This is a genomic window from Allobosea sp. P5_A5, assembly GCF_056400625.1.
In genome coordinates this window covers 221,663-276,368 of record NZ_JBFUKY010000002.1, presented here as the reverse complement: position 1 = coordinate 276,368, position 54,706 = coordinate 221,663, and the positions used below count along the sequence as shown (strand labels likewise).

The following is a 54,706-nucleotide window of genomic DNA, read 5'->3' as shown; positions in this document are numbered from 1 at the left end:
AAGAACGGCATCCTGCCGATCAAGGTCACGCCGGAGCAGCTCGACGCCCTGTTCGACGACGCGGAGCGCGGCTCCAACGCGACGCTGACGATCGATCTCGAAAACCAGACGATCAAAGGCCCCGATGGCGGCGAGATCACCTTCGAGCTCGACCCCTTCCGCAAGCACTGCCTGCTGAACGGCCTCGACGATATCGGCCTGACGATGAAGAAGGAAACGAAGATCGAGGCCTTCGAAGAGAAGCTCAAGCAGCGCGAATGGGCTTGATCTTAATGTGCGACTAAACCCTCTCCCCTACGCGGGAAAGGGTCGGGTTGACGGTCGCGCCATGTTTGCCGTCATTGCGAGCGCAGCGAAGCAATCCAGGGGCCGTAGAGCTCGACGTGCCCTGGATTGCTTCGCTGCGCTCGCAATGACGATATGAATAGCTAAACTACGAGCCCCTGCATCGGCTTGAGATCGACCGTGCCGGGGAACACCTTTTCGGCCAGCACCGGCCCCGACAGCCCGAACAGATCCGCGACCACGCCTTTGGCGACCGCGCGGATATCGGTCGTCGGCTTGAGGTCGCGGTTCTGATAGAGCTGTTCGGGCTTCAACCCCGGCCAGTCGGCGATCATACGCCCGCCCTTGACCGCCCCGCCGACCAGGAAGGCGACCGTTCCGGTGCCGTGGTCGGTGCCGGTCGTGCCATTGACGGCCGCCGTGCGTCCGAACTCCGTCACCACCATCACGACCGTATCCTTCCAGACCGGCGAAAGACCCTGCTCGAAGGTCGCAAAGGCGCCGTCGAGCCCGCCGAGCAGGGTGGCCAGTCGGCCCTTGGCACCGCCCTCGTTCGCGTGGGTGTCCCAACCCTCGAAGGCGAGCGCGGCAATGCGCGGCCCGTCATCGGCACCGACGAGTCCGGCCGCCCCTTCGGCGATGCGGCGCATCCCGTCGGCGCTGTCGGGGCCTCCGCCGCCGCCGGGCTTGCCGTCCATGCCGCGGCGCTGCGCCAGCCCTTCCGTTTCGATCGCCTGCTGCAGAGCCGCCGCGAGACCCGGGTCACGCTGGCCGTAGAGATCGGCGAGCCGCATGGTGAGGTCGGCCCCGGCCCGCGCCATGCGCGGCGGCGCCCAGCCCAGCACGGGCGCATCGCCCCGCACCACCAGCGGCGGCACGACGCCGACACCGAGCACGCCCTTGCGCGTGATGCCTTCGCCGGCCGGCAGGCTGCCGAGCAGGCGGTTGAGCCAGCCCGTCGCCGTATGTCCCGGGCCCGGCTGGCCGCTTTCCAGCACGTCCTGCCCGTCGAAATGCGAGCGGTCGCGATAGCCGGTGGAGGCGGCATGGACGATTGCCGCCTGTCCCGATTTGTAGAGACGCGCCAGGTTCGGCATCGCCGGATGAAGGTAGAAGAAGCCATCGAGCGGCAGCGCCGCCTCAGGCCCGTCCTTCGCCAGCGCAATACCCTCCCGCAGGCCGGCATAGCCGGGATCGCCGATCGGCGGCACGGCGGAAAGCCCGTCGAGCGCGCCGCGAAGCACGACCACCACAAACCGGGGATCGCGCGCGCCCGCTGCCGCATAGGCGAATTTCGGCACGAAGGACCAGGCGAAGAGCGCGCCGGCGGCACCGAGCACGGCACGCCGCGAGGGCGTCATCCGTTCGCAGTCGTCATCGTCGTCATGAAGGTCCATCGGCATCACCTCCTCTGGAATTCGGGCGACATCAGCAAAAGCGCGATCGCCTGCGGCTTGCTTTCCGCGCGTGCAACCGCCTGTCGGGTCTCCGGCGACAGGATCGGCCCAAGCGTGTCTTCGGCGAGCCGCCGAGGATCGGCAACCGCATTGGCAGCTTGCCGCCCCCATCCGGCAGCGACGTCGATCCGCGTCTTCAGACCTTCGGCGGAGGCCCAGGCGGCATTGCTGTCGGCATAGCCGTTCGGCCCGCCCGGCTGCCAGAAAGGCTGTGCCATCGCACTGAGGGGGCCGTTGACCTGTCCGAAATCTGGCTGGCGGCCGAGCCCGCGATAGGAGGCGAGCAGGAATTCCTGCGGCGAGCGCACTTTGGTCGCCGGGGCTTTCCAGGCTTCGTCGGACCCGAGCAGAGCGCGATAGATCGCCGGCAGATCGCCGCCGCTGCTTCGGAAGGTGGTTTCCAGCAGGCCGACCAGCCTCTGTGGCGGATCATCGGAGACGAAATGGCGCACGAGCTTCGTCGCGATGAAATGCGCCGTCGCGGGATGACGGGCGAGATCGGCCAACGCCGCGACGCCCTGCGCCCGGCCCGGTTGATCGTAGGAGCGGCCGAGAAGCGGCGTCGTGCCGGGCTCATGCAGCCCGGCATTGAAGGCGAACGAACCGGGAAAGCCGAGCACGCCCTCGCGCCCGACCACGGTCCACCCGGTGATGATGCGGGCGAGATTGGTGCATCCGCCTGAGAATACCCGCCGGAGACGCCGAGCGTGTGCAATTCCATGATCTCGCGGGCAAGGTTCTCGTTCAGGCCTTTTCGCTGACGTCGCCCGACCGCCGAATTCGGCCCGATCGACTGGCGGTTGTCGAGAAAATCGAGCATTGCCGGATGGCTCTCGGCCGCGATCAGCAGGTCCTCGAAGCGCCCGAACACATGCGGACGGATCGCCTCGCGCTCATAGGCGCCGGCCATGATCCGGCCGATATTGCTTTTGGTCGCGCCGATACAGAAATGGTTCGACCAGAACATCACGAGCCGTTCGCCAAACCCGGTCTCGGCTGCGAGCGCCAGATCGACCCGTGCCTTCACCTCGTCGCGATAGGTCCGATAGCGCAAAGGCGGCTCTGCAGGGGCCGGCTTTGCAAGGGGAGGCTTGTCGGTCGGCCCCGCTCCATTCGAGGCCCCCATGGTGGGCGCGGCAGCCTGGGCGGCGGGTGATGGGACGGGCCCGGGTGCCACTCCAACCTGTGCCGGACTGGCGGAGGCGACCGCCGTCGCCCCGCGTTTCGCCTCGCGCTCGACCTTTTCCTGATCTTCGAAGGCGTACAGCGCCTTGCCGATTTCGGCGGCGCCGGAATAAGGCACACCCTGCGGCTGCGCGGCCGGCCCGGCTCCGATTTCCGCAAGCAACCGATCGCGCAGGCCGCGGAAGGCGGCTTCCCCCTGCCCGGCACGCGGCCCAAGGCCGAAGCGCTGGAGGGCAATGCCATTCGCCGTCAGGTCACCGGGTTCAGCCATCGGCAAGGTCTCCGCTGCGAGCGCCAGACAAATTCCACGCGAACTATGGCGAAATCCCGAAGCCTTTCATGACAATTACGTAAGGTCGCGCAAAGGCCTAAGCGCTAGACCACCACCGTAATCGTCTCGGCCGCCCGCGTCAGCCCCGTATAGAGCCAGCGCGCCCGGTGCTCGCGGAAGGCAAAGCTCTCGTCGAAGAGCACGATGTCGTTCCACTGCGAGCCCTGCGCCTTATGCACTGTCAGCGCGTAGCCGAACGTGAATTCGTCAGTGTGCTTGCGCAGCTCCCACGGGATCTCTTCCTCGGTGCCGTCGAAGAAGTTCGGCATCACCGAAACCTTCACGACCTTGCCGCCGCTCTCCTCTTCCGGCTTCACGCGCATGGTCACCAGCCCCTTCTTCGAGGTCTTGATTTCCTGGACGATCCAGGAGCCGCCATTGAGCAGGCCCTTGCTCTTGTCGTTTCGCAGGCAGACCAGCTTCTCCCCGGCGACCGGGTTGGTCTCGGTGCGGCCCATCAGCTGGCGGATGCGGGCATTGTAGTTGCGCCGCGTCTTGTTCATGCCGACGAGCACCTGATCGGCCGTCATGACGATCTCGGGATTGATGTCGCCGCGTCGTATCACCCGGCTCGGGCCGTATTCGCCGAGGTCGAGCCGCCCGCCCTCACGCACGACCATCGACATCCGCACGATCGGGTTGTCCGCCGCCTGGCGATGCACCTCGGTCAGCATCACATCGGGCTCTTGCTCGGTAAAGAAGCCGCCGCCCTTGACCGGCGGCAGCTGCGCCGGGTCGCCCAGCACCAGCACCGGCGTGCCGAAGGACAGCAGGTCGCGCCCAAGCTCCTCATCCACCATCGAGCACTCGTCGATGACGATCAGCTTGGCCTTCGCGGCGTTGCTCTCGCGGTTGAGGACGAAGGTCGGGCTCTCTTCGTCGACCCCGCGCGAGCGATAGATCAGCGAATGGATGGTCTGCGCCTCGCCCGCGCCCTTGTTGCGCAGGACGAGCGCGGCCTTGCCGGTATAGGCCGCAAAGACGACATCGCCGTCGACCGCCTCGGCAATATGGCGCGCCAGCGTCGTCTTGCCGGTGCCGGCATAGCCGAACAGGCGGAAGACCTGGGGTTCGCCAGCCTGAAGCCAGCGCGCGACCGCCGACAAGGCGGCATCCTGCTGGAGCGACCAGCTCATCGGGACAATCTGAGAAAGGACATCGCGCAGATGGGGCAGAGTCGCTCGACGATGGCAAGTCCCGCGCCGGGCAGGCCAGTCAGGCCGCGCGCAACCTCGCAACGAAAGCGCCTGCTTCCATCTGCAGCGCTGCGATACGTTGGACCAGCTCGCGCGCGCTGAGCGCGCCCATATCGGCCTGCCCGACCGATTGCAGATTGGCTTCGGCGATCTCGGCCATCGCGAGCGCAGCCGTTCCCGTCACCTCGGAAATGCGCGAGACGGTATCACTGAGCGAGCCGAGCAGCGTCGCATTGGAGCCGACCATCACCGTGATCTCGGTCGCGGCCTGTTCGACATCGCCAATGCTGGCGCCGATCGTGGCGATGGCGGTTGTCGCGTTGGACAAGGCGTCGTCGACCTGCGCGATGCGACGCACGATCACCGAGGCGGCCTCGCTCGTCTGGCCGGCGAGCGCCTTGACCTCGGCGGCGACGACCGCGAAGCCACGGCCATGCGCGCCGGCGCGCGCGGCCTCGATCGCAGCGTTCAGCGCGAGAAGATTGGTCTGGCGTGCCACCTCCTCGATGATCCCGATCACATCGCGGATCTGCGTGGCCTTTTCAGTGAGCCGCGTGACGAGCTGGTGGGTTCCGCTGGCCTGCTGCGTCGCCGCGCTGGCCATTGCCGAGACCCGGCCGACCTCGGTTCCGATCTGGCCGACGATCAGCTCCATCTGCAATGCCGCCTCGGTGGTCCGATTGGCGTCGTCGCCGGCCCCCGTGACGGAGGCCGCCGCGATATCCGAGCTTTTCGAAACCTGGGTGACCCGCACCGCCGAATCCTGCAGCGCGGCCCGCAGCACTTCGCTGGCCTGGCCGATCTCGGCGAGCAGCAGGCCGAGCCTCGACTCGAATTCATCCGCGATCCGCGCGAGTTCGCGGCTGCGGGCCTGCTGATGGTCGCGCGCCAGCCCCACCTCGGTCTCGTGCGTCATCAGCGTGGCACGAACCTCGCTGAGCTGCCTGACGATCCGGGCCAATTGACCGATTTCATCGGAACGGCCGCAATGCGGCACCGCAATTACCTCCTGCGACGAGGTCGCTTCGCGGATCGCGCTCATCAGATCGCGCAGGGGCCGGGTCAGATGCCGCCGCAGCACGAACAGCGCCACCAGCCCCCCGGCCAGCGGCAGAAGCAGCGCGATCGTAATCGTGCGATGTCTGACATCCTCGGCACGGATGCTCGCGAGCGCGGTCGCCCCGGCCGCGCTCTGCGCAAGGGTATCGCGGATGGCGGAAGTCGCGGCGATGATCTGCGTGGCGTTCTGTCGGGCCTCTTCGGCGCTGGCTTCGAGGAGTGCCGCCTTTGCGGAAACCCGTCGGCCGATCCCGACGATATCCTGCTGGAACGAAATGAAGGTGCGGAGCCGGGCATCCAGCGTCGGGTTGGCCTGGCGAAGGTCGGCCGGCAAGGCGTTGATGAAATGCGCCCGCGCGGAATCGACCAGCTCGGCCGCCGCATCGAGCTTTTCCAGCGTCGCCTCGATCTCAACGACAGGCGCATCGGCATCGAGGCGCCCGAGCAGCGAGGCATTGGCGACGCGGCTGGCCAGCAGCGACGCGGAGCTTGCGAGCGCGATGCTGGAAAACGCCTGACGATCGATGCTGCGCACGTCGTCAAGGCCGCGCAGCACGCTCAGAAGCCCGGCCGCGGCAGCCAGACTCAATAAGGCGAAGAGCATCATGATCTTCGCCGTCAGTCCAAGTCGCCGCATCGTCCGCCACCGTCACTCTGCGGCAGCCTCTTGGCACATCCGGAACGAACGCCAGGTTAATGACCCGATGATAACTGCAACAAAATCAGATCATTAGCCGGTTCAGCGAGGCGCGGCGGGCAGGTCTTTCAAGCTTTGGCCCTGCCATAGCCGCCCGCTGTCGGCGTAATGACGGTCACCGCCTCGCCGGCTTGCAGCAAGGTCTGGTCGGATGGCTGCAACTCCTCGACTGCGCCCGACAACCGCCGCACCAGCGTCCGGCCAAGTTCGCCGGGCTCCCCGCCCTTCGCCCCGAACGGTCGCACCTTCCGATGCGAGGCGAGGATCGCGCAATCCATGGTCTTTCGGAAGCGGATGGTGCGCGAGGTGCCGTCGCCGCCCTGCCACTCGCCCTTGCCGCCCGAGCCGGCGCGGATGTGAAAATCCTCCAGCACCACCGGAAAGCGCGTCTCGAGGATCTCGGGGTCGGTCAGCCGCGAATTGGTCATGTGGACATGCACGCCCGCCGTGCCGTCGAAGCCCGGTCCCGCTGGCGAGCCGGAGCAGATCGTCTCGTAATACTGATATTGATCGTTGCCGAAGGTGAGATTGTTCATCGTGCCCTGCGAGGCCGACATCGCGCCCAGCGCGCCGAAGAGGGCGTTGGTGACGGCCTGCGACACCTCGACATTCCCCGCCACCACGGCTGCTGGATAGCGCGGCGACAGCATCGATCCCTCGGGCACGACAATCCTGATCGGCCTGAGGCACCCGGCATTCATCGGAATGGCGTCGTCGACCATGACGCGGAAAACATAAAGGACAGCCGCGCGAGTGACCGGAGCCGGCGCGTTGAAATTGTCCCCGCGCTGCTCGGATGTCCCGGTGAAATCCACCGTCGCCTCGCGCTTCTCGCGATCGATGGTGATCCTCACCTTGATGGCGCAGCCCTGGTCCATCGGATAGGTGAACTCGCAGTCGTGCAGTTTGGCGAGCAACCTGGCGACACTCTCGGCCGCATTGTCCTGCACATGGCCCATATAGGCCTGCACGACGCCGAGGCCGAAGGAGCCGATGATCTTGCGCAGCTCCGCGACACCCTTTTCGTTGGCCGCGATCTGCGCCTTCAGATCGTTGACGTTCTGCACGACATTGCGGACCGGATAGCGCGCGCCGGTCAACAACTCGACCAGCGCCTCCTCGCGGAAGCGGCCCCGATCGACGATCTTGAAATTGTCGATATAGACGCCTTCCTCCTCGATCGTGGTCGCGAGCGGCGACATCGAGCCTGGCGCGGTGCCGCCGATATCGGCGTGGTGGCCCCGGCTCGCCACCCAGAACAGGATCTCCTTGTCCTTGGAGTCGAAGACCGGTGTGCAGACCGTGATGTCCGGCAGATGCGTGCCGCCATTATAGGGCGCGTTGAGGCAATAGACGTCGCCAGGCTGGATCACTGGGTTATTGGCGATGACGGTTTCCACGGAGCGATCCATCGAGCCGAGATGCACCGGCATGTGCGGCGCATTGGCGACAAGCGCGCCGGTCTGGTCGAAGACGGCGCAGGAGAAGTCGAGCCGCTCCTTGATGTTCACCGAATAGGCCGTGTTCTGCAGCGTCACGCCCATCTGCTCGGCGATCGACATGAACAGGTTGTTGAAGATCTCGAGCATCACCGGATCGGCCTTGGTGCCGATCGCGGCTTGCTGCACCAGGGCCTCGGTCCGGATCAGGACGAGATGGTCCTTGGCCGTGAGCTTGGCGCTCCAGCCCTGCTCGACGACGACCGTCTGGTTCGGCTCGATCACGATCGCTGGCCCGGCGATGGTCTGGCCACGCTTCAGCGCCGCCCGCCTGACCACTGCCGCGTCGCGCCAGGCGCCGTTCGAGAAAAACCGGGCCCTCTCCGCCACGGCGGGTTCGCCCGCCTGCTCGGCCGCCTCCGGCTCCTCGAATTTGGCGCCGCCGCCGACCGCCTCGACCTCGACGGCCTCGACCACGAGCGCCTTGGTTTCGTCCATGAAGCCGAAGCGCGCCTTATGGGCGGCCTGGAAGGTGTTTGTCATCGCCTCCGCTTCGCCGGCCGGGACGGCGATCGCCGTGTCGGTTCCCGCATAGCGAATATGGGCGCGGACATGGACGGCGATGTCACCCTCGGCGACGCCCTGCCCCGCGACCTCCGCCCGCGTCTCGGCGGAAAGCCCGCCGGAGACAGCCTCGATCGCGCTTGGCGCTGCGCCATCCACGGCGACGTCGAGCGCCGTCGTCCGCGTCGCACGAATTTCCGCCAGCCCCATGCCATAAGCCGAGAGCAGCCCCGAAAAAGGGTGCAGCAGCACGGTCTTGATGCCGAGTGCATCGGCGACCAGGCAGGCATGCTGCCCGCCGGCCCCACCGAACGAATTCAGCGCGTAGCGGGTGATGTCGTAGCCCCGCTGCACGGAGATTTTCTTGATCGCCTCGGCCATGTTGGCGACAGCGATCTGGATGAAGCCGTCGGCGACCTCTTCCGGCTGGCGTCCGTCGCCGACCACCGCCGCGAGGACAGTGAACTTGTTGCGGACGATCGCGACGTCCAGCGCCTCGTCCTGCCCCGGCCCGAAGATCGCCGGAAAGTAGGAGGGGATCAGCTTGCCGACCATCACATTGGCATCGGTGACAGCCAGCGGCCCGCCACGCCGATAGGCCGCCGGCCCCGGATTGGCACCAGCCGAATCCGGGCCGACGCGGAACCGCGCACCGTCGAAATGCAGGATCGAGCCGCCGCCCGCCGCAACCGTGTGGATCAGCATCATCGGCGCGCGCATGCGCACGCCCGCGACTTCCGTCTCGAAGGCGCGCTCATATTCGCCGTCGAAATGGGCGACATCCGTGGACGTGCCGCCCATGTCGAAGCCGATGACCTTGTCGAAGCCGGCAGACCGGCCGGTCTCCGCGAGGCCGACGACGCCGCCAGCCGGGCCCGACAGGATCGCGTCCTTGCCCTGGAACAGCTCTGCCGCCGTGAGGCCTCCCGACGACATCATGAACATCAGTCGCGCGCCGGTCCGCGCGATATCCAGCTCGTCCGAGACCTGGCTGACATAGCGGGCCAGGATCGGCGAAAGATAGGCGTCGACCACCGCCGTATCGCCGCGTCCAACCAGCTTGATCAGCGGCGACACCTCGTGGCTGACCGACACCTGAGGGAAGCCGATTTCGCGGGCGATACGCGCCGCCGCCTGCTCATGTGCGGCAAAGCGATAGCCATGCATGAAAACGATGGCGACCGCGCGGACGCCGGCGCCGTACTGCGCCCGAAGGGCGTCGCGCACCGCGCTTTCGTCGAGAGAGCGCTCGACCGTGCCGTCCGCGAGCACCCGCTCCTCCACCTCCAGCACATCCTCGTAAAGCTGCTCAGGCTTGACGATCTGCTTGGCGAAGATGTCGGGACGCGCCTGGTAGCCGATGCGTAGCGCGTCGCGGAAACCCTTTGTCGTGACCAGAAGCGTGCGGTCGCCCTTGCGCTCCAGCAGCGCATTGGTCGCGACGGTGGTGCCCATGCGCACCTCGCCGATCGCGCCGGCCGGGATCGGCTCGCCAGCCTTCAAGCCGAGATGGTCGCGAATGCCCTGCACCGCGGCGTCGCGATAGGCCCCAGGATTCTCCGACAGCAGCTTTCTGGCATGAAGCCCCCCGGCAGGATCGCGCCCGATCACATCGGTGAAGGTGCCGCCACGGTCGATCCAGAAATCCCAGCGTGACGTCGACATGCCCAGTTCCTCCGCGTCGCCAGCCTCCAGACCGGATGCTGACATTTCATCGATAAATCGTCGCCGTTCTGTTGACAAGCGAGTGCGGGATTCTATCTTCGAGACCTTTGGATCAACCTGTCGAAGCCGAGGACCGAAGCGATGAGCACATGCGGGGCTACTCGGCGATGATCCGCGAGAATCAGCCCGGCGAGCCGGGCGTCCAGATCGGTCCGATCGTGTCGTCCGGCCATCTGGCCGCCGGTGCGATGCCGGCTCTGTCGGAATTCGAGTTCGCGCTGAGCATGACCGTGCACGCCTTCCAGCGCTGGATCGTTCGCGGCATGGCGGCAGCAGGCCTGCCCGATCTTTCGCCGCTCGACGTGATCGTGCTGCACAACGTCAATCATCGCGGCAAACCGAAGCGGCTTGCCGACATCTGCCTCGTTCTCAACATCGAGGACACGCATCTGGTGAACTACGCGCTGAAGAAGCTGGAGAAGCTCAAGCTGGTGAAATCCGCCCGAAAGGGCAAGGAAAAGACCGTCGCGATCACGCCTGCCGGCGAAGAGGCCTGTGTCCGTTACGCACAGATCAGGGAGCAGTTGCTGGTCGGTTCGGTCCTGGGCTCCGGCGCGGACGCATCCCGCCTGTCGCAGATCGCCGCAACGATGCGTTCGCTGTCCGGGCAGTACGACCAGGCCGCCCGCGCGGCAGCGAGCCTCTAGACCGGCTGTCGCGGTCTGCGCGTCGGGACGCGGCGTCTATGCGGCCGCGATACCCTGCATCAGCGCATTCCCTCATGTGAGAGCCGCGCTTGTCACGGCAGCGACATTCGCCCACAGAGAGCCCCCTTCCGGCCGGATTCCATGCTGCATTCCCGCAATAGCTCGCTAGCCGGCATCGCCATGATGCTGCTCGGCATCCTGCTGTTCTCCGTCAATGACGTGATGGGGAAATGGTTGGTCGCGACCTATTCCATCGGTCAGGTGCTGCTGATTCGCAGTGTCGCCGGGCTGCTCGTGCTGGCGCCTTTCGTCGTGGCGCAAGGGTGGCGGCGTACCTGGCGGCCCGAGCGCCCTAAGTTACAGGCGCTGCGCGTGCTGTTCGGCTGCGGCGATGTCGCGCTGTTCTACGCCGCGGTCAGTCATCTGCCGCTCGCAGACACCATGACGATCTGGCTTGCCGCACCGGTCTTCGTCGTCGTGCTGGCGGCGATCATCCTGCGCGAGCGTGTCGACGCAGCGCGTTGGGGCGCAGTCGTCGTCGGCTTCGCCGGCGTCGCGGTAGCTTTGGGCCCGACCGGCGCGAGCCTTTCGGCGCCTGCCGGCATGGCCGTGCTCGGCAGCTTCTTCTTTTCGGCGATGATGATCGCAGGGCGCCAGTTGCGCGGCACACCCGACGTCACGCTGGTCGCATGGCAGACGGTCGGCGCCGCACTCGTCGGCCTTGCGCTCGTTCCCTTCGGCTGGGTGACGCCGAGCCTGCGCGACATCGCCTTGCTGGCGCTACTCGGTATCATGGCGATGGCGGCGCATCTTTGCGTGACCCGGTCGCTGAAGTTGGCCGAGGCGTCGGTGGTGGTGCCCTATCAATACACCCTGATCATCTGGGCGCTGATCTTCGGCTGGCTCGTCTTCGGCGATTGGCCGACGCCGGCGATGTTGACAGGCGCGGGGCTGATCATCGCCGCCGGCATGGCGCTCCTGATCCTCGAACGGCGTGCCGCCGCCAGACCGTAAGCCTCGGATTCGGCGATCGTGAGCGCCGCAGTCGCGACCGATCGCTTGATTCTTCGCGCTCGCACGGCCATCGTGAACGCCAAACCTTTTTTGCCTTGATGAGGCCGATTCTCATGTCCCGTGCCTGGCTCTCCGCCGCTCTCATGTCCCTCGCCTGCCTGACAGGCTTTGCCGCCGATGCGGCGAGCCGACGCTACGTCGCGCCGCCCGACCGCGCGGAGGAACGCATCATCGCGATGTATGGCAACCTACCCGGTTGTGCCGATCCGGCTGTCCTCGGCGACGTGTCGAGCTCGTTCGGCTCGCGGGAGGCCAAATTCTGGGGTCCGCTCGAGACGATTGCTTATGATCGGATCGGCGAACTCGGTTTCCGGCCCTGGGGCGACGACACCATTCCGCGACGCTTCTGCACGGCGCGCGTCCTGCTGAATAACGGCGTCTTCCATCGCGTCGATTATTCGGTGCGCGAGAATCTCGGGCTCTTCGCCCGCGGCTGGAACGTCAACTGGTGCGTCGCAGGCCTCGATCGCGAGCGCAGCTACGCACCGAACTGCAAGATGGCCCGCCCCTGAGCCACCCGCGCATGGCCCGGCTCCTTCGGCGGCTCTCGCTCACAGCGCTCGCTTGCCTCTCCCTTGCGAGCGCGGCTCAGTCGCAAGGATTCGGGCAGCGCGGCAGCGCCACCGGCGATTTCGACTTCTATGTGCTCGCGCTGTCCTGGTCGCCGGGCTTCTGCCAGCTCGATGGCGGGAACGGCCGCAACAGGGAGCAATGCGGCGACGGCGCCAATCTCGGCTTCGTCGTCCACGGGCTCTGGCCGCAATACGAGCGCGGTTATCCCAGCGATTGCGGTCCAGCCGGCCGCTCTCCCTCGCGAATCGCGCTGGAAGAAGCAAAGGGCGTCTACCCGACCGAGGGGCTGGCCCGCTACGAGTGGCGCAAGCACGGCACCTGCTCGGGCTCCAGCCCGTCCGACTATTTCCGTGACGCCAGGCGCGCCAGCGACAAGGTCGCGGTTCCCCCCGCGCTCGCCAAACCTCAGCGCGAACAAAGTTGGACGGCGATCGATCTCGAGCGCGCCTTCGCCGCCGCCAATCCGGGGCTGCGTACCGACATGATGTCGGTGAGCTGCAAGCGCGGCGTTCTGCAGGAAATCCGTATCTGCCTCAGCAAGGATCTGCGCGACTTCCGCTCCTGCCCCGAGGTTGATCGTTCCGGCTGTCGCGCTCGCGAATTCAGCGTGCCCGCGCCGCAATAGTCCGAGCGGCGGCTGTTGCCTCCGGCGTCGCGGCGGCGGATAAGCGCGACATGAATTATCGTCACAGCTTCCATGCCGGCAATTTTGCCGATGTGCTCAAGCACGCCGTCCTGGCGCGCATCCTGATGCATCTCGGCGCCAAGGCGACGCCTTATCGCGCGATCGACACCCATGCCGGCAGCGGGCGTTACGATCTCGCCGACGACGATGCCTCCCGCACCCATGAGTGGAAGGACGGAATCGCCCGGCTGGACCGATCGCCTTTGAGCGCCGGCGCGGAGCAATTGCTGGTGCCCTATCGCGAGGCGCTGGCAGCGATCCGCGCGGAGCATGGCGCCGACGCCTATCCCGGCTCGCCCTGGCTATGCCGTCACGCAATGCGGCCGTTCGACCGCCTGATCGCGGCGGAACTTCACCCGCAAACCTACCAGAAGCTCGCGGAAACGCTCACGCGCGACAAGCGCTGCAAGGCGCTCGCCATCGATGGATGGACCGCGCTTCGGGCCAATGTGCCACCCATCGAACGGCGCGGCGTCGTCCTGATCGACCCGCCTTTCGAAGTCGCGGATGAATTCCAGATGCTGACCCAGCAATTCGTGGCGGCGCATCGCAAATGGCCGACCGGCACCTACATGCTTTGGTACCCGCTGAAGGACCGGGATGCGGTCGCTGCGATGATCGACGATATCGCCGAAGCGGGCGTCGGTAAGTTGCTGCGGCTGGAGATCGACGTCGACCGGCCGGATGCCGCCGGCGGTCTGAGTGCAACGGGCTTGCTGATTGCGAACCCGCCATGGCGGCTCGCGGAAGAATGCGAGACCCTGCTGCCGGCTTTGACCGAGCGGCTCGCGCAAGGCCAGCGCCCGCGCTATCTATGCGAGGCGATACGGCCGGATGGCTGATCGCGCCCGCCTTCCTCGTTTCCACGGATGCTGACGATGCTCGTATTGCGCTCCTCCCCGGCCTCTCCCTTCGGCCGAAAGGTCAAGATGGCGGCGATCGAACTCGGGCTGATGGACAGGATCGAGATTGTCGTCGCCGATACGAACGACCCGAACGAGGCACTGCGGGAGCAAAACCCGCTCGGCAAGATCCCGACGCTGGTGCTCGATGACGGGACGACCCTGTTCGATTCGCGCGTCATCGTCGATTATCTCGACCATCTCTCCGGTGGCGGAAAACTGGTCCCCAACGGCGAAGCCCGTTTCGCGCAGCTCCGGCTTCAGGCCCTGGCGGACGGCATCGCCGATGCCGCGCTGCTGAAGGTCTATGAAGGGCGCTTCCGTCCCGAGGCCGAACACAACGCCAGCTGGGTCGCTCACCAGGATGGCAAGGTCGCGCGCGGCCTGGCGTCGCTAGAAACGAAGCCGCCGCATTTCGAAGACCGGCCGAGAATCGGCGAAATCGCGCTAGCTTGCGCGCTTGGCTATCTCGATCTGCGCTTCGCCGGGAGCTGGCGGGCCGCCTATCCCGCGCTCGTCGCTTGGCTCGACGATTTTGCAGCCCGCGTGCCGGCTTTCGAAACCACCCGGTTCAAGGGCTGAGGCGCAAGCCTGCCCCGATCGAGGGCAGCCCACCCGAATCTCACCGGACCAACAAATCTCATCGCTAAAAGGGGGGCGGCGCCATCAGGCGAGCGCCCCCCTTTTTCTGTTGCTGCGGACGACGCGCAATAAAAAACCCGGTGGCCAAAGGCCACCGGGTTGTTCTGACTTCCCGAAGGAAGCTGGATCAGAACTTGTAGCTCAGACGGGCGCGGACAACCGAGAAGTCGGTGCCGACCTTCGTGCCGACCGTGTTCGTCACGCGCTTCTCGCCGAGATCGACGTAGAGGTACTCGACGCCGGCGATGATGTTATTCGTCACGGCGTACTCGAGACCACCGCCGACGGCGAAGCCGCCGGTGTGGGTCTTGTCCGACGAGAAGAACGTGCCGGGGACGGTGGTCTTGACGTTGCCGTAAGCCCAACCACCGGTCACGTAGGGCATGAACCGATCGAAGGCGAGGCCGGCGCGAGCGCGAACGGTGCCGAAGTAGTCGGTCTTGACGCGCAGAGCATTACCGAAGGTGTTGCCGGTGCTCAGGTCAGCGCCCTGGATGTCGCCTTCGACGCCGAGGACGAACTGGCCCATCTGGTAGTTGTAGCCAACCTGGCCGCCGCCGACGAAGCCATCGAGGTCGCCGGTCTGGGTGATGTTCACGCCGCCATTGGTGTTCACGTTGCCCCAGCCGTAGCCGGCGTTACCACCGACGTAGAAACCGGTCCAGGTGAAGGCGGGAACGTAGATCGGAGCCGAAACCGGGCCCTTGCGCGACGGCAGGTCGGCGGCAGAGGCGGCGCCAGCGGCAACCAGTCCGAGAGCGGCAACACTCGCGAGCAGATACTTCTTCATGACAAACTCCTAGTCATCGCTTTGCCGGGGGGCCCGGCGGGTGATTTCGATGTCATCTGTATAGTACCGGTTGCCGGCTTTGTCTGTTGCACCGGAAGCACAACCACTTTGCGAACCACGGCAGAAATGCGGCACGAATGGGATAACTGGATGCAAACTCGTAAAGACGGGTTAACCAACGGGAACGCGGAAGGCATGGTAAACCGAATACTAACGGAACACGATTTGATACACGCGGAACAATGGATGATCCGCCGGTTAACGCGAGAGTTCAGCCAAGGTTCCGCCATAAAATCAAAAGGCATTGAAAGAGCCTTCTTGCCGCTGCCCTCCCCCCATGCTTAACCCTTGAAAACAAACGGATCGAACGGATTTTGGCGTCGCTCTCCATCTTCATCATCGCGCTCGACGAGGCCGATCGCATCGGCCGCACGATAGAGGCCGTGCGCGGGTTGAGCGACGACATTGTCGTAGTGGATTCGGGCTCGACCGACGGTACGCAGGCGCTGGCTGAATCGCTCGGCGCCAGAGTGATTTTTCATGCTTGGCCCGGCTACGGACAGCAGAAGCGCTTCGCCGAAGAGCAATGCCTGAACGACTGGCTCCTGAATCTGGACGCCGACGAGGTCGTCCCGCCCGATCTTGCCGCTGAGATCGCCGCTCTCTTCGCAAATGGCGGACCCTCGCTCGATGCCTACAAGACCCGAATCGCCGAGATCTTCCCCGGCGAGAGGGCGCCGCATCGCTTTGCCTATGCGCTGGCACCCGTGCGGCTGTACCGCAGATCGAAGGGCCGCTACTCGCAATCGCCCGTGCATGACCGCGTCGATCTGGAGCCCCAGGCGCGAATCGGCAAGCTCAAGGGCACCATCCATCATTTCTCCGTCCGGTCGCTCGGCGAGCAGATGGAGAAGCTCAATGCCTATAGCGATGCTCAGGCCGACGACCTCGACGCACGCGGCATCACCGTCTCGGGGTTTCGGCTGGTCGCCGAATTCCCGGCTAATTTCGTCAAGGCTTATATCGGCCGTCGTCACGCCCTGCGCGGCCTCTACGGCTTCATGACCGCGATGAACTACGCGTTCTATCGCTACCTGCGCGCCGCCAAGCATTGGGAGCGGCGGCTGCGCCGCCACTCCGGCATCGACACGGTGAACGGCAGCAAGGACCCGTCGAGCCGATAGGCGACCGACTCAGACGGCGCCGTCGGGGCGGTAAGCCGGCCGGCCGCTCGCCAGCGCCGAATCGAGCAACTCGAGCCGGTCCTGTCCCCAGAAGACCTCGCCATCGAGGACGTAGCTCGGCGCACCGAAAACGCCCAGTTCCACTGCCTCGGCCAGAGTAGCCTCGTAGCGCTGGCGAATGGGCTCTTGCCCGGCCTGCTCCAGCAGCGCCGCGCCGTCGAACCCCGCCCGGTCGGCACTCCCCTTGACGGCTGTGGGCGCGCGCATGTCCTCCTCGCGCGCCCAGACACCGGCCATCACGTCGGCGATGAAGGCCTGCGGATCCTTCTCCGACATCAGAAGTGCGATCGCGACACGGTCGGCCAGCGATGCATCGAACGGGAAATAGCGCGGCTGCAGAACGAGCGGCACATGCCGCTGCTCGCGCCACCGCTGCAGATCGACCAGGCGGTAGCGCTGCCGCACCGGGTGTCGCGCCGCCAGCGGCACGCCGCCGGTCTCGTCGAAGACCGAGCGCAGCGGCATCGGCTTATAGTCGATCGCACAGCCATGTTTGCGCGCGATCTCGTGGAAATAGCCATTGCCCAGATAGGTCCAGGGCGAGTGCAGAGAGAAGAAATACTGGATGGTGCGGGACATCGTGCCTCTCGAATCAGCCAAGCGTAATCGCGGAGATCAGCCGCCCGTAATCGGGCTCGCCCCGATGCGTCGTGCGGCGATAGCTGAAGAAGCGCTGTTCGTCGCCATAAGTGCACAGATCCATATTTGCGAAGCGTCCGATCCCCGCCTCCTGCGCCTTCAACCCGATGAAGGCGGGCAGGTCGAACATCGCATGCGCCGCGCGCTCCGACGCGGTGAAGAAGCGCGCATAGGTCGCGTTTTCCGCCTTGAAGCGCTCGATGAACTCCGGCCCGACCTCATAGGCCCTGGCGCTGATGGTCGGGCCCAGCACCGCAACGATCCGCTCGCGCCGTGCGCCCAGTTTTTCCATCTCGGTCACCGTAGCGCCGACGATCCCGGAGAAGGCGCCCTTCCAGCCGGAATGCGCGGCGCCGATGACCCGAGCCTGACTGTCGGCGAAGAGGATGGGCCCGCAATCGGCTGTCGAAATGCCCAGCGCGACATTCTGTGAGACCGTCACCATCGCGTCGGCCTTGGGGCGCTCGCCCTGCCACGGACCCGTAACGATCGCGACATCCGCGGAATGGACCTGCCAGAGACTGACCAGATGATCCGGCGCGACGTCGAGATGCTGCGCCATCCGCGCCCGGTTTCCAGCGATGGCCGCCGGATCGTCGTTGGAGCCCAGCCCACCATTGAGCGAGGTGTAGATCCCCTCGGAAACACCACCCTCGCGGGTGAAGAAGGCGTGGCGGATCCCCGTTTCCGCCGCGAGTTCGTCCGAGGTGATGAACATGGCGTCGTCCCGTCTGGCGCGGCCGAAAACGATGGCCGTCAGTCCTGCTCTGGCAGCCGATGAAGGTCAAATCCAGGCAGCGGCGGCAGGGCGGGGTGGGCCAGCGCGACGACCTTGAACAGGTCCCCCATCGCCGTCTTGCCGGCGGCCGTCAGCCGGTCGAAGGCCTGCGCGATACTCTCTTGCTGCGCAGAACTAGCGCCTTGCGATAGTTTTCGGGCTCGCTCAGCAAGGCCCAGCCCGAGGAGAAAGTCGCGCTGCGTCGCCGGCCCGCTTAGCGCCGCGCCAGCTTTGAGACCCGCATCGCCGATACGCTCGAAATCGACATGCACCGTCAGGTCCGCCTCGCCCGGCTCGGCCAGCGGGTCGACGAAGGCATGGCGCTTCACCGCCTGCAGCGTGTCGCCGAAACCCGAACGCGTCGAGCCGTAATCGATGAACAGGCAGGCGCCCCCCTCAGTGGCGAGATGCTTGGCGATCTGAGCGGTGACGCCGAGCGCCACTGCTGGCTGCTCGAACACGTGCCCGATCGGCGCCGCAAGCTTCAGGCTGCCCTCGAGACTTTCAGTGAGCCCGAAAGCCAGCTCCCCCGCATCGTCCAGTCCGATCAACCTTTCGCGCCAACCCCGCTCCGTCATCACGAACTGGTCGAGCGGCAAGGCGTCGAGGAATTCGTTGGCGATGACGATGACGGGCCCAACCAGCGCCGTGCTCGCCGAATCGTGCCACATCGGCTCGATGCCCTGGAGCGCAGTGGCCTGTCGCGCGCGCAGCGCCGGGCTCGTCTCGACCAGATGCACGCTCAAGGCGTCGTGGAAGCCGGGCACGATCTGCGTCGCGCGCAAAAGATCGGCCATTAGGGTGCCGCGGCCGGGGCCGAGCTCGGTCAGGCGGAACCGGGAGGGTGCGCCCATCGCCTGCCAGGCATGCGCTGCCCAGAGCCCGATGAGCTCGCCGAACATCTGGCTGATTTCGGGCGCAGTCGTGAAGTCGCCGGCCCGCCCGAACGGGTCGCGGTTGATGTAGTAACCGTGGCGCGGATGGCCCAGCGCCAGCGCCATGTAACGCGAGACCGAAAGCGGGCCCTCCTGCGCGATCAGGCGGATGATTTCCGCCTTCAGCGCACTCAAGCCTCGATAGCCTGCGGTCGCCTGGCTCGAATGACCAGGACAAGGCCGGCCAGGAAGAGCGGCGCAGATAGCAGCATGCCCATGGTCAGCCAGTCCGTGCCGAATAAGAAGCCGAGTTGGGGATCGGGCTGGCGGAAGAACTCACAACTCGTGCGGGTCACGCCATAGCCCATGCCGAACAGCCCGGCGACGAAGCCAGGGCGCTTCAAGCCGCCCAGCCGCACCACGATCATCAGGGCCACGAGCAGGAACAGCCCCTCGCTGAAGGCCTCGTAGAGCTGGCTCGGATGGCGCGGCACCGGCCCGCCATTTGGGAACACGATCGCCCAGGGAAGATCCGGTGCCGTGCGCCCCCAGAGCTCGCCATTGACGAAATTGGCGATGCGGCCAAGGAACAGACCCAGCGGGGCCACAGCGGAGCCGAGATCGAGCGCGGAGAGCGGCGGATAGCCGCGGCGCCTTGCGAACAGCCAGAGACCCACGGCCGCGCCGACAAGCCCGCCATGGAAGGACATTCCGCCCTTCCACACCGCGAAAATCTCTAGCGGATTGGGTAAATAATAGGCGAGATTATAGAACAGCACGAAGCCGATCCGACCGCCGAATACGACACCAATCGCGGCGAAGAGCAGAAAATCGTCGAGCGAAGCTGCATCCGGCCGGGCCCGTCCACCCCAGAGCGCGTCACTCGCCACGAGCCGACGCGCATACCACCAGCCGCCGAGCAGTCCTGCGACATAGGCAAGCCCGTACCATTTGATCGAGAGCGGCCCGAGCTGGACCGCGACCGGATCGATCATCGGAAAAGGAATGGCGAAAACGGGCATAGGGCAGTTCCGGTGACAGGCGCATGGTGATGGCCGCGCGCCCCTCGAATGGTCAAGGAAAAAGGCCGGCAGATGGCCGTCGCATCAGAGCTTGACGATAAGCTTCCCGAAGTTCTTGCCCTCGAGCAGGCCGATCAGCGCCTCCGGCGCTTTCTTCAATCCCTCGACGATATCCTCCTTGTACTTGACCGAGCCGTCGGCGAGCCAGCCGGTCATGTCCTTCTGGAACGCCGCCCCCTGGGTCGCCGCGAATTCGCGCTGGATGAAGCCGCGGATCGTCAGACTCTTCGACAGGATCTGACGCATCAGCGCGGGCAGCCGGTCCGGGCCGGGAAAATCGCCGGTGGCATTGTACTGCGCCACGAGCCCGCAGACCGGGATGCGCGCGAAGCTGTTCAGCAACGGGAAGACCGCATCCCAGACATGGCCGCCGACATTCTCGAAGTAAACGTCGATCCCGTCCGGGCAGGCCGCCGCGAGCTTGGCCGCCATATCGGGATCGCGGTGATCAATCACCGCATCGAAGCCGAAGGTCTCGCGCACGAAGGCACATTTCTCCGGCCCGCCTGCGATGCCGACCGCGCGCGCCCCTTTGATACGGGCGATCTGCCCCACGGCCGAGCCCACCGGCCCACTCGCGGCGGCGACCACCACGGTCTCGCCGGCTTTCGGCTGACCGATCGTGAGCAGCCCGGCATAGGCGGTGAAACCCGGCATGCCGAGAACCCCGAGCGCCGTGGTGACGGGGGCGGCCTGCGGGTCGAGCTTGCGCAGCCCTTTCGCCGCGACCGCCGCATGCGATTGCCAGCCCGAATAGGACAAGACGAGATCGCCCGCCGCGAAGTTGGGATCGCGACTCTCCAGCACCTCGGCGACCGTGCTGCCCTCCATCACCTGACCGATCTCGACCGGCGCGGCATAGGATTTCGCGGCGCTCATCCGCCCGCGCATATAGGGATCGAGCGACAGATAGAGCGTCTTTAGCAACACCTGCCCATCTGTGATGGCCGGGATCGCGGCCTGCCCCAGACGAAAATCTTGCGGGGTGGGACGTCCTTCCGGCCGCGAGGCGAGAACGATCCGGGTGTTGTCGGGCTGCGACATAATCTGTGATTCTCCACGAAACGATCGAGCCTGAGCGCCCAATATGGGGCGGTCCGATCCGAGTGGTAGCTGTTGCAGGCCGCTTCCTGTCAGCTCGTCGGGTCCGCATGGTGTCGCTCGAACGCGGAGGAACGCTTGCGTTGCTGCCAGGCGACGATCAGCTTTTCGGCGTTGCTTGCGGCCTTTTGCAGACCATCAATCTCGAAATCGTAGGAACAGTACGAATGGATGCTGTGGAAGTCGCGGCGCGCATCGCCGATCGGCCGGTCTCCACGCGCGATTTCTCGCCGCTCCAGCTCGTCGAGCCTGCAATGCACCCCAACGAAGAACACGTCCTGCCCGGCGAGCGTCCTGACCAGCCGCTCAAACCACGCGGCGTTTTCCATGATGTGTTCAACGATGAGGTCGTTGCCGGCCTCGGCATAGGCGACGAGTGAGCGCTCGAAGCCGATGAAGAATGGCTCGCGCATCGTCCGCCAGTCGAATTCCTTGGCGCGGATGCGCTCGCTCGGCAAAACGCCGGAATCGCGCAGATGGTCGATCGAGATATGCCAGAAAGGCTCCGGCATCTGCGCCTGCAATGCTCGCGCGAGCGTGGATTTCCCACTGCTTGACGCACCGTTGAGCAGGATGATTCGCCCCTTCCGGTCCTTACGCAGTGCGCCGCCGGTAGAGGAGGACATTCGTCGGAATTCTCGCACGGTATCGGCGCCGACCGGACAAGACGACGTCAGCCGGCCGCGGATGCCAGCCGACCGGGCGGGGATCGGTTCAGGCCGGCTTCGCGACACGCTTGGCGCGCGGGGCCGATGCGGCCTTCGGCGCGGCAGCCGCCTTGGCGACCGAAGTCTTGGCAGTTGAAGCCTTGGCAACTCCGGTCTTACCCATCGAAGCCTTGGAAGAACCCGCGGCTTTTTTGGCGGCCGCAGCGGTCTTTTTGGGAGCGGCAGCGGCCTTGGTCGCAGCTTCCTCGGCGTCGCGCGCAAGCCGAAGAGCCTTCAGCTTCTCGGTCTTGACGCGAGTCTGGCTCGCCTGGTCGTCGAGCGCCTGCCAAGCCACCAAGGCATCGCGCTTGCGCTGCTCGGTCTTTTCAAAGGCGGCTTGCGCACGCGCTTTGATCTCGTCCAGCTTCATGTTGCGGCTCGACATGCCAAACTCCTTTTGGACAAGAGAAGGTATGCGGGCGGTCTCAGGCCGCGGGCGGACGCGGCGCTCCCGGACGATCCTTGCCGAGCGGCAGCTTGCGCTTCGGAGCCGGCAGCAATCCTTCACGCACGGCCTGCTTGCGGGCCAGCTTCTTGGCGCGGCGTACAGCCTCGCCCTTTTCGCGCACACGCTTCTCGGACGGCTTTTCGTAAGCGCGCCGCTGCTTCATCTCGCGGAACACACCTTCGCGCTGAAGCTTCTTCTTCAGGACGCGAAGCGCCTGCTCGACATTGTTGTCCCGTACGAGAACCTGCATGGCGGACCCTTCCTCAAAAAACTAAAGGGCCGGGCATATCGTCCCGACCCTTCGATCACCGCTGATGCGGAACGTTCCAGTCGTGGTGCCAGTACATCCGTGGCAGCCTCAACCTCCGTCGCTCCGCTTTTGGCGGTTACTCGGCGCGCAGGTTGTCCGCGGAGCTCTTGCCAGAACGCTTGTCCTGAACCAGCTCGTAGGAAATCTTCTGGCCTTCGCGCAGATCGCGCATACCGGCCCGCTCGACAGCGCTGATATGGACGAACACGTCCTGGCCGCCATCGTCAGGCTGAATGAAACCGAAACCCTTGGTTGCGTTGAACCACTTAACAGCACCCGAAGCCATCGGCGCCTCCTTTAAAGCAAAATTGTCCAATCCGAGTCTGATGACCCGGCTGATGATGATATTCGATCAAAGGAAGAAATCATCAGCGTACCGCGCAAGAAGCGCAAGTGGCCAAGTCATCAGGCCCGATATCGAGACCGACAGATAGGGCGAACCCGCCATTTTGTCAAACCAAAGCCGCAGGTTACGAAAATACCAATCCATGCTGGCTCCCACCGGGCAGCCACAAAACGCGATGGCATCGCCCTGGAATCGGACGGGACCGGTCGCTTTTCGGATGTTTCGCGGCCGCGCCGCAGGCCGGCGCCGCCGATCCGCAGCTTCTCGCCTCCTGACATGACGAAGGGCCCGCGGCATCCTACATGGGGGCGATGAATCGCGACCGCCAGGACGACCTGCCCCAGGAGGAATTCGAGGACGAGGAGGACACCCTCCCCGCTTCCGGGCCCGAACTCGACCTGAGCGATGCAGCGCCCGGCGCGCTGAAGGCCGGCATCGAGGTCATCCAGCGATTCGCCAAGCATCTCCCGAACCGGCCCGGCGTCTACCGCATGTTCGATCGTGCAGGCGAGGTGCTCTATGTCGGCAAGGCCAAAAGTCTGAAAAACCGCGTCGGCTCCTATGCTCGCGGTATGGCGCACACCAATGCGGTCGCCCGCATGATCGCCGAGACGGCGAACATGGAGTTCGTTACCACCGGCACCGAAACCGAAGCCCTGCTGCTGGAATCGAATCTGATCAAGCAGCTCAGGCCGCGCTACAATGTGCTGCTTCGGGACGACAAATCGTTCCCCTATATCCTGCTGACCGGAGACCACGAGGCGCCCGCGCTGTTCAAGCATCGCGGCTCGCGCCATCGCAAAGGCGACTATTTCGGCCCCTTCGCCTCGGTCTGGGCAGTGAAGCGCACCATCGACGCGCTGCAGAAGGCCTTCCTGATTCGGACCTGCTCGGATTCGTTCTACGAGAATCGCACGAGGCCCTGCCTGCTCTACCAGATCAAGCGCTGCTCGGGCCCGTGCACCCGCGAGATCGACATTCCCGATTATCAGGCGCTCATCGGTCAGGCCCGCGACTTCCTGTCCGGCCGCTCTTCCTCCGTGAAGCAACTGCTCTCAGGACGGATGCAGGCGGCGTCCGAAGAACTGGAATTCGAGAAGGCGGCCCGCTACCGCGACCGGCTGGCCGCGCTCTCGGCCGTACAGGCCGGGCAAGACATCAACACGCAGGGCGTGGAGGAGGCGGACGTCTTCGCCATCGACGAACAGGCCGGGCATTTCTGCGTCGAGATCTTCTTCTTCCGCAACCACCAGAACTGGGGCAACCGGGCGCTTTTCCCCCGCGCCGACCGTTCGCTGACGCCGGCGGAGGTGCTCGCGTCGGTGGTCACGCAGTTCTACGACGACAAGCCGCCGCCGCGCCTCGTATTGCTCTCGCATCCGGTCGAGGAGATCGAGCTGATCGCGCAGGCCCTGTCCGCGCGGGCCGGCCGGAAAGTCGAGGTCGCCAATCCGAAGCGTGGCGAGCGCGCCGACCTGATGGCCCATGCGGTCAAGAACGCCCGCGAGGCGCTCTCCCGCAAGCTCGCGGAGAATGCCGGGCAGCAATCCCTGCTCGCCGCGCTCGGCACCGCCTTCGGGATGCAGGCCGCGCCGCGCCGCGTCGAGGTTTACGACAACTCTCACATCATGGGCACGAACGCGGTCGGCGGCATGATCGTCGCCGGGCCGGACGGCTTCATGAAGAGCCATTATCGCACCTTCAACATTTCGGCCGACACCATCGCCGGCGACGATTTCGGCATGATGCGCGAGGTCCTGACGCGGCGATTTGCAAAACTCGCGAAGGAAGAGGGCTTCGCTCTCAGCCCTCCTCCTGAGGAAGCCGCGATACCGGCCATCTCGAAGGATACTCCAGAAGGCGACGGCGCCTCGGCGATCATCCTCCAAGACGCGCCTGCCGGCGCTCCTCAGGATGACGCCTCGGGCGGAAAAAAACGAAAAACGGCAAAGCCGCGCAAGGATGAGGATGGCTTCCCTTCCCGCCCCGATCTCGTCATCGTCGATGGCGGCAAGGGGCAGTTCAGCGCCGCGCTGAAGATCATGAAGGAGCTCGGCGCGGGCGATATTCCGCTCGTCGCGATCGCCAAGGGGGAGGACAGGAACGCCATGCGCGAGACCTTCCACATGGTGGGCCGCGAGCCCTTCAAGCTTCAGCCGCGCGACCCGGCGCTCTATTTCATCCAGCGCCTGCGCGACGAGGCCCACCGCTTCGCCATCGGCACGCACCGCGCCAAGCGCAAGCGAGAGACGATGAAGAACCCGCTGGACGAGATACAGGGCATCGGTCCTTCGCGGAAAAGAGCGCTGCTGCTGCATTTCGGCACGGTGAAGGCCATCCAGCGCGCCAAACTAGACGATCTCATTCGTACGCCCGGCGTGAATGCCGCGACGGCTAAGGCGGTCCATGATTTCTTTCACGATAACTAGAACATCCGCCACATTCACGGTCTTGCATGTTGACGCGGCGGTGGCCGGGTTGCTTTGGTGCTCAACGTGACGATTCTTCCAGACGCCATCAGGCGGCGCGGCCCCTGGTCGCTGCCGAACCTTCTCACCTATGGGCGGATCCTCGCGATCCCGGCCCTGGTCGCCATCTTGTTCTGGCCGACCGACGACTGGATGCGCTGGATCGCCCTGGCGATCTACACGGTGGCCGCGATCACCGACTATCTCGACGGATACATCGCCCGCGCCTGGAGCCAGCAATCCGCCATCGGCCGTATGCTGGACCCGATCGCAGACAAGCTCCTCGTCGCCGCGCTGCTGCTGATGCTGGTCTATACCGGGCAAATTCAGGGCTGGACGCTTTGGGCGGCGATCGTGATTCTCTGTCGCGAAATCCTTGTCTCGGGCCTGCGCGAGTTCCTAGCCGATCTGAAGGTCAGCGTGCCGGTCAGCAAGGTCGCGAAATGGAAGACGACGGCGCAGCTCTGCGCCCTCGGCTTCCTCGTCGCAGGGCCGGCGGGCGACAAGGTTCTGCCTGCCAATACCCAGATCGGGATCGTGCTGCTCTGGGCCGCGGCGGGGCTGACGATCTATACGGGCTGGGACTATTTCAACGCCGGCATCCGCTATCTCGTTCAGGAAGACGAGCGGGTCCCATGACGGCGGCGACGATGACAGCGGCGGCGATGACGGCCGATCCGGCGACACGCACCGTCAAGCTCGTCTATTTCGCCTGGGTCCGCGAGCGCGTCGGCCTCGCTGAGGAAACGCTCGAAATCCCGCGCGACCTCGGCACCGTGGCGGACCTCGTCCGCTGGCTGAAGCGTCGCGGCGAGGGCTATGAGACGGCGTTCGCCAATGAGGCCGTGGTGCGCGCAGCGCTCGATCATGTGCACGCCAAGCCCCATGCGCTGCTCGGCAGCGCCCGGGAGATCGCCTTCTTCCCGCCGATGACGGGCGGCTGAGCGGGCCATGACTCCCGTGATCCGCATCCAGCGCGAGGATTTCGACCTTGCCGCCGAGATCGCGGCGCTGAGCGCGGGGCGCGGGGACATCGGCGCGGTGGTGTCCTTCACCGGCCTTTGCCGCGATGAAGCGGGGACATTGTCTGCCCTGGAGCTCGAACATTATCCCGGCATGGCCGAAGCCGAGATCGCGCGTGTCGCCTCGGAGGCTGCTTCGCGCTGGCCGCTGATGGGCCTCGTCGCGATCCACCGCTACGGCCTTGTCGCGCCCGGCGAACAGATCGTGCTGGTGGTCGCGGCCTCCGCCCATCGCCGCGCGGCTTTCGAGGCCGCCGATTTCATGATGGACTACCTCAAGACCCGCGCCCCGTTCTGGAAGCGCGAGCACCGCGCCGATGGAACGCTGGGCGACTGGGTCGAGGCCAAGGGCGAGGACGACAATGCGGCACAACGCTGGAGCCGCTAGGGCCCGCATCGCCTTGTCGGCTGCTCTGTTGAGCCTATCGCTTGGGTGTGCCAGCGCGGCCCGCGCCGCCGACGAGCCCAAAGCCTTCCGCGACTGGATGGCCGCTTGCGACAACGCCAAAACCTGCGCCGCCCTCTCGCTGCCGGCCGAGAACGCCGACCCGATCGCGTATCTGCGGCTGGAACGGCCGGCCGGGCCGGAAGGCGCGGCCCGACTGGTGCTCCGCCTGCGCAGCGACGGCAAGAAGCCGCCCGCGACCGTGCAGCTCAAGCTCGACGCAGCGCCCTTCCCGGCCGGCGGCAAATATTTGCCCGTCGTCGCCGAGGACGACCTCGCCACCCTCACCTTTTCGCCCGAGGATACGTCCGCTCTGATCGAAGCCGCGCGCAAGGCGACGAAACTCGGCATCGGTGCGCCGGGCTTGAACGCCAACGTCTCGCTCGCCGGCTCCGTGGCGGCGCTGCTCTGGATCGACGAACAGCAGGGTCGCCTCGGCACCACATCGGCGCTCATCCGCAAAGGTCCCGCGACGACCGCGCCGGCAGCGCCCGCAGTGCCGCTCGTTATCGCTAAACCCGCGCCACCGACGCTGGACATGAAGCTCGGCAAGGTTCAGGCCGCAAAGCTTCGCGCTGACCTGAAGAAGCGCAAGCCGGATTCCTGCGAAGACGATGCGGCGGATGGCGACGAAGCCTGGGCGCTGGGGAGCAAGCGCTTTCTGGTGGCGCTGGCCTGTTCGCGCGGCGCCTACAACGTCTCCTCGTCGTTCTTCCTCATGCCCGACAACGAGCCAACCAACGCCAAACCCGTCCGTTTCGCCGATGGCGACGGCGACGATGGCAACGATTTGACCAATGCGGATTTCGACCCGCGCACGGGCCATCTCTCATTCTTCGCCAAGGGACGTGGCATCGGTGATTGCGGCGTCACTGGCGGCTACGCCTGGACCGGCGAGAGCTTCGTGCGCACGGAACTGTCGATGATGGGCGAATGCCGGGGCGTGACGCCGGACGACTGGTTTACGCTCTATCGCAGCCGGGCCAAATAGGAGCGTCAGCCAGCTCTGCCGTCATGCTCGCCCTTGTGGCGAGCATCCACGTCTTGAACACGACGCTCGATCAGAGAAGACATGGATGGTTGGCACAAGGCCGACCATCCATGTCTGATAGGCTGTGGTGGCCTGGCCTCAGGCCGCCTTCGACTGCGGACGCACCGCCGCCGAGTAATCTTCCATGATCACCTTGCCCATATTGCCCGTGATGAAGCTGTAAGGGCCGATCTCGGAAACGAGCGTCACTTCGGCGGCCGAGCCGGTGATGAAGCACTCGTTGAAGCCTTCCAGCTCCTCGGGGCGGATGCGCCGCTCCACCACCTCGAAGCCGCGTTCGCGGCACTGGTCGATGACCGACTGGCGGGTTAACCCGTTCAGGAAGCGGTCGGCCAGCGGGGTGTGGATCACACCGTCCTTGATGAAGAAGATGTTGGCGCCGGTGCATTCGGCGACATTGCCTTCCCAGTCCAGCATCATCGCGTCGGCATAGCCGCCCCGCTCCGCCTTATGCTTGGAGAGCGAGCAGATCATATAGAGCCCCGCGGCCTTGGCATGAACGGGCGCGCAGGCGGGATCCGGGCGGCGGTATTCCGCGACGTCGAGGCGGATGCCCTTCAGCTTGGCGGCCATGTCGAACATGCTCGGCCACTCCCACACGGCAATCGCGGTGTGAATCGTATTGTTCATCCCCGAGACCGCCATCATCTCCGAGCCGCGCCAGGCGACGGGCCGCAGATAGGCGTCCTTCAGGCCGTTTTCCTTGAGGCAAAGGTATTTGGCCTCGTCGAGCTCCGCGACCGAATAGGGGATCGTGAAATCCATGATCTCGGCCGATTTGTGGAAGCGCTTCGAGTGCTCGGTGCCCTTGTAGATCACGCCGTCATAGGCGCGCTCGCCCTCGAACACGCAGGAGCCGTAATGCAGGCCATGAGTCAGTACGTGGACCTTGGCATCCTTCCACGGCACGAGCTTGCCGTCGAACCAGATAACGCCGTCGCGCTGGTCGAAAGGAATGACTGACATGGACCTGTCTCCTCGGATGCTTTCCTCGTCCCGACAGCGGCACAGCCGTTTTCGGAACGCAAGCAAGGGTCTAAAGCTGCGTGAGAGCAACCTGCTTTGAAACAATCGTTCGCTCAGCGCGCTTGACCGGTAATCTTGCGTCTGAGATATGTCAATAACCTTGACCTAAATTTTTGGAGCCGCCGTTTTGGTCGAGCCTGTGACGCGATCCGAGGGCGGCCATGCGGCCCCGGCGGACACCCCGACAGCCGTGCCCTTCGACCTGATCGAGCTGCTGTTCTTCGCCTACCGCGATTTTGTCGGCGATCCCGATCGCATCCTGGCCGATTACGGGTTCGGTCGCGCCCATCACCGCGTGCTGCACTTCGTCCAGCGGCGACCGGGCCTGACGATCGCTGAGCTGCTCGATATCCTGCAGATCACCAAGCAGAGCCTCAACCGCGTGCTGAAGGAGCTGGTCGAAAAAGGCTATATCGAGCAGCGCACCGGCCGGCAGGACAAGCGCCAGCGCCACCTTCACACGACCTCGGCCGGCCAGGATCTGGCCCAAAGGCTGGTCCAGCTCCAGTCGAAGCGCATCCTGCGCGCGCTCGACAGTATCGGGCCTGACGCGTCCGGCACGGTGGCGGCTTATCTCGCCGCGCTGATCGACCCGGCCGAACGCCCCAAGGTTCAGGGACTGCTCGCGCGACCATAGCCGCCGGCCCCGCCCCGGCCTATGCTGCGCCGCGATCCAGATCGAACAAGGGCCGAGCACGGGATGACCCTGACTGAAACGGCTGTGAAGCCCGCCCGCAAAATCCTGCCCGACGAGGCCCCGCATGTGTTGGTCGTCGACGATGACCGCCGGCTGCGCGAATTGCTGGCCCGCTTCCTCAGCGACAATGGCTACCGCGTCACCACGGCCGCCAACGCGGCCGAAGCCGACCAGCGCCTCGGCAACCTCGTCTTCGACGGGATCGTTCTCGACGTGATGATGCCAGGCGAAAACGGCTTCGATTTCGCCAGACGCTTCCGGACGACCTCGCCAGTGCCGATCCTGATGCTGACGGCCCGCGCCGACAGCAAGGACCGCATCAACGGGCTGGAAATCGGCGTCGACGACTATCTCAGCAAGCCATTCGAGCCACGCGAATTGCTGCTTCGCCTCGGCAATATCCTGAAGCGCACCGTCGTGCCCGAAACCGGGCAATCCGGCACGCGTCCCGATTTCGTGCGTTTCGGCCCGTTTATCTACGGGCTGGCACGGGGCGAGTTACGCAAGGGCGAGGAGACGATCCGCTTGACCGAGCGCGAGCGGGAGATCCTGACCATGCTGGCCGAGCGCGTAGGCGAGGTCGTGCCGCGCGAGGAACTGGCGGCACAAGGCTCGGCCGCCAACGACCGCACCGTCGATGTCCAGATGAACCGCCTGCGCCGGAAGATCGAGCGCGATCAGGCCGATCCGCTCTATCTCCAGACCGTGCGCGGCGTCGGCTACCGGCTGCTGACGGACCGGGCGTGACCTCGATCCAGCCCGGACGGAGAGAGAAGCTGTCCGGAGCGGCGCTGGCGCGGCTTCGCGGGCTCGGCGCCACGCTCGCGGTCGCGGCGCATCGCGCCAATGCGGCGATCAAGCCGGGGCTTCGCAAGCTCGGGCGCCCGCTGAATGTCGTCACGCGCTACATGCCCAAGGGTTTGTACCCGCGTGCGCTTGTCATCGTGATCGCGCCGGTGGTGATCCTGCAATCGGTGATCGCCTATGTCTTCATGGAGCGGCACTGGCAGACGGTGACGCAGCGCCTTTCGGCGGCCGTCTCCGCCGATATCGCGATGATGATCGACGTCTACGAGAGCTATCCGCAGGATGCCGACCTCACCACGCTGTCGCGGATCGCGGCCGAGCGGCTGGGCATGGATGTCGACATCATCCCCGATGCCGACCTGCCGGCGCCGGGTCCGCGCCCTTTCTTCTCGATCCTCGACAGCGCGCTTTCGACCGAGCTCTCCCAGCAGGTCGCGCGTCCCTTCTGGCTCGACACGGTCGGCCGTTCCAGCCTGATCGAGATCCGCATCAAGCTCGGCAAGGACGTGATGCGCATCCTGACGCGGCGCAACTCGGCCTATGCCTCCAACAGTCACATCTTCCTGCTCTGGATGATCGGCACGTCGCTGATCCTGCTGACGATCGCCGTGTTGTTCCTGCGTAACCAGATCCGCCCGATCCTCAAGCTCGCGGATGCGGCGGAGGCCTTCGGCAAGGGCCGCGACGCCGAGTTCCGGCCGCGCGGCGCGCGCGAGGTCCGCCGCGCCGGCAATGCCTTCATCGAGATGAAGCGCCGCGTCGAGCGCGCCATCGGCGAGCGCACGACGATGCTGAACGGCGTCAGCCACGACCTGCGCACCATCCTGACCCGCTTCAAGCTCTCGCTGGCGTTGCTGGAGCGCTCCTCGGAGATCGAGGCGCTCGAAAAGGACGTCGACGAGATGAGCCGCATGCTGGAGGATTATCTCGCCTTTGCGCGTGGCGACGCCGGCGAAGCACCGGTCGAAACCGATATCCGCGCGCTGATGGAAGAGCTGAAGACCGACGCCGAGCGGCAGGGCCACCAGACTGAACTGGAGGTCGTCGGCGATCCGCTCGTCGTCATCCGCCCCGACGCCTTCCGCCGCCTCCTGACCAACCTGGTCTCCAACGCCGCGCGCTATGGCGACCGCATCGCGATCCGGGCGACCCACGACGCCCGCTACCTGATCGTGATGATCGACGACGACGGCCCCGGCATTCCGCTCGATCAGCGCGAGGAGGTTTTCAAGCCATTCTTCCGGCTGGACGAAGCCCGCAACGTCGACGGCGGCGGCACCGGTCTCGGCCTCGCCATCGCGAGAGACATCGCCCGCGCCCATGGCGGCGACATCGTGTTGTCCGATTCGCCGCTAGGGGGATTGCGGGCGGCGGTGAGATTGCCGGTGTGAAGGCGCTTTAAGCCGCGGTCGTTAGCCGTGCCGGTCGCCACGGAGGCGGAGTGCGGCCTGTTCGGTAGCGGTCCTACGCCTCGCGATGAAGTTGGTCATCTTCATCCTGGCTGCCTCCAGGACGGCCGGCGGGGCCGATGACGGGGAACCTGCCTGGAAGGGAGGTTCGGGATCGTACTCCAATGTCAGTTGGATCTCCTCGGCGACCTCGCGCCCCATAAGCTCGGACACGACCGTCAGGGCAAAGTCGATGCCGGAGGTGACACCGGCTCCCGTCACGCGGTTCCTATCCTTCACCACCCGCTGCGCCACAGGAATAGCCCCGAGCAACTCCAGCTGGTCGATCGAGGACCAATGGCATGTCGCACGATAGCCCGTCAGCAGGCCGGCCGCCGCGAGTACCAGCGAGCCGGTACAGACCGACGTGACCAGCTTGCAGCCCGGAGCCACACGCTGGAGAAAGGTCAGCGTCTCGTCGTCATCCATCAGGTCGATCTGTCCTGGACCGCCCGGCACGCAGATCAGGTCAAGAGCGGCGCAGTCATCAAATCGCATAGTGGGTACGATCGACATCCCACGGTCGGAAGAAACCGGATCAGTCGTCTTCCAAAGCAGATGCACGTGAGCATCCGGCATCCGGTAGAAGACCTCGGCCGGGCCAGTCAGATCAAGCTGAGTAAGTTTGGGGAAAAGAACCAAGCCAATTTGCATGTCAGCCGCTCCGCTATCTCGCAGAGAGCATACCGCGAATTCGCCTGCCTGCTATGGGCCGAACGCCGACATCCCGACGACGGGCCATAACGCAGTGGCGACGCCCTAGAACATCCGTCCGCTATCCGGCACGCCTTGATCCGGCTGAATCAGCACCACCTCGCCGTCCGCATCCGGCACACCCAGCGTCAGGACCTCCGACAGGAACTTGCCGATCTGGCGCGGCGGGAAATTGACCACCGCCAGCACCTGCCGGCCGACCAGCTCTTCCGGCCGATAATATTTGGTGATCTGGGCGGAGGACTTCTTCCGCCCGATCGTGCCGCCGAAATCGATCACCAGCTTGATCGCCGGCTTGCGCGCCTCCGGATAGGGCTGCGCTTCGACGATGGTGCCGACGCGGATATCGACCTTGAGAAAATCCTCGTAGCCGATCGTCTCGGCAGCTTCGGTCGGGCCGCTCAAAACTCGGCCCAGCCTGCGTCGTGGGCGCTCGGCTTAGCCTTATAGGCGGCTGCGCCGCTCCCCGCCTGGGCTCGACTGGCGGCGCGCGGAACGGCCGGCCGGGGAGCGGGTGCGACAGCCGCCTGCATGGTCCGCGCCATCGATTTGAGGCCGGCGATGTCGCCGCCGAGCTGGAAGCGCGCGACCAGCGCGGAAAGCCTGTCCGCCTCCTGCGTCAGCGAATGAGCGGCGGCGGTGGACTGCTCCGCCATCGCGGCGTTCTGCTGGGTCGCCTGGTCCATCTCGCCGACGGCGGCGTTCACCTCCTGAAGGCCGGAGGCTTGCTCCTGAGCGGCGCTGGCGATCTCGGCGACGAGATCGGTCACACGGGTGATTTCGGACGCCATGCGCTGGAGCGCGCCGCCGGTCTGGCCGACAAGCGCCACGCCCTTTTCGACCTCGACCGTCGAGGCCTTGATCAGCGTCTTGATCTCCTTGGCGGCGGAGGCCGAACGCTGCGCGAGAGCACGCACCTCCGAGGCCACGACCGCGAAGCCCTTGCCGGCGTCGCCCGCGCGCGCCGCCTCGACAGCCGCGTTCAGAGCCAGCAGATTGGTCTGGAAGGCGATCTCGTCGATCACCCCGACGATCTGCGAAATCTCCTGCGCGGATTTTTCGATGCCGCCCATGGCCGTCACCGCATCGCGCACGATGAGGGTCGACTGTTCGGCGTCGGACTTGACCTGCTCGGTCGTCTGGTTGGCGAGGCGCGCGCTCTCCGCCGTCTGCCGCACGGTGGCGGTCAGTTGGTCCAGCGCGGTCGCGGTTTCCTCGACGGAGGAAGCTTGCTGCTCGGTACGGCCTGCGAGGTCGTCGGCAGCCTGGCTGATCTCGGTCGAGCCCGCCTTCATGCTCTCGGTGTTGGTCGCGATCTGGCGCATCGCATCCTGCAGCTTGGCGATCGCCCCGTTGAAGTCGTCCTTGAGCTTGGCATACTCGGCCGTAAAGGCCGCATCGATCCGATAGGTCAAATCCCCATCGGACAGACGCTCCAGCCCGCTCGCGAGAGCATGCACCACGTCGGCCTGGACGCGGGAATGCTCGGTGCGCTCGGCCTCGCTGCGGCGGCGTTCGCGATCCGCCGCAGTGCGGTGACCGGAGGCCTCGTCCTCGACGCGCAGCTTGTCGGCTTCCATCGCCTGTTTCGACAGGGCCGAATCACGGAAGACAATGAGGGAACGGGCCATCGACCCGATCTCGTCGGGCCGCTCGCGGTGCGGGATCGCCAGATCGAGCTGTCCGGCAACAAGGCTGTCCATCGAACCCTTGAGCGAACGTAGCATCCCGTTGGCGCGACGGCTCAACGCGATGACAAGACCGAGCATGAGCAGGCCGAGCGGCACGAGCACCTTGGCGACGCCGGCCACCATGCTCATGAAGGCCGCGTTGACGTCCTGCACATGAATCCCGGAACCGACCATCCACTTCCACTGGGGAATGCCGACCACATAGGAAATCTTGAGGGAGGGCTCCGTGTCGCCGGCTTTCAGCCAGCCATAGTCGATGAAGCCGTAGCCCTGTCCCTTGGCCAGCGCGATCATGTCCTGGACGAAAAACTTGCCGTCGGCGTCCTTGAGCGGAGACATATCCGTCGACTGGATCTTCTTGTTGGCGTGCAGGACGCTCAACCCGTCATAGTTGATCAGGAAGTAGTAGTTGCCGTCTGCGAAACGGGCGCTGCCGAGCGCATCGATGGCCATTTTCCTGGCCTCGTCATCCTTCAGCTCGCCCGCTTCGACACGCGCGACATAGCCCTTCACGGTCGTGGCCGCAGCCTCGACGAGATCCTTCATCTCCTCGCGCTTGAGCGCGAGCATTTCGTTGCGCGCGGCGTTCAGGGAATAGCCGACGCTGCCGACGGCAATCACGACGGCGAGCGCTGCGATCAAGGCGAAGGAACGGCTGATCGACAGCGTCGCGAACTGCTTGAAGAAGGGCATACGCACATCCTGCGCGAGTGAGATTCCCCAAACTCGCGCAGATTGACTAAAACGCCATTAACGCTGACGCATTCCGGCCATATTGGCGCCAGGCGAGCGGTGCCGCGATAGGGCGGCGTCAGATCGCCGGTGCGTAATCGTCGCTCTCTTCACCGGCCTGCGAGGCCCGCTCGCGACGCCGCGCCTTGAGCGGCCGGCCCGAACACAGCGCCCTCGCAATGCCTCGCAACGGCGCCGTCAAGCGGTGCACATCCTCGACACGCGCCATGATCCGACCGGCGGTCTTCAGCTCGCGGTCGAGCCGCGCCATCGTTTTCGACATCTCCGGCTCGTGGTCGTCGAGCCAGACCTCCGACACCCTTGCCATCAGCAGCACCGCGCCCTGAACGCGCAGAGCCCCGAGCGAATCCTCGGTGGAAATGCCGGCCGAGGCCAGCATGTAACGCCAGGAATTGACGGCGCCCTTGTTCAGCGCCGCCAGCGCGAGCGGATCGCGGCGGATCACCGGCGCGATGCGGCGAAGGCCAGCCTTGTAAGGCGCCATCGCATCGAGGCGGCGCATCACCAGGTCGAACAAGCGCTCGCGCACCGGCTCGGCTGCGAGCTCGTCGGTCCCCTCGGCCAGCACCGCATCGTCCACGATGCGGGTGATGCCCCCGAGCATGGCGAGTTTGGATGGAAACAGCGCGCGCAGCTCGGCCAGCGTCAGATCGGCCTCCGTCGCGATCGTCGGAAGCTCGATCTCGTCCCAGGGGCGCAACGCTGCAAGCCGCATCAGCGCATCGACGGCGCGGCGGCGCGGATCGGCGGGTTTGCTCTCGGCAGCAGGGTTCACGGCCGGCTCTTCTGGCGCGGCGGAAACGGGTGTGCTGGTCATCGGGCTGCTCCTCTCGCTTCGCGTTCAACCCTCAAGCTAGGCCTGCATGATGGCCGGCGGAAGGCCGTTCAGCCCGCCAACTCCCCGGCGCGACGTTTGGCAGCAGCGACCGCACGGGTCATCAGCGGAGCCAGCCCATCCTCGGCCATCAGGACCTCGAGCGCGGCGGCGGTCGTTCCGCCCGGCGAAGTGACGTTCTGGCGCAGGGTGCCTGGGGGCAGCGGCGACTGGAACAGCATCTCGCCGGCCCCCTCGATCGTCGCCCGCGCCAGCCGCTCGGCCACCTTGACCGGCAGACCCGCGTCCACGCCGGCCTTCGCCAGGCATTCGACGAGATAGAACACGTAAGCCGGGCCGGAGCCGGAGACGGCGGTGACCGCGTCGATCAGCCTCTCGTCATCGAGCCATTCGACCTTGCCGATGCTGGCGAGCAGGGCGTCGGCCACCGCCATCTGCGCCATGCTGATGCCTTTACCGGGCGCTGCCGCGGTGGCCCCGCGCTGCACCGAGGCCGGCAGATTCGGCATGGCGCGGATGATCGCCGTCGCGTTCGGCAAACGCGAAGCCAGGTCTGACAACGTCTTGCCGGCCAGGATCGAAATCAGCAGCGTCTTGGGATGGATAAAGGCCTGCACGGCCGGCGCGGCGGTGTCCAGCATCTGCGGCTTCGTTGCCAGGACGATCACCTCGGCCGGGCCGATCTCCTTCGCGGACGGGTTGAGCCGCATGCCCTTTTCGTTGGCGAGAGCCACCATCTCGTCGGACGGCTTCGGGTCGATCAGCGCGATTCCGGCCGGGTCGATCCCGATCCGGAGCCAGCCCTCGAGCATCGCCCCGCCCATCTTGCCGGCGCCGATGAGGACGAGCGATTGCGGAAGCGTGGTCATGAACGTACTCGTGGCTGGAAACGGGCATCAAGCCCGAGCATGGCCCGGGCAGATGGAAGCAGACCCCGCAAGCCGTGCCCGGTCAAGCCCGGCCGGCATCGCGCAGCGTCACGCTCACGCCTCGCCTTGCGTCTCCAGCATTGCGCCTTCGAGGCCTTCCTTGGCCGTCTTTCCGGCCCAGACGACGAACTGGAATGCCTGATAGTAACGCTCGCAGGCATCGATCGCGGCCTTGATCAGCGCCGCCGCCTGCTCGCCGGTCGGCTCCGCGCCGCCCGAGAGCAGCAGCGCATGGCGATACATCACCACGCTCTCGCTGCTCCAGAGATCGAAATGGCCGAGCCAGAGCTGCTCGTTGACCAGGCTGACGAGCTGCAGCACCTCCCCGCGCCGCCGGTCGGGAACCTTGAGGTCGAAGGCGCAGGCGATGTGCAGCGCCTCTACCTCGGCAAGCCAGGTGATCGCGACGTGGTAGTCGGACCAGCCGCCCGTCACAGCGACGGACAGCTCATCCTCGCTGTCGCGGTCGAAGGTCCAGTCGTTCAGCGAAGCGAGGCGCTCGAAAAGGTCGAGGGGGTTGGCGGGCCGACCGAGATCGGCGTCCGTATCGAGGTCCATCATGCCCTAGGTCCACCTCGGGCGCAGGGCGCCCGGCGCGTTCGAGAAAAGGAACACGGCGACAGGAAAGCGGAAGAAACGCAACGCACCTCCGGAACGCCTCGAAGAAGCGCTCCCATACTCCCGGCAAAAACGAATCCGCCCGGCGAATCAAGTCTTTCCAACGACGATAGCGCGGGCGCTGTGACGCTCCCAACACGGCGCCGACGCTCCCCGGATTCGGGGGTCCGGCTCAATCCCTCGAACGGGCTTTCCACAGCACATGGCTGTGGACGACCGCGTCAGGGCTGAGCGAGCTTCGCTTCGAGCGCGGCCAGCCGGGCGGCGAGCTTGTCGTTCTCCTCGCGGGCGAGCAGCGCCATCTCGCGCACGGCCTCGAACTCCTCGCGCGTCACCACGTCCAACTCGCGAAGCAGCTTCTCGATCTGCGTCTTGACCACGGTCTCGACCTCGCGCCGCACACCTTGGGCCGCGCCGGCCGCATCGGTGGCCAGACGAGCGATGTCGTCGAGGAAGCGGTTGCTGGTGCCGACCATGATCTCTCTCCCGCGCCGCGCGGCCTTCCCCTGAAGGCCGGCACCGGTCTGGCGCCTATATGGGAGAACGGCACCGCGACCGCAATCGGCGGCAACCGCATCGGCCGGACGCCGATCTGGACCGCGAACCGGAACGCGCCTAGAACAGCGAGTCACAGGGTAGTCTCGAAGCGATCCACAGCCCAAAGGGCGGGAGGCGTCATGATCGACCGTTTGAGCGGCCTCATATGGGGGCCGGTCTTCGCGCTGGCTCTCGCCGGCTGTCAGGAAACCACCCAGACGGCGGCGCGGCCCCGTGTCGATGCGCCGGGCGTGCCGGTCTCGGTGCAGAGCATTTCGGGCGCGCCCGACGACGTGACCACGAGCTTCGCCAGTCTGCTCGGCGAAGCGGCGGCCGAGCGCCGGATGGAGATCGTCCAGGGCGACAAGCCGGCGCGGTTCCGCGTCAAGGGATACCTCACCGCTCAGCCGACCGAAGATGGGCAGACCTCGCTCGCCTTCGTCTGGGATGTCTACGATTCGGCCCGCCAGCGCGCCCAGCGCGTGCAGGGCGAAAGCATCGGCAAGCGCAGCAGCGGCTCCGATCCCTGGGCCGGGATCGATCGGACGGTCGTCGCCCGGGCCGCATCCGACTCGATGGACGCGATTGCCGGCTTCCTCGTGACGATGCCGGCCGCCGACGCCACCGTTAGCCCAGCCGATAAGAAAGCGGCGAAGACCGCCGCTGCCCCGGTGAGCGAGCGCAAACGACTCTAAACCTCCGGCCTTCGGGATTTCGCCGGCGCGTTAACGGCGTTCGCCGTGTCACGCGATTTACATGCGCATATTGCAGCGCAGCGGTCGACTCGTTGCAGGCGCACTGTTAAGAGCGCTTCCAACTGATCGGGCCTCTTCGGCTCGTGCCCGCCTTGTCCAACGGTGCGCCACGGCATGCCCTCTCATTTCAAAGTCGTCGCCGGCAACTCCAATCGTCCCCTTGCCGAGGCGATCTGCAGTCATCTGAGCATTCCTCTCGCCAAGGCATCCGTCCGTCGCTTCGCCGACATGGAGGTCTTCTGCGAGATTCAGGAAAACGTGCGCGGGCAGGATGTCTTCATCATCCAGTCGACCTCGTTCCCGACCAACGACCACCTGATGGAGCTGCTGATCATCACCGATGCGCTGCGCCGCTCCTCGGCCAAGCGCATCACGGCGGTGATCCCTTATTTCGGCTATGCGCGCCAGGACCGGCGCGCCTCGGGCCGAACGCCGATCTCGGCCAAGCTCGTCTCGAACCTGATCACCCATGCCGGCGTCGACCGCGTGCTGACACTCGACCTGCATGCAGGCCAGATCCAGGGCTTCTTCGATATTCCGACCGATAATCTGTTCGGCGCGCCCCTGATGGCGCGCGATATCAAGGACAGGCTGGAGTGGCGCAACGCCATGGTGGTGTCACCCGACGTCGGCGGCGTCGTGCGCGCCCGGGCGCTCGCCAAGCGCCTCGATGCACCCTTGGCCATCGTCGACAAGCGCCGCGATCGGCCGGGCGAATCCGAGGTGATGAACATCATCGGCTCGGTCGAGGGCCGCTCCTGCATCCTGATCGACGATATCGTCGACTCCGGCGGCACGCTGGTGAATGCCGCCGAGGCCCTGCTCGATCAGGGCGCAAAGGAAGTCTTCGCCTACATCACCCATGGCGTGCTCTCGGGCGGCGCGGTGGCCCGCATCGCCGGCTCGAAGCTCAAGGAGCTGGTAATCACCGACTCGATCATGCCGACCGAGGCCGTGAAGGTCGCCCGCAATATCCGCGTGATCTCGATCGCGCAGTTGATGGGCGAGGCGATCGAGCGCACCGCGAGCGAGACCAGCGTCTCGAGCCTGTTCGATTGAGGCATGTTTCCCGTCATTGCGAGCGAAGCGAAGCAATCCAGGTGGACGTAGAGCTCTGCCGTTGCTGGATTGCTTCGTCGCTTCGCTCCTCGCAATGACGGCAAGCTGCCAATGACCTCCCGCGCGCTCGTCCTCTTTTCCGGCGGCCAGGATTCGACCACGGCCCTCGCCTGGGCGCTCGAACGCTTCGACAGCGTCGAGACCGTCGGCTTCGATTACGGCCAGCGCCATCGCATCGAGCTGGAATGCCGACTGGCGATCCGCTCAAAGCTGCCGTCCCTTTCGGCGCTTTATGCGGAGCGGCTTGGACCCGACCACCTCGTGGACCTGGCCGCGCTCGGCACCATCTCCGAGACGGCGCTCACGCGCGAGAGCGAGATCACCTTCGCCGAGACAGGCCTTCCCACGACTTTCGTGCCGGGCCGCAACCTGATCTTTCTGACCTTCGCCGCCGCGCTGGCCTATCGCCGCGACACCAAGCACATCGTGCTGGGCGTCTGCGAAACCGACTACTCCGGCTATCCCGACTGTCGCGACGATACGATCAAGGCGATGCAGGTGAGCTTGAGCCTCGGCCTCGACAAGCGGCTCGTGCTGCACACCCCGCTGATGTGGCGCAACAAGGCGCAGACCTTCGCGCTGGCCCGCGAACTGGGGGGTCAGCCCCTTCTCGATCTCGTCATCGAAGACAGCCACAGTTGCTATCTCGGCGACCGGACCACGCGGCATGACTGGGGTTTCGGCTGTGGCCATTGCCCGGCCTGCGATTTACGCGCTAAAGGCTTCGCGGCTTTTCTCGCAACACCGGAAGACAGCGGACCCTGCTATGACCCGTGACTGCCAGCGTGTCCTCGAAGGCACCATCGCGCTCGTTCTGTTCGGTCTGACCATCCCGATGGCGAACTGGATGATCGGCCATGTCGGCACGGTCTGCGTTCCGCAAGGTCCCTGCCTCGTCCCGGTCTGGCCGGGCATCACCGCGCCGAGCGGCGTCCTGCTGATCGGGCTTGCGTTGGTCCTGCGCGATATCGTCCAGCGCCGCCTCGGACCTTTCTTCGGCCTTGGCGCGATCGTGATCGGCTCGCTGATCTCCGCCTGGCTCGCGCCCGCAGCGATCGTCATGGCCTCCGTCAGCGCCTTCCTGCTGTCGGAGCTGGCCGACTTCGCAGTCTACACCCCGCTGCAGCGCCGCCGCTTCGTCACGGCCGTCTTCGCCTCCGGTGTGGTCGGGCTGATCGTCGACTCCATCGTCTTCCTCTACCTCGCCTTCGGCAGCCTCGATTTCCTCGCCGGACAAGTCATCGGCAAGGTCTGGATGATCCTGCTGGCGCTGCCGCTGATGCATCTGCTGCGCCGCCGCGATGAGCGACTGGGACTGGTCGCGGCTTGAGGCATAGGGACGCGCCGACGCTTGTCTCGCGGGGCGTTTTGTTCTAAGGCACCGCCAGCGTCCCGCTGACACCCTTGGAGGCTCTGGACGCTTTACCCGATGGCCGCCGCTTGGCGGCCTTCTCATTTCTTGAAGTCAAGGACATCAACATGACCGCCGTGAAGCAAATCGAGGCTTCGGCGCGCGCACAGGTCGGCAAGGGGGCCGCCCGTGAAGTTCGCCGCCAGGGCCAGACGCCCGCCGTGATCTATGGTGGGGGCGCTGCTCCCGAAGCCATCGCGCTCGACGCCAACAAAACCCGCAAGCTGATTTTCAGCGGCCACTTCCTGACCACGATCTTCGAGATCAGCGTCGGCGGCAAGACGCAGCGGGTCATCCCGCGCGATTACCAGCTCGACCCGGTCAAGGATTTCCCGATCCATGTCGACTTCCTGCGCCTCGCCAAGGGCCAGACCGTCACGGTCGAGGTTCCGATCCACGTCATCGGCCAGGATGCCAGCCCCGGCATCAAGGATGGCGGCCTTGTCCAGATGGTCGAGCACACGCTTGAGATCACCGTCGAGCCCGAGAACATCCCCGAAGCCTTCGAGGTTTCCGTCGCCGGCATGAACATCGGCGATCAGCTCGAAGCCAGCGTCATCAAGCTCCCGGCCGGCGCCAAGCTGACCGTTGGTTCGGATGCAACGATCGTCACGATCGCGCCGCCGATGATCGAGGAAGAGCCTGAGACCACCGAGGAAGCTGCTCCCGAGGCGACCGAAACCAAGCAGTGAGCGGCTTTTTGCCCTCGCTTTAGAGGCTACCAGACGGCCGGGTTTTCCCGGCCGTCTTCATTTGATGCGGAGTGTGAGGGATGCTGATCTTCGCCGGCCTCGGCAATCCCGGCGCGCGCTACGCCCGCAACCGGCACAATATCGGCTTCATGGCGCTCGACGACATCGCCCGCACGCATCGGGCCTCGCCCTGGCGGGCGCGGTTCCAGTCGGAGGCCAGTGAAGCGACGATCGGCGGCGAAAAGGTGATCTTGCTCAAGCCGCAGACCTATATGAACGAGTCCGGCCGCGCTATCGGCGAGGCCGCCCGCTTCTTCAAGGTCGCGCCTGCCGATGTGATCGTCTTCCATGACGAGCTCGATCTCGCCCCCGCCAAGCTGCGTGTGAAGCTCGGTGGCGGCAATGCCGGGCATAACGGCTTGCGCTCTACCACAGCCGCGATCGGCAACGAATACCGCCGCGTGCGGCTGGGCATCGGCCACCCCGGCGACAAGGCACTGGTCCACGCTTATGTGCTGAACGACTTCGGCAAGGCCGAGCAGCCCTGGGTGGAAGACCTCTGCATGGCCTGCGCCGATTTCGCGCCGCTCCTGGTGCCGCATGACGACGCGGGCTTCCAGAACAAGGTCCACCTCTTCATGGAAGCCCGTGGCCACGCCGAGGTGAAGCGGCTCGGCGAAAAGGCCGGAGACTAGAGCGCGACCTCGCCCTGGTCCTCGCCGTCCCAGTAGTGCAGATGCTGGGCGTGGACTTGGATCATGACCATGCCGGGCGTCTCGACGCCCTGCGGGAACCAGCGCTCCAGATCGTCCGTCCAATGCTCCGCGAAGGTGCTTTTGTCCCGGACGAGCTTGGCTTCGCCGCCGACCGCGATGAAGATGCCAGGCTTGCCGAGCAGGCTCTTAGAGCCGGAAAAGCTTAGGCTGACATGGGCATCGCGGCCGATATCTTCGACGAAGCCGGCATTGTCATAGGCGAAGAACCAGGAATCGCCGTCATAATCGACGTCGCGGTTGTTACTCATCGGCCGGCTGGGCAACTGCCCGTTCGCCGATTTCGACGTCAACATGCAGAAGTCGATGTCTTTCATCCGTTCGGCGATATCGGCAAGCGTCATCTCGGCCATGTCCATCTCCTGTCGCCGGCGCGGCAGGTGCCGGCCCTTCAGCAGGCGAACCGAAGAGCGCCGCCGAAGTTCCTTCGTGCGGCGCTGAAGTGTTGGCCGATCCGTCAGTAAGGCAGCTTGGCGCCGCCCTTGGCGATGGTCACGCGGCTCGTGCCATAGCTGCCATCGGCCTGGCGCGTCGCGGTCATCGCGACCTGGGCGCCGGGCTTCAACTCGCTCGCCTCGGCGGAGGCGGCCGTCAGGATCGTGGCGTCGGGCGTGATCGTCACCTTCTGCTCGCCGCCCGGATAGTTCAGCACGAGATTAGCCCCGTCGACCCGCGAGACCGTGTCAGCCACCGTCGCGTTCGTCATCGTCGTATCCGGCAGCACGCCCCACGGCTTGTGCCCCTCGCCCGTGCCGCGCATGGCCTCGGGGAAGATGAAGACCTGGATGGCCATCAGCGTCCCGTCCGCCTGCGGCTTGGCCCCGACGCCGATATAGCCGCCCTTCTTGATGTCCGAAACCTTGCCCGGAACGACCCCGCCGACCGAATAGCCCGGCGCCAATGTCACCTTCGATTCCGTGCCCTCGGGCGTCTTGACCGTCATCGTCGAGCCGCTCACGGCCTCGACCTGCCCTCGCAGACGCGTGCCGGGCGTTTGGGCGAAGGCTGTCGCGCAGGAGAGGAGCACGCAGGTGGAAGCGATCGTAAGAATGCGGCGCATAGCAAAACCTTTGAAGCATTTAGCGGCAGGTCGAGCCTGCACCTTTATCCAACCTGCCCACAGCCACGTTTGCGTGATGACATCGCCGGCCTGACGGGCGTCCAATGCGGGCTGCGGTTGCTTCTTGCCCGGGAGACATGCGGTGCGAGACCCGCTATGGGTCCCTCACCATCACCAATCCTTTCGGGCCGATCCCGAGACCATCCTGGGCAAGAACTGAGACCATGGGCTTCAAATGCGGAATCGTTGGCCTGCCGAATGTCGGCAAGTCGACCCTTTTCAACGCGCTGACGCAAACGGCGGCGGCTCAGGCAGCGAACTACCCGTTCTGTACGATCGAGCCCAATGTCGGCGATGTCGCCGTACCCGATGAGCGGCTGGAGAAGCTCGCGGCCATCGCCGGATCGAAGGAGATCATCCCGACCCGCCTCACCTTCGTCGATATCGCCGGCCTCGTGCGCGGCGCCTCGCGCGGTGAAGGCCTCGGCAACCAGTTCCTCGCCAATATCCGCGAATGCGACGCCATCGCCCACGTCGTGCGCTGCTTCGAGGATGGCGACATCACCCATGTCGAGGGCAAGATCTCGCCCCTCGACGATATCGAGACGATCGAGACCGAGCTGATGCTGTCCGATCTCGAAAGCCTCGAAAAGCGTGTCCTGCCGCTGGAGAAGAAGGGCAAGGCCGGCGACAAGGAAGCCAAGGAACTGGCCGACCTGATGAACCGCTGCCTTGTGCTGCTGCGGGAGGGCAAGCCGGCGCGCCTCGTGCAGGTCGCGGCCGATGAGCGCCGCACCTTCGAGCTGCTCGGCCTGCTCTCCTCCAAGCCGGTTCTCTATGTCTGCAATGTCGAGGAAGCCAGCGCCGACAAGGGCAATCATTTCTCCGAGCTGGTGAAGAAGCGGGCGACGGAGGAGGGTGCGGTCGCCGTCGTGGTCTCGGCCAAGATCGAGAGCGAGATCGCGGTGCTGCCGGCCGACGAGCAGACCGATTATCTCGAGGCGGTCGGCCTTGAGGAGCCGGGGCTGAACCGCGTGATCCGCGCCGGTTACAAGCTGCTCGACCTCGTGACCTACTTCACCGTCGGTCCGAAGGAGGCGCGTGCCTGGACCATTGAGCAGGGCACCAAGGGCCCCGCCGCCGCCGGCGTGATCCATACCGACTTCGAGAAGGGCTATATCCGCGCCGAGACCATCGCCTATGGCGACTATGTCGCCAACAAGGGCGAGGCGGGCGCTCGCGAGGCCGGCAAGTTCAGGCTTGAAGGCAAGGAATACGTCGTCGCCGATGGCGACGTGCTGCATTTCCGCTTCGCCAACTGAACTCCGACAGCGAGGCGCCGATGCTGCATTTCGAGGACTTCGTCGTCGGCGACATCGCCAGGACCGGCGCCCTCGTCGTCTCGCAGGACGACATCGTCGCCTTTGCCTCGCGCTATGATGCGCAGGATTTCCATGTCGATCCAGAAGCGGCCAAGGCGAGCTTCGTCGGCCGCCTGATCGGCTCCGGCTGGCACAGCTGCTCGCTGCTGATGCGGTTGATCGCCGAAGATTTCCTGCTCGATTCGACCGGCATGGGCGCGCCTGGAATCGAGGAGGTGAAGTGGCTTCGCCCCGTCCTGCCGGGCGATGCCGTGAGCGCGCGGCGCACCGTGCTCGAAGCCAAGACCTCGCGCTCCCGCCCCGAGATGGGGCTGGTCCGTTTCCGGCTCGAGTTGTTGAACCAGCGCGACGAAACGCTGCTCGATCAGACCAACTGGATCATGTTCGGCCGCCAAGGTGCCGGCGTCGCGCCGCAGCCCAAGGGCGACTGGCTCGCTCACGAGCCTCGTTACGAGCGACCAACATCCGAATCGGTGCTTGAAGCGCCAAACGAGCCGCCTGAGCCGACACGGTTCTTCGAGGAGCTGGAGATCGGCCGCCGCTATGAACTCGGCAGTTTCGTCTTTACGCCGGAGGAGATCATCGCCTTCGCCCGCAGCTTCGATCCTCAGCCCTTCCACATGAATGCAGCCGCTGCGGCGAATTCGCCCTTCGGCCGGCTTGCCGCATCCGGCTGGCACACCGCTGCGGTCTGGATGGCGTGCATGGTGGCGCATCGCAAGCGACAGCTCGCCGCCACGCCGGGCCGCCCGGCAAGGCTTGGCCCCTCCCCCGGCTTCAAGAACCTGCGCTGGTCGAGGCCGGTCTTCGCCGGCGACCGCATCACCTACGATTCGACGATCGCGGATAAACGGATGAGTGCCTCGCGCCCGGAATGGGGCCTGTTCTTCCACCGCAACACCGGCGTGAACCAGCACGGCGAGGAGGTCTTTTCCTTCGACGGCTGTGTGTTCGTCGAGCGGCAACCCGGCTGATCTCGGTTCAAGTGCCGCAGAACGTCGCCAGCACCCTTTCATCCGGCTGTGGCGGAAGCGCGTAATCCTCGCGCCCCGGCTGCTCCTCGAAGGGGCGAGCGAGGACGCCGAGTAGATCCTCGAAGGGTGTGAAGTCGCCACGTTCCACGGCCGCGTTCAGCGCAGCCTCGACGCGATGGTTGCGCGGGATGAAGAGCGGATTGACGCACCGCATCGCATCCCGCCGCTGCGCGGGCGTCATCGTCTCGGCCTGCACTCTTTGCCGCCAGCGCGCCTCCCAGACATCGAAGCCCGCCGCATCCCGGAACAGATCGCGGCAGCACCCTTCCCCGGCGAGCGCGGCATCATCGGAAAGGCTGCGGAAGGTCAACGTGAAATCGGCCTGCTGCCTGTGCATCAGCTCCAGCAGGTCCCGCACCAGCTCGACATCGTCGTCGCTCTCGGAGGCCAGACCCAGTTTGCGGCGAAAACCATTCAGCAGCGCCGGCTGGAAACGCTCGTTGAAACGGCCCAACGCTCCCTGCGCGATCGAAACGGCCGTGTCCTGATCCTCGGAGAGCAGAGGCAGCAACGCCTCCGCCAGGCGCGTCAGGTTCCACAGCGCGATGGGCGGCTGGTTGCCATAGGCATAGCGCCCGCGCTCGTCGATCGAGCTGAACACGGTCGCCGGATCATAGGCGTCCATGAAGGCGCAGGGCCCGTAATCGATCGTCTCGCCGGCGATCGACATGTTGTCGGTGTTCATGACGCCGTGGATGAAGCCGAGCGTCATCCAGCGCGCGATCAGCTCCGCCTGTGCGGCGATCACCACATCCAGCAAGGCGAGATAAGGTGCATCGGCGTTCGCTGCCGCCGGATAGTGCCTTGCGATGACATGGTCGGCGAGCGAGCGCAGGGCCTCGGTATCTCCGCGTGCGGCGAAGAACTGGAACGTGCCGATGCGGATATGGCTCGAGGCGATCCGGGTCAGCACGGCCCCCGGCAGCGCCGTCTCGCGCCGCACCGGCTGGCCGGTGGTGACGGCGGCGAGCGCGCGCGTCGTCGGGACGCCAAGCACCGCCATCGCCTCGCTGATGATGTATTCGCGCAGCACGGGTCCCAGCGCCGCGCGGCCATCGCCATTGCGCGAGAAAGGCGTCGGACCCGAGCCCTTCAGCTGGATGTCGACGCGCTGACCGTTTTTGCCGAGCACTTCGCCGAGCAGGATCGCACGCCCATCGCCGAGCTGGGGGCTGAACCCGCCGAACTGATGGCCTGCATAGGCCGCCGCGATCGGATAAGCGCCGCTAGGCACAGCATTGCCCGACAGCATCGCGACCCCTTCGGGGCTGCCGAGCCAGGCGACATCGAGCCCGAGGTCGCGCGCCAGGGGCTCGTTCAGCCGCACCAGAGCCGGTGCCTTGACCGGCGTTGGGTCCAGCCGGGCGAAGAAGCGCTCCGGCAAGCGGGCATAGGAGTTGTCGAAGGCGATGTCTGACATGGGTTGAAGATAGGTCGGGCGTCGCGCATCGCAACGCCACCGCGCGCTGCCGTCCTAAAGGAACGCCGTTTTACGGATTGTCCTGCGGCTTGCGGTCAGCCGCCTCCTCGGCCCGGCGCTGGCGCAGCACATCGGCGATGAACAGGCGAGATAGCGCGTGATACAGCGGCTCGCGCGAAATCAACCGCGCGGTGCCGTACCCGAGCATCGAGGCCGCCATCATCGCGATGGCGTTGTCATGGTTGCCGGTCATCTCCAGGATGATGACGAAAGCCGTCATCGGCGCCTGGACCACCCCCGAGAAATAGCCGGCCATGCCGAGCAGCGCCGCCAGCCCGATCGGGGCGCCGAGCCACAGGCCGATCGTGCTGCCGAGCCCCGCCCCGACCGAGAGCGAAGGCGCAAACAGGCCGCCGGGAATGCCCGAAAGCGACGAGGCCAGGGTCACCACGAGCTTGCCGAGGAAGAAACCCTCCGGTAACGCCGTCCCCTCGATGGCGCCTCGCGCCTCGTTATAGCCGGTGCCAAAGGTGAGCCCAGCGGACGCGACGCCCACGATCGCAACGACAAGGCCAGCGACACCGGCCACCATCAGGACCCGCCCGAGCGGCGTGGCCCGGCGCCAGCGGCGTATGCGCCGTGTCACGGCGATCAGCACAGCGCTGAAGCCAGCGCCGAAAGCGCCGCCGGCAACCCCGCACGCCACGACGAGCAGCCAGTCACGGCCGAGATTGGCGGAAACCTGAGCGACGCCGAAATAGGTATAATTGCCCACGAAGGCGAGCGAGGCGATGCCCGCGAAGATGACGGCCGAGAGCACGATCCCATTGGTCCGCGCCTGATAAGTCTTGCTCATCTCCTCGATAGCGAAAACGATGCCCGCCAGCGGGGTATTGAACGCGGCCGCGATGCCGGCTGCCGATCCAGCCAGGATGAGCCCGCGCGCCTGCGCCATTCCGCCCCACCGGGCCGCTTGAAGCATGATCGATGCGCCGACCTGCACCGTCGGCCCCTCGCGCCCGATCGAGGCTCCGCACAACAGGCCGGCCAGCGTCAGGACGACCTTGCCCAGCGCGATGCGCAAGGACAGAAACCGGCTGCGCTCATGGTCCTCCCGCAAGTGCCGAGCCGCGATCGCCTGTGGAATGCCGCTGCCTTGAGAGCCCGGCACGAATCGCGACGCGACCCAGGCGCAGAGCAGAAAACCAGCCGGCGTCACCACCAGCGGCAGGAAGCGAAACGCGTCCTCGCGCCTGACCGCCAGGCCGAACAGATGCTGGGCCCCGTCGGCGAGCCAGGCGAACCCGGCGCTGACAAGGCCGATGGCCAGGGCTCCGCTCCAGAACACCAGCCGCTGCCGCCAGAAGCGCGGCGTGATCGCCAGCGCGCGCGAACGGCGAAGCATCGGGATGCGGGCGGCGGGACGGGTCATCGGCGGGCCTGGAGCTGGCACTCTGCGAGCGGCGGGGGGACGCGAGCCGGCGCTTCCCGTCATCGCTAGCGAGGCAAAGCCGATCCGTCCATCATAAGCGTGACCCAGCGGCCGATTGCGACGAACCGATCGGACCGTCAGCCCGTCATCAGCCGGGACGATACCGTCCCGACGCTTTCGACACGGTCGCGCCCGCGACGCTTGGCGACATAGAGGGCCCCGTCGGCCGCCGCATAAAGCGCATCGCCATCGAGCGGGCCGCTCGCATGACAATGACCAATCGAGACCGTCGGCCCCTGCAATCCCGGAGCCAGCTCGTGCCAGGCGGCGGAGCGCAGAATCAGCCGCGTCGCTTCCGCTACAGACAGGGCCGTCTCATAGCTCGCCTCCGGCATGAGGATACCGAACTCTTCGCCACCCAGCCTCGCGACGAGTCGGCCGGGCGGAGCCGGCATCGCCTGGATCAGCTGCGCCACCTTCTGCAGACAGGCATCCCCGACGACATGGCCGAACTGGTCGTTGATTGCCTTGAAATAATCCACGTCGATGATCAGCAGCGACAGCGACTGTCGCTTTTCCGCTTCGACAGCGAGGCCGGCCATGAAGCGGCGGCGGTTCGCCAGGCCGGTCAGGCTGTCTGTCTGGGCCAGTTCCTCGAGCTCGGCATTGGCTTTCTGAAGCGCTTCCCGGGCCTGTATCAGAGCCATCTCCTGGCGCTTGGCAGAGGTGATATCGGCATGGATGAAGCAGCCTATGCCCTCGACGCTGTGGCGCGCGATCACGCGGCGCCAGCGCTGGCCGGGCAGCTCGACCTCGAAGGGCGCTCCATCGTAACGCAGCCCGTTCCGGATGCTCGCGCGCAAGCCAGCCACGGCAGAGATCTCGCGCCAGCAGCCCGCGATGATCTCGTCGAGCTTCAGCCCGACGATGGGTCGGTCGTCGGCGATGTCGTAAAGCTGGCGAAAGGCGTCGTTGGCCGCGATGATCCGGTCCTCGGCGTCGATGATCGAAGCGCCGTCCGGGATGAAGCTCAAGGCGTCCAGCACGGGCTGCACGCCGTTGGCGATCACGGGATTTTCGATCGGGCGGTCGAGCGCCTGCCAGAGCCGGAGCCGGCTTCCGTCCGGTGCCCTCAGGGACGAGGCGCGTACGCGCCGCCCATGCTGGATGAATTCGAAGGGCTGCGTCTGGTTGTGATGGCGTGCCACGCCTTCGGCGATGTAACGCTCGATGTCGGACAGCTCGGTCGGCGTCAGCCTCGTTAGATAGAAGCGACGGAGGTTGTCCGCATAGGGCTCCCCGCACCGCATATGCCCGTCATGCTCCGGAAAGAGCTGCAGGAACGTGCGGTTCCAGCTCACGGCGCAATGCCCGGCGTCGTATTCGCACGCGCCGATGCCGAGCATGTCCAATGAATCGTGCAGGTAGCGCGAAACGACCATGCCCAGGATTTAGGCTTGAATGTTTAACGTAAGGTAAGATCAAAGCGCCGGACTCAGCCGACTTTGCCATATCCCGAGAAGCGCTCGGCCACGCGTTGCATCTCGGCATCGTCCAGCACGACGGGATCAAGCCCTGCCGACAGGAGGTCGAGATATTGCCCGGCGAGATTTTCAACCTCGGCCACGATCTGATGCGCGCCGGCAAGCGAGCCACCCAGTGCGATCACGCCATGGTTCGCCAGCAGCACCGCCTTGCGGCCCGCCAGCGCCTTGACGGCATTGTCGGCGAGCTCGGGCGAGCCGAAGGTCGCATACTCGGCGCAGCGCACATCCGCCCCCCCGCAAAGCGCGATCATGTAATGGAAGGCCGGAATGCCACGGCGCGCGCAGGCGAGCGCCGTGGCGCGCGGCGAATGCGTGTGCACGATCGCCTGCGCATCCGGCCGGGCGCGGTAGATCGCGACATGAAACGGCCATTCGGACGACGGCTTGCCCGCGCCCGAAAGCACGCTCCCGTCCAGCGAGAGCGCGATCAGATCGTCCGGCGTGGTCCGCGCATAGGGCAGGCCTGACGGCGTGATCAGCAGGCCTTCGCCGAAACGCGCCGAGACATTGCCGGATTTCGAGGGACAGAAGCCGGCCCGGTCGATGGCCTGTGCCACCGCGACGATCTCCTGGCGCAAATTCGCTTCGTTCATGCTGCCGCTCCGCTGGCGAGGTCGGGAAAGAGCCCGGCCAATCCGCCCTGGCTGGCCGGGCAGACGCCCCGCTCGGTGATCAGGCCGGTGACGAGCCGGGCCGGTGTGACGTCGAAGCCCGGGTTGGCGACGGCACTGCCGGGGGCGACGACGCGCACCGCCCGCGTCTCGCCATCATCCGCCAGCCCCTGCACATGCGTGACCTCGCGCGCCGCCCGTTCCTCGATTGGGATCTGCCGAAGCCCATCCGTCATCGTCCAGTCGATCGTCGGGGATGGCAGCGCCACATAGAACGGCACACCGTTATCCCGTGCCGCGAGCGCCTTGAGATAGGTGCCGATCTTGTTGGCGACATCGCCGTTCGCCGTCGTGCGGTCCGTGCCGACGATCACCATGTCGATCTGGCCGCGCTGCATCAGATGCCCGCCGGCATTGTCGACGACGACTGTATGCGGCACGCCGTGCGCGCCGAGCTCATAGGCCGTCAGCGCCCCGCCCTGGTTACGCGGCCGCGTCTCGTCGACCCAGACATGGACCGCGATCCCGGCATCATGCGCGCGGTAGATCGGCGCCAGCGCCGTGCCCCAATCGACCGTCGCAATCCAGCCGGCATTGCAATGGGTCAGGATGTTGACCGGCTCGCCTGCGGGCTTCCGCGCCGCGATCGCCCGGATCAGCGGCAGGCCATGCTCGCCGATCGCCCGGCAGAGCGCGACATCCTCGTCGCAGATCAGCGCCGCCTCGCCATAAGCTGCCTCCGCGCGGTCCGTCGCGTGGAGCGGTGCCAGGACGCGCCGCATCCGCGCCAGCGCCCACTGCAGATTGACCGCCGTTGGACGCGTCGCGCCCATCAGTGCCAACGCTGCCTCCAGCGCGGCGTCCGAGGCGTCGGCCCGCATCGCCAGCGCCACGCCATACGCCGCCGTCGCACCGATCAACGGCGCCCCACGCACCACCATGTTGCGGATGGCATCGGCTGCCTGCGCGACCGACCCCAGCGTCACCGTTTCGAAGCGGAACGGCAGCCGCGTCTGGTCGATAACGACGACGCGCCAGCCATCCTGCGCGAGCCAGATCGTCCGGTAATGCTGGCCGTTGATCTTCATGGGCCCTCAGTGCCCGTCGAAGGAGACCAGCGTGCGCACCGGCACGCCGAGCCTGCGGATGCGGTCGGAGCCGCCAAGCTCCGGCAGATCGACGATGAAGCAGGCCGCGACCACCTCGGCGCCAAGCCCGGTCAGCAGTTTGACGGCGCCCTCCGCGGTCCCGCCCGTCGCGATCAGGTCGTCGACCAGCAGCACGCGCTCGCCGGGCTGGACCGCGTCGCGATGGACCTCGATCTCGTCGGTTCCGTATTCCAGCGCGTAGGTGACGCGCAGCGTCTCTCCCGGCGGTTTGCCTTTCTTCCGCACCGGTACGAACCCGGCGGAAAGCTGGTGCGCCACGGCCCCGCCGAGGATGAAGCCGCGCGCTTCGATGCCCGCGATCTTCGCGATCTTCAGGCCGGCGAAGGGCTGCAACAGCTCGTCGACGGCGCGCCGGAAAGCCCGCGCATCACCGAGCAATGTCGTGATGTCGCGAAAAACGATGCCGGGCTTCGGATAGTCCGGAATGGCGCGGATCGTGTCGGCGAGATTCATCGTCCAGGGTCCAGAGGCAGGATCGGACGCCTTGGTCGGACGCCGCGACCTCTGCGTCAAGGGCGCCGAGTTCATGCCGCGCCGAGCACGCGGCCTGCCACCGCATCGAGCTTGGCCAGCAAGGCCGGATCGCGGAAACCCGGCGCGGTGATGATCGCGTTGTCGAGCGCGCGATGCGAGCCCGCCGGGCAATCCTGCCGCTCGAGCGGGAAATCGGATGCGAGCCTCGCCACCAATCGGCGCGCTTTGTCGGCATTGTCATGCAAAACCTGCACGACCGAAGCGACGTCGACCGCCCCATGCAGCTCGTGCCAGCAATCGTAATCGGTCACCATGGCGATGGTGGCGTAGGTGATCTCGGCCTCGCGCGCGAGCTTGGCCTCGGGCATCGCGGTCATTCCGATCAGGTCGTAGCCGAGACCGCGATAGCTGGTCGATTCGGCATAGGTCGAGAATTGCGGGCCTTCCATCGTGACCAATGTGCCGCCGCGCACGAAGGGGAGCTCTTCGGCTTGAGCCGCCTCGGCGATGCGATTCTGCAAGGTCTGCCCGACCGGATGTGCCACCGAGACATGAGCCACGCAGCCCTTCCCGAAGAACGAGCTTTCGCGCCGGCTCGTCCGATCGACGAACTGGTCCACCAGCACGAACAACCCCGGATAGAGCTCGGCCTTGTAGGATCCGCACGCCGAAAGCGAGACGAGATCGGTGACACCTGCCCGCTTCAGGACGTCGATGTTGGCGCGGTAGTTGATGTCCGAGGGCGAGAGCACATGCCCGCGACCGTGGCGCGGCAGGAAGACGATCTTCGTTCCGCCGATGCTCCCGATCCGCAGCGCATCCGAGGGTTCGCCCCAGGGGCTCTCGATTCGCTCCTCGCGGATGTCGGTGAGGCCTGGCAGATCATAGATGCCAGAACCGCCGATAATACCCAGAACGGCTTCGCTCATCGTCATTTCCTTTTGCAGGCGCGGAAAGGATCACCTTTCGATGACGATCGCAATACAGTGGACCGCGTCGTCAGACCGCTCGACATGCCAACAAAAAAGCCCCGCCAGGCGGGGCTTTTTCGAGAATGTCGTCTCGCCGCTTAGTGCGCCTAAGACGCTCAGTGCGCCGACGAACCGTCCGGCATGCGCGACCAGATCCGCTTCTTGCTGAAGTAGAGCAGGAAGGCGAGGATCACCAGGAAGGGCATGAACCACAGCGCGATCCGCTTGCGCTGCTCGAGATGCGGCTCGGCCATCCAGACCATGAACGCCGCGACGTCACGCGCATACTGGTCGACCGTCTCCGGTACCTGCGCCTTGCCGTCGGCACCCTTGGGATACTCGACCTGCCCGTCATTGAGCGGCTTGGGCATCGCGATCAGGTGGTTCGGCATATATTTGTTGTAGTGCTGCGTCGCCAGCAACGGCGGCGTTCCGGCCGGCGGCTCTTCATAGCCGACCATCAGGGCGTGGATATAATCCGGCCCTTGCTCCTGATACTGCGTGAAGATGTCGAACACGAAGCGCGGGAAGCCACGCTCATAGGTCCGCGCCTTGGCCAGCACCGACATATCCGGCGGATAGGCGCCGCCATTGGACGCACGCGCCGCCTGCTCGTTGGCGAAGGGCGACGGGAACGGGTCGGCCGCGCGGCCCGGCCGGTCGAACATCTCGCCGGTCTCGTTGGGGCCGTCCTTGACCTGGAAAGTCGCGGCAAGCCCATTGACCTGGCCCTGCGTAAACTCAGGCCCGCCGGGCTGTGCGAGGTTGCGGAACTTGACGAGGCTCGCGGCATGACAGCTCGCGCAGACTTCCTTGTAGACCTTGTAGCCGCGCTGCAATTGGGCCCGGTCGAACTTGCCGAAGGGGCCGGAGAAGCTCCAGCTCAGCGAGGGCGGCTCGCTATGACCTTCCGCCGCACGCGCGGCGGGCAGCGCCAGCAAGGAGACGGCAAGGCCGGCTGCGAGGCCCGTCAGGGCCAGACGAAACGAGGTTCTGCTCATGGTCTCGTCAGCCCTTGACGTTCGGTTCGGCAG

Annotated in this window: 58 protein-coding genes and 1 pseudogene (2 of these 59 cut by a window edge); 24 read left to right on the top strand and 35 right to left on the bottom strand. The window is 65.8% G+C overall.

All coding sequences use genetic code 11. The features are described from left to right. Positions 1 to 267 carry the 3' end of a 3-isopropylmalate dehydratase small subunit gene (gene leuD / locus AC1DR6_RS04910; protein WP_476828068.1) on the top strand. 336 nt of this gene lie to the left of the window's left edge, so the window shows 267 of its 603 coding nt (coding positions 337-603); its start codon lies off the left edge, out of view; its stop codon occupies positions 265 to 267. 161 nt (positions 268 to 428) lie between these two features. Here leuD and AC1DR6_RS04905 read toward each other — a convergent pair whose 3' ends face one another. The 6 genes and pseudogenes from AC1DR6_RS04905 to AC1DR6_RS04880 form a co-directional block, all read right to left on the bottom strand. Then, positions 429 to 1,682: a DUF1501 domain-containing protein gene (locus AC1DR6_RS04905; RefSeq protein ID WP_476828067.1), complete on the bottom strand. Its 1,254-nt coding sequence runs from the start codon at positions 1,680 to 1,682 to the stop codon at positions 429 to 431. Between the two features lie 5 nt (positions 1,683 to 1,687). Continuing rightward, on the bottom strand, positions 1,688 to 2,380 hold the full coding sequence (locus AC1DR6_RS04900; protein WP_476828066.1) for a DUF1800 family protein: 693 nt from the start codon (positions 2,378 to 2,380) through the stop codon (positions 1,688 to 1,690). A gap of 95 nt (positions 2,381 to 2,475) precedes the next feature. Beyond that, a pseudogene (locus AC1DR6_RS04895) lies at positions 2,476 to 3,198 on the bottom strand (DUF1800 family protein); the annotation flags it as partial. Between the two features lie 104 nt (positions 3,199 to 3,302). Beyond that, on the bottom strand, positions 3,303 to 4,394 hold the full coding sequence (locus tag AC1DR6_RS04890) for an ATP-dependent DNA helicase (RefSeq protein ID WP_476828065.1): 1,092 nt from the start codon (positions 4,392 to 4,394) through the stop codon (positions 3,303 to 3,305). 79 nt (positions 4,395 to 4,473) lie between these two features. After that, positions 4,474 to 6,120: a methyl-accepting chemotaxis protein gene (locus tag AC1DR6_RS04885; protein WP_476828064.1), complete on the bottom strand. Its 1,647-nt coding sequence runs from the start codon at positions 6,118 to 6,120 to the stop codon at positions 4,474 to 4,476. Between the two features lie 158 nt (positions 6,121 to 6,278). Further along, positions 6,279 to 9,878: a hydantoinase B/oxoprolinase family protein gene (locus tag AC1DR6_RS04880; RefSeq protein WP_476828063.1), complete on the bottom strand. Its 3,600-nt coding sequence runs from the start codon at positions 9,876 to 9,878 to the stop codon at positions 6,279 to 6,281. Between the two features lie 149 nt (positions 9,879 to 10,027). Here AC1DR6_RS04880 and AC1DR6_RS04875 point away from each other — a divergent pair, with 149 nt between their 5' ends. The 6 genes from AC1DR6_RS04875 to AC1DR6_RS04850 all read left to right on the top strand — a co-directional run bounded on the left by AC1DR6_RS04875 (position 10,028) and on the right by AC1DR6_RS04850 (position 14,401). Then, a complete protein-coding gene (locus AC1DR6_RS04875) occupies positions 10,028 to 10,585 on the top strand; it encodes a winged helix DNA-binding protein (protein ID WP_476828062.1) in 558 nt (185 codons plus the stop codon). Between the two features lie 141 nt (positions 10,586 to 10,726). Continuing rightward, on the top strand, positions 10,727 to 11,599 hold the full coding sequence (locus tag AC1DR6_RS04870; RefSeq protein WP_476828061.1) for a DMT family transporter: 873 nt from the start codon (positions 10,727 to 10,729) through the stop codon (positions 11,597 to 11,599). Between the two features lie 113 nt (positions 11,600 to 11,712). After that, the gene (locus AC1DR6_RS04865) at positions 11,713 to 12,171 is read left to right on the top strand and encodes a hypothetical protein (protein WP_476828060.1); all 459 of its coding nucleotides are present in this window, start codon (positions 11,713 to 11,715) and stop codon (positions 12,169 to 12,171) included. An 11-nt stretch (positions 12,172 to 12,182) separates the two neighbouring features. Continuing rightward, positions 12,183 to 12,857, top strand: a complete 675-nt coding sequence (locus AC1DR6_RS04860) for a ribonuclease T2 family protein (protein WP_476828059.1) — start codon at positions 12,183 to 12,185, stop codon at positions 12,855 to 12,857. Positions 12,858 to 12,907: 50 nt separating this feature from the next. Further along, complete coding sequence (locus AC1DR6_RS04855) at positions 12,908 to 13,759, top strand: 23S rRNA (adenine(2030)-N(6))-methyltransferase RlmJ (protein WP_476828058.1); 852 nt, start codon at positions 12,908 to 12,910, stop codon at positions 13,757 to 13,759. A gap of 36 nt (positions 13,760 to 13,795) precedes the next feature. After that, positions 13,796 to 14,401, top strand: coding sequence for a glutathione S-transferase (locus AC1DR6_RS04850; RefSeq protein ID WP_476828057.1), 606 nt, complete (start codon positions 13,796 to 13,798; stop codon positions 14,399 to 14,401). 187 nt (positions 14,402 to 14,588) lie between these two features. On the opposite strand, the gene AC1DR6_RS04845 is transcribed toward AC1DR6_RS04850, so the two are convergent. Then, positions 14,589 to 15,251 carry an outer membrane protein gene (locus AC1DR6_RS04845; RefSeq protein ID WP_476828056.1) on the bottom strand — a complete coding sequence of 221 codons (663 nt, stop codon included), beginning with the start codon at positions 15,249 to 15,251 and terminating at the stop codon, positions 14,589 to 14,591. Positions 15,252 to 15,622: 371 nt separating this feature from the next. Here AC1DR6_RS04845 and AC1DR6_RS04840 point away from each other — a divergent pair, with 371 nt between their 5' ends. Further along, positions 15,623 to 16,435, top strand: coding sequence for a glycosyltransferase family 2 protein (locus AC1DR6_RS04840; RefSeq protein ID WP_476828437.1), 813 nt, complete (start codon positions 15,623 to 15,625; stop codon positions 16,433 to 16,435). 9 nt (positions 16,436 to 16,444) lie between these two features. On the opposite strand, the gene AC1DR6_RS04835 is transcribed toward AC1DR6_RS04840, so the two are convergent. The 9 genes from AC1DR6_RS04835 to AC1DR6_RS04795 all read right to left on the bottom strand — a co-directional run bounded on the left by AC1DR6_RS04835 (position 16,445) and on the right by AC1DR6_RS04795 (position 22,721). Beyond that, positions 16,445 to 17,074 carry a DsbA family protein gene (locus AC1DR6_RS04835; protein ID WP_476828055.1) on the bottom strand — a complete coding sequence of 210 codons (630 nt, stop codon included), beginning with the start codon at positions 17,072 to 17,074 and terminating at the stop codon, positions 16,445 to 16,447. Positions 17,075 to 17,087: 13 nt separating this feature from the next. Continuing rightward, on the bottom strand, positions 17,088 to 17,852 hold the full coding sequence (gene pgeF / locus AC1DR6_RS04830; protein ID WP_476828054.1) for a peptidoglycan editing factor PgeF: 765 nt from the start codon (positions 17,850 to 17,852) through the stop codon (positions 17,088 to 17,090). A 38-nt stretch (positions 17,853 to 17,890) separates the two neighbouring features. Further along, entirely contained in the window at positions 17,891 to 18,982 is a 1,092-nt protein-coding gene (locus tag AC1DR6_RS04825) for a class I SAM-dependent methyltransferase (protein WP_476828053.1), read from the bottom strand. Beyond that, positions 18,979 to 19,809 carry a prolipoprotein diacylglyceryl transferase gene (gene lgt / locus AC1DR6_RS04820; RefSeq protein WP_476828052.1) on the bottom strand — a complete coding sequence of 277 codons (831 nt, stop codon included), beginning with the start codon at positions 19,807 to 19,809 and terminating at the stop codon, positions 18,979 to 18,981. The genes AC1DR6_RS04825 and lgt overlap by 4 nt, the downstream gene beginning before the upstream one ends. 84 nt (positions 19,810 to 19,893) lie before the next feature. After that, positions 19,894 to 20,913, bottom strand: a complete 1,020-nt coding sequence (locus AC1DR6_RS04815; RefSeq protein WP_476828051.1) for an NADP-dependent oxidoreductase — start codon at positions 20,911 to 20,913, stop codon at positions 19,894 to 19,896. A gap of 89 nt (positions 20,914 to 21,002) precedes the next feature. Next, positions 21,003 to 21,704, bottom strand: a complete 702-nt coding sequence (locus AC1DR6_RS04810; RefSeq protein ID WP_476828050.1) for a chloramphenicol phosphotransferase CPT family protein — start codon at positions 21,702 to 21,704, stop codon at positions 21,003 to 21,005. Then, entirely contained in the window at positions 21,685 to 22,062 is a 378-nt protein-coding gene (locus AC1DR6_RS04805) for a hypothetical protein (protein ID WP_476828049.1), read from the bottom strand. Before AC1DR6_RS04805 ends, AC1DR6_RS04810 begins: the two co-directional genes overlap by 20 nt. Positions 22,063 to 22,102: 40 nt before the next feature. Next, complete coding sequence (gene rpsU / locus AC1DR6_RS04800; protein WP_476828048.1) at positions 22,103 to 22,375, bottom strand: 30S ribosomal protein S21; 273 nt, start codon at positions 22,373 to 22,375, stop codon at positions 22,103 to 22,105. 136 nt (positions 22,376 to 22,511) lie between these two features. Then, complete coding sequence (locus AC1DR6_RS04795; protein ID WP_476828436.1) at positions 22,512 to 22,721, bottom strand: cold-shock protein; 210 nt, start codon at positions 22,719 to 22,721, stop codon at positions 22,512 to 22,514. Between the two features lie 371 nt (positions 22,722 to 23,092). On the opposite strand from AC1DR6_RS04795, the gene uvrC reads away from it, so the two are divergent. The 5 genes from uvrC to AC1DR6_RS04770 all read left to right on the top strand — a co-directional run bounded on the left by uvrC (position 23,093) and on the right by AC1DR6_RS04770 (position 27,707). Beyond that, positions 23,093 to 25,210 (top strand): excinuclease ABC subunit UvrC, encoded by a 2,118-nt coding sequence (gene uvrC / locus AC1DR6_RS04790; RefSeq protein WP_476828047.1) that lies wholly within the window; start codon positions 23,093 to 23,095, stop codon positions 25,208 to 25,210. Between the two features lie 66 nt (positions 25,211 to 25,276). After that, positions 25,277 to 25,888 (top strand): CDP-diacylglycerol--glycerol-3-phosphate 3-phosphatidyltransferase, encoded by a 612-nt coding sequence (pgsA, locus tag AC1DR6_RS04785; protein ID WP_476828046.1) that lies wholly within the window; start codon positions 25,277 to 25,279, stop codon positions 25,886 to 25,888. After that, the gene (gene moaD / locus AC1DR6_RS04780; protein WP_476828045.1) at positions 25,885 to 26,193 is read left to right on the top strand and encodes a molybdopterin converting factor subunit 1; all 309 of its coding nucleotides are present in this window, start codon (positions 25,885 to 25,887) and stop codon (positions 26,191 to 26,193) included. Before pgsA ends, moaD begins: the two co-directional genes overlap by 4 nt. A 7-nt stretch (positions 26,194 to 26,200) precedes the next feature. After that, positions 26,201 to 26,659, top strand: coding sequence for a molybdenum cofactor biosynthesis protein MoaE (locus AC1DR6_RS04775; RefSeq protein ID WP_476828044.1), 459 nt, complete (start codon positions 26,201 to 26,203; stop codon positions 26,657 to 26,659). 28 nt (positions 26,660 to 26,687) lie between these two features. Then, positions 26,688 to 27,707, top strand: coding sequence for a DUF1176 domain-containing protein (locus AC1DR6_RS04770; RefSeq protein WP_476828043.1), 1,020 nt, complete (start codon positions 26,688 to 26,690; stop codon positions 27,705 to 27,707). Positions 27,708 to 27,845: 138 nt separating this feature from the next. Here the strand turns inward: AC1DR6_RS04770 and AC1DR6_RS04765 are convergent, their stop codons facing one another. Further along, on the bottom strand, positions 27,846 to 28,733 hold the full coding sequence (locus tag AC1DR6_RS04765; protein ID WP_476828042.1) for a branched-chain amino acid aminotransferase: 888 nt from the start codon (positions 28,731 to 28,733) through the stop codon (positions 27,846 to 27,848). A gap of 199 nt (positions 28,734 to 28,932) precedes the next feature. Between AC1DR6_RS04765 and AC1DR6_RS04760 the strand changes: the two genes are divergently transcribed. The 3 genes from AC1DR6_RS04760 (at position 28,933) to AC1DR6_RS04750 (ending at position 31,688) form a co-directional block, all read left to right on the top strand. After that, entirely contained in the window at positions 28,933 to 29,430 is a 498-nt protein-coding gene (locus AC1DR6_RS04760) for a MarR family winged helix-turn-helix transcriptional regulator (protein WP_476828435.1), read from the top strand. 63 nt (positions 29,431 to 29,493) lie between these two features. Further along, on the top strand, positions 29,494 to 30,237 hold the full coding sequence (locus tag AC1DR6_RS04755) for a response regulator (protein WP_476828041.1): 744 nt from the start codon (positions 29,494 to 29,496) through the stop codon (positions 30,235 to 30,237). A 107-nt stretch (positions 30,238 to 30,344) separates the two neighbouring features. Continuing rightward, complete coding sequence (locus AC1DR6_RS04750; RefSeq protein ID WP_476828434.1) at positions 30,345 to 31,688, top strand: ATP-binding protein; 1,344 nt, start codon at positions 30,345 to 30,347, stop codon at positions 31,686 to 31,688. Between the two features lie 21 nt (positions 31,689 to 31,709). On the opposite strand, the gene AC1DR6_RS04745 is transcribed toward AC1DR6_RS04750, so the two are convergent. The 7 genes from AC1DR6_RS04745 to AC1DR6_RS04715 form a co-directional block, all read right to left on the bottom strand. Beyond that, a complete protein-coding gene (locus AC1DR6_RS04745; protein ID WP_476828040.1) occupies positions 31,710 to 32,399 on the bottom strand; it encodes a DJ-1/PfpI family protein in 690 nt (229 codons plus the stop codon). Positions 32,400 to 32,504: 105 nt separating this feature from the next. Then, complete coding sequence (locus AC1DR6_RS04740; RefSeq protein WP_476828039.1) at positions 32,505 to 32,864, bottom strand: tRNA-binding protein; 360 nt, start codon at positions 32,862 to 32,864, stop codon at positions 32,505 to 32,507. Next, positions 32,861 to 34,843, bottom strand: a complete 1,983-nt coding sequence (locus AC1DR6_RS04735; RefSeq protein ID WP_476828038.1) for a methyl-accepting chemotaxis protein — start codon at positions 34,841 to 34,843, stop codon at positions 32,861 to 32,863. The genes AC1DR6_RS04740 and AC1DR6_RS04735 overlap by 4 nt, the downstream gene beginning before the upstream one ends. Positions 34,844 to 34,961: 118 nt before the next feature. Continuing rightward, the gene (locus tag AC1DR6_RS04730; RefSeq protein WP_476828037.1) at positions 34,962 to 35,720 is read right to left on the bottom strand and encodes a TetR/AcrR family transcriptional regulator; all 759 of its coding nucleotides are present in this window, start codon (positions 35,718 to 35,720) and stop codon (positions 34,962 to 34,964) included. 68 nt (positions 35,721 to 35,788) lie between these two features. Further along, positions 35,789 to 36,607: a pyrroline-5-carboxylate reductase gene (gene proC, locus AC1DR6_RS04725; protein WP_476828036.1), complete on the bottom strand. Its 819-nt coding sequence runs from the start codon at positions 36,605 to 36,607 to the stop codon at positions 35,789 to 35,791. A 114-nt stretch (positions 36,608 to 36,721) separates the two neighbouring features. Next, positions 36,722 to 37,228: a type III secretion system chaperone family protein gene (locus AC1DR6_RS04720; protein ID WP_476828035.1), complete on the bottom strand. Its 507-nt coding sequence runs from the start codon at positions 37,226 to 37,228 to the stop codon at positions 36,722 to 36,724. Positions 37,229 to 37,506: 278 nt separating this feature from the next. Then, the gene (locus tag AC1DR6_RS04715) at positions 37,507 to 37,761 is read right to left on the bottom strand and encodes an accessory factor UbiK family protein (protein ID WP_476828034.1); all 255 of its coding nucleotides are present in this window, start codon (positions 37,759 to 37,761) and stop codon (positions 37,507 to 37,509) included. A gap of 201 nt (positions 37,762 to 37,962) precedes the next feature. On the opposite strand from AC1DR6_RS04715, the gene AC1DR6_RS04710 reads away from it, so the two are divergent. The 6 genes from AC1DR6_RS04710 to pth all read left to right on the top strand — a co-directional run bounded on the left by AC1DR6_RS04710 (position 37,963) and on the right by pth (position 42,494). After that, positions 37,963 to 38,517: a hypothetical protein gene (locus AC1DR6_RS04710; protein WP_476828033.1), complete on the top strand. Its 555-nt coding sequence runs from the start codon at positions 37,963 to 37,965 to the stop codon at positions 38,515 to 38,517. 174 nt (positions 38,518 to 38,691) lie between these two features. After that, the gene (locus AC1DR6_RS04705) at positions 38,692 to 39,636 is read left to right on the top strand and encodes a ribose-phosphate pyrophosphokinase (RefSeq protein WP_476828032.1); all 945 of its coding nucleotides are present in this window, start codon (positions 38,692 to 38,694) and stop codon (positions 39,634 to 39,636) included. Positions 39,637 to 39,747: 111 nt separating this feature from the next. Then, positions 39,748 to 40,473, top strand: coding sequence for a 7-cyano-7-deazaguanine synthase QueC (gene queC / locus AC1DR6_RS04700; protein WP_476828031.1), 726 nt, complete (start codon positions 39,748 to 39,750; stop codon positions 40,471 to 40,473). Next, positions 40,463 to 41,026, top strand: a complete 564-nt coding sequence (locus tag AC1DR6_RS04695) for a VUT family protein (protein WP_476828030.1) — start codon at positions 40,463 to 40,465, stop codon at positions 41,024 to 41,026. Before queC ends, AC1DR6_RS04695 begins: the two co-directional genes overlap by 11 nt. A 149-nt stretch (positions 41,027 to 41,175) precedes the next feature. Further along, entirely contained in the window at positions 41,176 to 41,799 is a 624-nt protein-coding gene (locus AC1DR6_RS04690) for a 50S ribosomal protein L25/general stress protein Ctc (RefSeq protein ID WP_476828029.1), read from the top strand. Positions 41,800 to 41,879: 80 nt separating this feature from the next. Then, on the top strand, positions 41,880 to 42,494 hold the full coding sequence (gene pth / locus AC1DR6_RS04685) for an aminoacyl-tRNA hydrolase (RefSeq protein ID WP_476828028.1): 615 nt from the start codon (positions 41,880 to 41,882) through the stop codon (positions 42,492 to 42,494). On the opposite strand, the gene AC1DR6_RS04680 is transcribed toward pth, so the two are convergent. Further along, entirely contained in the window at positions 42,491 to 42,925 is a 435-nt protein-coding gene (locus AC1DR6_RS04680; RefSeq protein ID WP_476828027.1) for a pyridoxamine 5'-phosphate oxidase family protein, read from the bottom strand. The two genes, pth and AC1DR6_RS04680, sit on opposite strands and share 4 nt — an antisense overlap. 104 nt (positions 42,926 to 43,029) lie before the next feature. After that, positions 43,030 to 43,632, bottom strand: coding sequence for a DUF5666 domain-containing protein (locus AC1DR6_RS04675; RefSeq protein ID WP_476828026.1), 603 nt, complete (start codon positions 43,630 to 43,632; stop codon positions 43,030 to 43,032). Between the two features lie 224 nt (positions 43,633 to 43,856). On the opposite strand from AC1DR6_RS04675, the gene ychF reads away from it, so the two are divergent. Both ychF and AC1DR6_RS04665 read left to right on the top strand, forming a co-directional pair. Continuing rightward, the gene (gene ychF, locus AC1DR6_RS04670) at positions 43,857 to 44,954 is read left to right on the top strand and encodes a redox-regulated ATPase YchF (protein WP_476828025.1); all 1,098 of its coding nucleotides are present in this window, start codon (positions 43,857 to 43,859) and stop codon (positions 44,952 to 44,954) included. 20 nt (positions 44,955 to 44,974) lie between these two features. After that, a complete protein-coding gene (locus AC1DR6_RS04665) occupies positions 44,975 to 45,988 on the top strand; it encodes a MaoC family dehydratase (RefSeq protein ID WP_476828024.1) in 1,014 nt (337 codons plus the stop codon). A gap of 7 nt (positions 45,989 to 45,995) precedes the next feature. Here the strand turns inward: AC1DR6_RS04665 and AC1DR6_RS04660 are convergent, their stop codons facing one another. From AC1DR6_RS04660 to AC1DR6_RS04620, 9 genes are all read right to left on the bottom strand, one after another. Continuing rightward, the gene (locus tag AC1DR6_RS04660; RefSeq protein ID WP_476828023.1) at positions 45,996 to 47,468 is read right to left on the bottom strand and encodes a protein adenylyltransferase SelO; all 1,473 of its coding nucleotides are present in this window, start codon (positions 47,466 to 47,468) and stop codon (positions 45,996 to 45,998) included. A gap of 70 nt (positions 47,469 to 47,538) precedes the next feature. Next, positions 47,539 to 48,900 carry a chloride channel protein gene (locus AC1DR6_RS04655; protein ID WP_476828022.1) on the bottom strand — a complete coding sequence of 454 codons (1,362 nt, stop codon included), beginning with the start codon at positions 48,898 to 48,900 and terminating at the stop codon, positions 47,539 to 47,541. Positions 48,901 to 49,037: 137 nt separating this feature from the next. After that, a complete protein-coding gene (locus tag AC1DR6_RS04650) occupies positions 49,038 to 50,342 on the bottom strand; it encodes a GGDEF domain-containing protein (RefSeq protein ID WP_476828021.1) in 1,305 nt (434 codons plus the stop codon). A 53-nt stretch (positions 50,343 to 50,395) separates the two neighbouring features. Continuing rightward, entirely contained in the window at positions 50,396 to 51,040 is a 645-nt protein-coding gene (locus AC1DR6_RS04645; protein ID WP_476828020.1) for a class II aldolase/adducin family protein, read from the bottom strand. Continuing rightward, positions 51,037 to 52,146, bottom strand: coding sequence for an S-methyl-5-thioribose-1-phosphate isomerase (mtnA, locus tag AC1DR6_RS04640; protein WP_476828019.1), 1,110 nt, complete (start codon positions 52,144 to 52,146; stop codon positions 51,037 to 51,039). Before mtnA ends, AC1DR6_RS04645 begins: the two co-directional genes overlap by 4 nt. 6 nt (positions 52,147 to 52,152) lie before the next feature. Continuing rightward, positions 52,153 to 52,680 (bottom strand): adenine phosphoribosyltransferase, encoded by a 528-nt coding sequence (locus AC1DR6_RS04635; RefSeq protein ID WP_476828018.1) that lies wholly within the window; start codon positions 52,678 to 52,680, stop codon positions 52,153 to 52,155. Between the two features lie 71 nt (positions 52,681 to 52,751). Next, positions 52,752 to 53,630, bottom strand: coding sequence for an S-methyl-5'-thioadenosine phosphorylase (locus AC1DR6_RS04630; RefSeq protein ID WP_476828017.1), 879 nt, complete (start codon positions 53,628 to 53,630; stop codon positions 52,752 to 52,754). Positions 53,631 to 53,788: 158 nt separating this feature from the next. Beyond that, positions 53,789 to 54,673, bottom strand: a complete 885-nt coding sequence (locus tag AC1DR6_RS04625; protein WP_476828016.1) for a cytochrome c1 — start codon at positions 54,671 to 54,673, stop codon at positions 53,789 to 53,791. Positions 54,674 to 54,680: 7 nt separating this feature from the next. Then, positions 54,681 to 54,706: the 3' portion of a cytochrome b gene (locus tag AC1DR6_RS04620; RefSeq protein ID WP_476828015.1), read on the bottom strand. It continues 1,258 nt past the right edge of the window; only the last 26 of its 1,284 coding nucleotides appear in the window; the start codon falls outside the window, past its right edge; it ends in the stop codon at positions 54,681 to 54,683.

What these genes read in the sequence shown, in the direction of transcription:
- AC1DR6_RS04905 (WP_476828067.1), bottom strand. Translation starts at nt 1,682, where the DNA reads ATGGACCTTCATGACGACGATGACGACTGCGAACGGATGACGCCCTCG.
- AC1DR6_RS04890 (WP_476828065.1), bottom strand. Translation starts at nt 4,394, where the DNA reads ATGAGCTGGTCGCTCCAGCAGGATGCCGCCTTGTCGGCGGTCGCGCGC.
- AC1DR6_RS04885 (WP_476828064.1), bottom strand. Translation starts at nt 6,120, where the DNA reads ATGATGCTCTTCGCCTTATTGAGTCTGGCTGCCGCGGCCGGGCTTCTG.
- AC1DR6_RS04880 (WP_476828063.1), bottom strand. Translation starts at nt 9,878, where the DNA reads ATGTCGACGTCACGCTGGGATTTCTGGATCGACCGTGGCGGCACCTTC.
- AC1DR6_RS04875 (WP_476828062.1), top strand. Translation starts at nt 10,028, where the DNA reads ATGCGGGGCTACTCGGCGATGATCCGCGAGAATCAGCCCGGCGAGCCG.
- AC1DR6_RS04870 (WP_476828061.1), top strand. Translation starts at nt 10,727, where the DNA reads ATGCTGCATTCCCGCAATAGCTCGCTAGCCGGCATCGCCATGATGCTG.
- AC1DR6_RS04865 (WP_476828060.1), top strand. Translation starts at nt 11,713, where the DNA reads ATGTCCCGTGCCTGGCTCTCCGCCGCTCTCATGTCCCTCGCCTGCCTG.
- AC1DR6_RS04860 (WP_476828059.1), top strand. Translation starts at nt 12,183, where the DNA reads ATGGCCCGGCTCCTTCGGCGGCTCTCGCTCACAGCGCTCGCTTGCCTC.
- AC1DR6_RS04855 (WP_476828058.1), top strand. Translation starts at nt 12,908, where the DNA reads ATGAATTATCGTCACAGCTTCCATGCCGGCAATTTTGCCGATGTGCTC.
- AC1DR6_RS04850 (WP_476828057.1), top strand. Translation starts at nt 13,796, where the DNA reads ATGCTCGTATTGCGCTCCTCCCCGGCCTCTCCCTTCGGCCGAAAGGTC.
- AC1DR6_RS04845 (WP_476828056.1), bottom strand. Translation starts at nt 15,251, where the DNA reads ATGAAGAAGTATCTGCTCGCGAGTGTTGCCGCTCTCGGACTGGTTGCC.
- AC1DR6_RS04835 (WP_476828055.1), bottom strand. Translation starts at nt 17,074, where the DNA reads ATGTCCCGCACCATCCAGTATTTCTTCTCTCTGCACTCGCCCTGGACC.
- pgeF (WP_476828054.1), bottom strand. Translation starts at nt 17,852, where the DNA reads ATGTTCATCACCTCGGACGAACTCGCGGCGGAAACGGGGATCCGCCAC.
- lgt (WP_476828052.1), bottom strand. Translation starts at nt 19,809, where the DNA reads ATGCCCGTTTTCGCCATTCCTTTTCCGATGATCGATCCGGTCGCGGTC.
- AC1DR6_RS04815 (WP_476828051.1), bottom strand. Translation starts at nt 20,913, where the DNA reads ATGTCGCAGCCCGACAACACCCGGATCGTTCTCGCCTCGCGGCCGGAA.
- AC1DR6_RS04805 (WP_476828049.1), bottom strand. Translation starts at nt 22,062, where the DNA reads ATGTCGAGCCGCAACATGAAGCTGGACGAGATCAAAGCGCGTGCGCAA.
- rpsU (WP_476828048.1), bottom strand. Translation starts at nt 22,375, where the DNA reads ATGCAGGTTCTCGTACGGGACAACAATGTCGAGCAGGCGCTTCGCGTC.
- AC1DR6_RS04795 (WP_476828436.1), bottom strand. Translation starts at nt 22,721, where the DNA reads ATGGCTTCGGGTGCTGTTAAGTGGTTCAACGCAACCAAGGGTTTCGGT.
- uvrC (WP_476828047.1), top strand. Translation starts at nt 23,093, where the DNA reads ATGAATCGCGACCGCCAGGACGACCTGCCCCAGGAGGAATTCGAGGAC.
- moaD (WP_476828045.1), top strand. Translation starts at nt 25,885, where the DNA reads ATGACGGCGGCGACGATGACAGCGGCGGCGATGACGGCCGATCCGGCG.
- AC1DR6_RS04775 (WP_476828044.1), top strand. Translation starts at nt 26,201, where the DNA reads ATGACTCCCGTGATCCGCATCCAGCGCGAGGATTTCGACCTTGCCGCC.
- AC1DR6_RS04765 (WP_476828042.1), bottom strand. Translation starts at nt 28,733, where the DNA reads ATGTCAGTCATTCCTTTCGACCAGCGCGACGGCGTTATCTGGTTCGAC.
- AC1DR6_RS04755 (WP_476828041.1), top strand. Translation starts at nt 29,494, where the DNA reads ATGACCCTGACTGAAACGGCTGTGAAGCCCGCCCGCAAAATCCTGCCC.
- AC1DR6_RS04745 (WP_476828040.1), bottom strand. Translation starts at nt 32,399, where the DNA reads ATGCAAATTGGCTTGGTTCTTTTCCCCAAACTTACTCAGCTTGATCTG.
- AC1DR6_RS04735 (WP_476828038.1), bottom strand. Translation starts at nt 34,843, where the DNA reads ATGCCCTTCTTCAAGCAGTTCGCGACGCTGTCGATCAGCCGTTCCTTC.
- AC1DR6_RS04730 (WP_476828037.1), bottom strand. Translation starts at nt 35,720, where the DNA reads ATGACCAGCACACCCGTTTCCGCCGCGCCAGAAGAGCCGGCCGTGAAC.
- proC (WP_476828036.1), bottom strand. Translation starts at nt 36,607, where the DNA reads ATGACCACGCTTCCGCAATCGCTCGTCCTCATCGGCGCCGGCAAGATG.
- AC1DR6_RS04720 (WP_476828035.1), bottom strand. Translation starts at nt 37,228, where the DNA reads ATGATGGACCTCGATACGGACGCCGATCTCGGTCGGCCCGCCAACCCC.
- AC1DR6_RS04715 (WP_476828034.1), bottom strand. Translation starts at nt 37,761, where the DNA reads ATGGTCGGCACCAGCAACCGCTTCCTCGACGACATCGCTCGTCTGGCC.
- AC1DR6_RS04710 (WP_476828033.1), top strand. Translation starts at nt 37,963, where the DNA reads ATGATCGACCGTTTGAGCGGCCTCATATGGGGGCCGGTCTTCGCGCTG.
- AC1DR6_RS04705 (WP_476828032.1), top strand. Translation starts at nt 38,692, where the DNA reads ATGCCCTCTCATTTCAAAGTCGTCGCCGGCAACTCCAATCGTCCCCTT.
- queC (WP_476828031.1), top strand. Translation starts at nt 39,748, where the DNA reads ATGACCTCCCGCGCGCTCGTCCTCTTTTCCGGCGGCCAGGATTCGACC.
- AC1DR6_RS04695 (WP_476828030.1), top strand. Translation starts at nt 40,463, where the DNA reads ATGACCCGTGACTGCCAGCGTGTCCTCGAAGGCACCATCGCGCTCGTT.
- AC1DR6_RS04690 (WP_476828029.1), top strand. Translation starts at nt 41,176, where the DNA reads ATGACCGCCGTGAAGCAAATCGAGGCTTCGGCGCGCGCACAGGTCGGC.
- pth (WP_476828028.1), top strand. Translation starts at nt 41,880, where the DNA reads ATGCTGATCTTCGCCGGCCTCGGCAATCCCGGCGCGCGCTACGCCCGC.
- AC1DR6_RS04680 (WP_476828027.1), bottom strand. Translation starts at nt 42,925, where the DNA reads ATGGCCGAGATGACGCTTGCCGATATCGCCGAACGGATGAAAGACATC.
- AC1DR6_RS04675 (WP_476828026.1), bottom strand. Translation starts at nt 43,632, where the DNA reads ATGCGCCGCATTCTTACGATCGCTTCCACCTGCGTGCTCCTCTCCTGC.
- ychF (WP_476828025.1), top strand. Translation starts at nt 43,857, where the DNA reads ATGGGCTTCAAATGCGGAATCGTTGGCCTGCCGAATGTCGGCAAGTCG.
- AC1DR6_RS04665 (WP_476828024.1), top strand. Translation starts at nt 44,975, where the DNA reads ATGCTGCATTTCGAGGACTTCGTCGTCGGCGACATCGCCAGGACCGGC.
- AC1DR6_RS04660 (WP_476828023.1), bottom strand. Translation starts at nt 47,468, where the DNA reads ATGTCAGACATCGCCTTCGACAACTCCTATGCCCGCTTGCCGGAGCGC.
- AC1DR6_RS04655 (WP_476828022.1), bottom strand. Translation starts at nt 48,900, where the DNA reads ATGACCCGTCCCGCCGCCCGCATCCCGATGCTTCGCCGTTCGCGCGCG.
- AC1DR6_RS04650 (WP_476828021.1), bottom strand. Translation starts at nt 50,342, where the DNA reads ATGGTCGTTTCGCGCTACCTGCACGATTCATTGGACATGCTCGGCATC.
- AC1DR6_RS04645 (WP_476828020.1), bottom strand. Translation starts at nt 51,040, where the DNA reads ATGAACGAAGCGAATTTGCGCCAGGAGATCGTCGCGGTGGCACAGGCC.
- mtnA (WP_476828019.1), bottom strand. Translation starts at nt 52,146, where the DNA reads ATGAAGATCAACGGCCAGCATTACCGGACGATCTGGCTCGCGCAGGAT.
- AC1DR6_RS04635 (WP_476828018.1), bottom strand. Translation starts at nt 52,680, where the DNA reads ATGAATCTCGCCGACACGATCCGCGCCATTCCGGACTATCCGAAGCCC.
- AC1DR6_RS04630 (WP_476828017.1), bottom strand. Translation starts at nt 53,630, where the DNA reads ATGAGCGAAGCCGTTCTGGGTATTATCGGCGGTTCTGGCATCTATGAT.
- AC1DR6_RS04625 (WP_476828016.1), bottom strand. Translation starts at nt 54,673, where the DNA reads ATGAGCAGAACCTCGTTTCGTCTGGCCCTGACGGGCCTCGCAGCCGGC.